Raw genomic sequence first — 56637 nt, 5'->3', positions numbered from 1 at the left:
GTCGGGCCCGGGATCGAGCGGACATGGTTCTCCCTGTGACTGTGGGGGGTTGAACAGGGCGACGTAGAACCGTACGGGTGGTGCCGCGGCCGTGGTGCGTGGCCGACCGGTGCCCGCGCCGTGGGGAGACGGGGGCATGGGCACTGTAGGAGGACTGGACCAATGCGTCAACAGGTCTGTACCAATTGGGAGTTGGTGCGGGCACGCTAGCCCCGGCGCGGGTGCCCGGTCAGCTCGTCGCCGAGCGGGCTGCGGCCGTAGAGCACCGAACGGCCGTGCCGGGCCCGGGTGACCAGGCCGGTCCGGTGCAGGACCGCCAGGTGCTGGCTGACGGCGCCCGGTGTGACGCCCAGGCGGTAGGCCAGCTCGGTGGTGGAGGCCGGCTCGGCGAGCAGCGCCAGCAGCCGGGCCTTGGGCGCGCCGAGCAGCAGCTCCAGCGCGCGCGGGGTGACCGGGGCGGTCGGCGCGGCCATCCCCGCCCGGCCGCGGGCCGGGTAACTGATCTGCGGCGGACGGTCATTGCTGATCATCGTGATCGCGCCGCGGGCGAAGAAGGTCGGGACCAGCACCAGCCCGCGGCCGTCCACGGTGATCTCGCCGTCCCAGTCCGTCCAGCGGCGGTTGATCGAGAGCAGGCCGTCCGCCCAGTGCAGCCGGTGGTCCAGGTCGGCGAAGAGCGCCGCGGCGCCCTGCTGGGACAGCACCCGCGCCCGGTAGACGAGGTCCGCCTCCAGAACGGCGCGGGCCCGCGGCCACCAGGCGGGGGCCAGGCAGCGCTCCCAGTACTCCTCCAGCGCGTCGGCGATCCGGGCCAGCAGCCGGACCGGATCGGCGAGCCCGGCCGCCAGCGGGGCGGGCAACGGCCGGCCGTGCGGCAGGAAGGTCTGCTCCAGTTCGGCGCGCAGCTGCTCGGGCGGCAGCGCCCGGACCACGGCCAGCTCGGCCCGGAAGTCCGGCGCGGGGACGGACGGGCGGGGCGTCAGGAAGTCGGGGATCCACCGGTTGGCGGCGACCAGGGAGAGCAGCAGCCCGGAGTCCAGCCGTTCGAAGCTCGGGCGCAGCCGCTCGAAGGCGGCGGACTGCAGCGGGTAGACGCCGGGGTGGGTCCACATCCGCAGGCTGAGCGCGGCCTCCTGGATCGGCGAGCAGGCGAACCAGGTGGTGGCGAGATCGGCCAGATCCAGCCTGAACCGGTGCAACTCCGACCCCGTTCCTCCAGCTGCTTTGAGGCAGAGCCTAAATCATTACTGCGGACGCCGGGGACGCGGTGGGATCGGGGCATGAACACCTCACCGGCGTCGTCCGCCGCGCCTTCGCCCGTCGCCGGCCCGGCCGGTCCCCCGGATCCGCCACCGCCCTCGGCCGCGTCGGATTCCTCGGCCGCGGGTGGTACCTCGCAGCCGGGCCCGGTCGGCCGGCCCGCCGGGGGCTCGCGGCTGCTGCACCCCGACCCGATGGTGCGCCGGCTCGCCGGGATCACCCTCGTCAACACCGTCGGCAGCGGGCTCTCGCTCGCCGTCGGCGTGCTCTTCTTCACCCGCGTCCTCGGACTGAGCGCCGCCGAGCTCGGGATCGGCCTCACCGCCGCCGGCCTCTGCGGCGTCGCCGCCAGCGTGCCGGCCGGGCGCGCGGCCGACCGCTGGGGAGCGCGGCCGGTGCTGGTGGTCCTGATCACGGTGAACGCGCTGGGCACCGCCGGCTACGCCCTGGTGCACAGCTACCCGGCGTTCCTGGCGCTGGCCTGCGTGGTGAGCGCGGTCGACCGCGGCGCGGCCGCCGTGCGGAACGCGCTCTACGCCGAAGTGCTGCCCGCCGACCGCAGGGTCGCCGGCCGGGCCTATCTGCGGGTGGTCACCAACGTAGGCCTCTGTCTGGGGACGGCGCTCGGCGCCGTCGCACTCCAGGTGGACCGCCGGCCGGCCTATCTGACGGCGATCCTGGCCGACGCCCTCTCGTACCTGGTGGTCGCGGCGCTGTTCCACCGGCTGGCCGTCCCGGCCAGGGTCCGCCCGGCGGCCCGCCCGGTGGCGGGCGACGGACCGGGCGAGGCCGCCGGCCGGCGGCGCAACCCCGCCCTGCGGGACGGGCCGTTCCTGGTGGTGACCGTGCTGAACGCGCTGCTCTGCCTGCAGTTCGCGATGCTGGAGGTGGGTGTGCCGCTCTGGGTGGTCCAGCACACCGAGGCGCCCCGGATCACCGTGGCCGGCACCCTGATCGTCAACACCGTGCTGGTGATAGCCCTGCAGGTGCGGGCCACCCGGGGCACCGAGGACCCGGCGACGGCCGCCCGGCTCTGCGGCCGGGCCGGGCTGATCCTGGCGGCCTCCTGCCTGGTGCTCGCCCTCGCCCACGGGCTGCCCGCGGTGGTCGCCGCCGTGCTGGTGCTCGCCGGGGTGGCGCTCCAGGCGTTCGGCGAGGTGCTGAGCCAGGCCGGCGGATGGGCGCTCAGCTACGACCTGGCCGGGGAGCGCGACCACGGCGCCTACCAGGGCGTCTACAACGCCGGGTCGGCCGCCTCGCTGATGATCGGCCCCGCCGTCGTCAGCACCGCCGTGGTCGGGTGGGGCCTGTTCGGCTGGGTCGCCCTCGGCGTGCTGCTCGCCGGGGCGGGCCTCGCCATGGGGCCCGCCGTCCGGTGGGCCCGGGGCCGCGAAGGGGCCACCGCGGGGTAGGCCGGGTCGCCCGGCGCTCCGGCCCCCGGGGGCCGGACGGACAGCGGGTGGCCGGTCGGTCAGCGCTGCTCCGGGACCACGGCGAGCGCCTCCACCTCGATCAGCACCTCGGGCAGGAACAGCGCGGCGACCTGCACCGCCGAGCTCGCCGGGAGCGGGGTCGAGCCGAAGTACGCGTCCCGGGCCTCGCGTACGGCGGGCATGAACGCCATGTCGGTGACGAAGTAGGTCAGCTTGACGACGTCGGCGAAGCCGGCCCCGGCGGCGGCCAGGCAGCGGCCCAGGTTCTCGAACACCTGGCGCGCCTGCGCCTTCGGGTCGCCGGCCCCGACCAGGTGCCGCTGTTCGTCGAACGCGACCTGGCCGGAGACGGCCACCAGGCGGCCGGTGCCGGTGACGACCTGGGTGTAGCCGGTGCCGGGGGCGACCCCGGGCGGCTCGGCGATGTGGGTGAGGTGCGGGCGCTGGGAAGTCATGACCCCATCGTGGCCGACGGGTGATCAGATGCACCAGGGCCTTCGCCCGCCGCCGCTCAGCGGACCACCTCGGGCAGGGCCCGGTCGTACCGCCGGTCCGCCTCCGGGAGGTCGGCGGCCGGTCCGCCGGCCCGCAGCACCACCTCCAGCACCGCCGCCGGGTCGCAGGCGTAGCCGCCGCTCGCCCACGCCGGGTTGGCCTCCACCACCGCCCAGCGGCCGGAGTCCAGCGGGCCGACGTCGATCACCACGGCGCTCGGCAGCGCCCCGGCCGAGGCGGCCAGCACGTCCGTGGCGAAGGCCGTCACCTCGGCCCGGTACCGGTCCTCGGGCAGCGGGGCGGTGTCCAGGTCGCCGTCCACCGCGTAGCGCGAGGCGGTGAGCACCTCGCCGTCCAGGACGAACAGCCGGTACTCGCGGCGGAACCGGACCACCTCGCTGGCCAGCACGGGGGTGTCGTCGTCCAGCGCGTCCGGGCCGGGCAGGCCGGAGCCGTCCGGGTAGATCCGGGCGGGGAACAGCTTGTCGCCCGGCGGCTTCAGGAACATCGGGCGGCGCAGCAGGCGGGCCGCGGCCAGCGTGGTGAGGGTGACCGACCGGCCGGTCAGCTCCGCCGGCAGGCGGGCCGGCCAGTCGTCCGGCGGCTCCAGCAGCGCCAGGTCGAAGGCGGCGCCGACCGCGTCGCCGAACAGCGGGCCGCCGTAGAGGTGCACCGGCGAGCCGATCAGCTCCTCGGGCGCGCGCCAGGCCGTCGCGGTGTGCGCGCGCAGGCCGCGACGGCCGGCGGCGGTGCGCAGCTGCAGGCCGGTCTCGTTGATCCGGGGTGCGAGCAGGAGGACGGCGTCGGTGGTCATGGCCCGATGCTGCCGTGGCGGACGGCCGCCCGACCACCGGATTTCGGCACGAAGGGGTGACGGCGCTCGCGGCGGGTGGCTCTGGCCGAGCGGTGGGTGGGCGTGTCAGAGTCGACCGGGCGCCGTCCGAGCAGGGCGGCCGCCACGCAATCCGACCCACCCTCAGCCGGAAAGCAGGCCCGCACCGATGACCCGCGAAGTGCCCTTCGTCCGTGTCGCCACCACCGATGCCGTCACCACGCTGACCCTCGACTCGCCGCACAACCGCAACGCGCTCTCCACCCGGCTGATGGCCGAGCTGACCGCCGCCCTGGCCGCCGCCGCGGCCGACCCGGACGTCCGCGCGGTGGTGCTCGGCCACACCGGCAAGGTGTTCTGCGCGGGCGCGGACCTCTCCGAGGCGACCGGTACGGACCCGACGGTGGGCCCGCGCGGCCTGGTGGACCTCCAGCGGGCCATCGTGGACTGCGCGAAGCCGGTGATCGCGGTGATCGACGGACACGTCCGGGCGGGCGGCCTCGGGCTGGTCGGCGCGGCCGACCTCGCCCTGGCCGGCCCGGCCGCCACCTTCGCGTTCACCGAGGTCCGGCTCGGCCTGGCACCCGCCGTCATCTCGCTGCCGCTGCGCCCCAAGCTGGACCCGCGCGCCGCCTCCCGCTACTACCTGACCGGTGAGGTCTTCGACGCCGCCGAGGCCGCCCGGATCGGGCTGATCACCGAGGCGACGGACTCCGCGGAGTCCACCGGAACCGCGCTGAAGGGCCTGCTGGACGCCCTGCGGCTCGGGTCGCCGCAGGGCCTCGCGCAGTCCAAGCGGCTGGCCAACGCCGAGGTGGTGCGCTCCTTCGAACGGGACGCGGACGAGCTGGTCCAGCTCTCGGCGCGGCTGTTCGGCTCGGACGAGGCGCAGCAGGGCATGCGGGCGTTCCTGGAGAAGCGGCCCGCGCCCTGGGCGCGCTGAACCCCGGCCGGGGTCAGCTCCAGCGGACGACGGCCGTCTCCCGCCAGAGGTCCAGCAGCGCCCGGTCCCCGGTCAGCTCGACCCGCTCCGCGGGCAGCCGGTTCCAGAGCAGCAGGTAGAGGTCGCGGGCCGGGCCGCTGACCGTGAGGTCGGCCGGGCCCGCGGCCCCGGCCGCCCGGCGGGTGACGGTGAGCGGCCCCCGGCTGATGGTGAGCAGCCAGGAGCCGGGCCCGTCGGTCGGTATGCCGCCGGGCGCGGGGTCGGTGGGCCCGGCGCTCGGCGTGACATCGCCGGGCGCGGGGTCGGTGGGCCGGATCAGCACGGTGCGCGGCTGTTCGCTGCGCACCCGGGCGTGGCCGCGGGACATGAAGCCCGCCAGCAACTCGTCGATCCCGTCCAGGGCCAGGCCGGTGGCGACCCGGGGGCCGTCCGCCCCGGCGGCCGCGTCCGTGTCGAAGCGGTGCACCGCGGTCTCGTGCGCCTGACGGCGGGCCCAGAACGCCAGCGGGGTCGGCGCGGGCAGGAAGCTCCAGCACTCCAGGTCGGCCGGGGCCGCCGCGAGCGCCGCCACCAGGGCGGCGTGGCCGGTCCGGAACCAGTCGACCAGCGCCCCGTCCGAGGGCTCCGGTCCCCAGGCGGCGCGCTCGCCCTCGGCGTCCAGCGGCTCCCGGTGGCCGTCCCGCACGAGGGCGGTGGCCCAGCGGTGGACCTGGCCGGTGTGCAGGACGAGGTCGCGCAACTGCCAGTCTGGGCAGGTGGGGACGGGGGCGGCGAGGTCGGTGCGGGCGGCCGCGTCGGCCAGCAGGACGCCCTCGCGGCGCAGCGCGTCGATGTGCTCGATGATCTCCATGGTCGACGAGTGTCGCACCGCTCGCGGATTTCGGACACGGTACGGGCGCCCCTCCGGGACGGGTGTGATGTTGGCCGCCTCCTCGGTGACGGCGCCGGGGCGACCGGTAGCGTGGCGGCATGTCGATCACCAGTTCCCTGTTCTCCGCCGCCCGGGCGGGCAGCCGACGCGTCGCGGGCCGCCTCGTCCACCGGGGCTGGACGTGGGTTCAGCGGGCCGGTGCGGTGTCCAGCGAGAACCCCGGTCCGTACCGGTTCGGCGAACTGGGCGCGGGGACGAAGCTGACCTTCCCGCTCGGGGCGATCTTCAACGAGCGGTGGATCACGATCGGCCCGTTCTCGATCATCGGCGAGCGCGTCACCATCAGCGCGGGCTTCCTGCCCGGCCTCGACCTCGGGCCGCACCCGATCGTGCGGATCGGCGGCGGCTGCGTGATAGGCCGTGACAGCCACATCGTCGGCCACCAGTCGATCGTGCTCGGCGACGACGTCTGGACCGGCCCGGGCGTCTACATATCCGACCAGGCCCACGAGTACCGCGCGACCGATCTGCCGATCGGCAAGCAGTGGCCGCGCAACGAACCGGTCGAGATCGGCGGCGGCAGCTGGATCGGCACCGGCGCCGTGATCCTCCCCGGCGCCCGGCTCGGCCGCAACGTGGTGGTCGCGGCCGGCTCGGTGGTGCGCGGTGAGATCCCCGACCACAGCGTGGTGGCCGGAGCCCCCGCGAAGATCGTCCGGCGCTGGACCGCCGAGGAGGGCTGGCAGCCGCCGTTCCGTACCGACCCGCCCAGCCCCTTGCCGGACGGCATCACCGCCGACCAGCTGCGCGCGCTCGCCGGGTGGGACCTGCGGCTCCCCGGCGAGACGGGGGTGTGAGGCACGGCGGTCGGCGGGGCCGAAGGCGGGCGGCGTCGGCGGGAACGGCGGGCTGGGGGTCGAGGGCTGAGGGCTGTGGCGGCGGCGCCAGGCGGGTCCGGCCGTCAGGCGGGTCCGGCCGGTCAGGCGGGTCCGGCCGGTCAGGCCGGCTCCTGGGCGCGCTCGGCGTCCCGGGCGGCGATGGCGGCGGTGATCCGGAGCAGGTCGGCGGGCCGGGTCGGGTCGAGGCCGGTGAGGACGGCCACCCGGCGCAGCCGGTAGTCGACGGTGTTCGGGTGCAGGTGCAGGGTGCGGGCCGTGTGGCGGCGGTTGAGGCCGCCGGCCAGGTGGGTGCGGAGCGTGGCGAGCAGTTCGCCGCCGTCCTCCAGGGGCGCGAGCAGTGAGGCGAGCCGGGATCTCGCCTGGCTCGGCCGGCTGAGCTGGTACTCCAGCAGGACGTCGTCCAGGCGGTGCAGCCCGGGCGGGCGGGCGAAGGCCCGCGCCACCTCCAGCACTTCGGTGGCGAGCACGGCCGCCGCCGCCACCCCGGCGGGTGCGGCGACGGCCGCCCCGGCCCGGACCGGGACCCCGGCGGCCCGGGCGGTGCCGGCCACGGTGTCCGCGAGGCGCTGCCACATGTCGGCCGGGACGGCGTCCGGCCGGCACTCCAGCGGGATCAGCACCGGACCTCCTGAGGAGGAGAGCGCGGTGAGCGCCGACTGCCGGGTGCGGTGGTCGAGTTCGGTGCGCAGCCGGCGCAGCTTGCGGTGGCCGGCCACGGTCCGGTCGACGCCGGGCGCCCGCTCGTCGGGGTGGTCGGCGACGGCGAGGCAGAGCACGGCGTAGGAGGGCGGCAGCCGGAGGCCGGCCCTGGTGGCGGTCTCCTCGGCGGGGGCGCCGTCGAGCAGCGCGGTGAGCAGGGCGAGGCGGGCGACCCGCTGCTCGTCGGCGAGGGTGCGGCGTTCCTCGACGTACCCGGCGCCGGCGGCGGAGGTGGCCTGGCGGAGCTGGTCGAGCAGCAGCCGGTTGAGCACCAGCAGGTCGGCAGCGTCGTCGTCGTGGGCGTCCCTGGTCACCAGCTCCCAGCAGACCTCCATCCCGAGGTGGTGGGCGAGCAGGACGGCGTCCAGCGGCAGGCCCTCCTCCGCCCGCCGGGCGGCGGCCTCGCGGACGGAGGTGAACTCCTCGTCGTCGGCGGGGTTCCCGGTGCGGACGGCCTGGGCGAGGGCGCGGATCCGGCGTTCGGTGACCTGGCTGAGTTCGCCCGCCACCTGCTCGTGCGGCAGGCGGCGGTAGGTCGGTACTCGGGCGAGCAGGGTGGCGATGACGGCCTCGACCAACTCGGGTACGGCGCCGAGCAGCCGCTGGTCGGCGGGCACTCCGCCGATCAGCGGGATCCGCCAACCGGGGGCGCAAGCGGGTGAATTGTGACCGGTCACAGAAAACACCGTCCAGGTCTGGGGGACACCCAAGGGCCGGGCCGGAGGGGCGACCGCATGATGGAGGCACTCGGGTTACCTGTTGGTAACAAACTTCCGTTGTGGAGGCAACAGTTGAGAACCCCACTTCTCCGCTCCGCCGCCGGACCGGTACGCCGCAGACTCCTCGGAGCACTCGGCTCGGCCCTGCTGGCCGGTGCGCTGCTCGCCGGCGCCCCCGCCACCGCCGCGCACGCCGCACCGGACGCGACCCCCACCGCGTCCGGCGTGGCGGCCCAACTGCCCCCCGACGGCGACTCGGTGGCCTCGCCGCCGGGTGCCAACGACTGGGCCTGCAAGCCGACGGCGGCCCACCCCGATCCGGTGGTCCTGGTGCACGGCACCTTCGCCAACCGCTACGAGAACTGGCTGGTGCTCTCGCCCCTGCTGAAGAGCCAGGGTTACTGCGTCTTCGCCCTGGACTACGGCATGGTCCCCGGCATCACCTCCTCCGGCAGCGGCCTGGTGCTGCCGATCGGCGGGCTCGGTCCGGCCGCCGAGTCGGCCGCGCAACTCGGCCGCTTCGTCGACCTGGTGCGCGGCGCGACCGGCGCGGCGAAGGTCGACCTCGTCGGCCACTCGCAGGGCGGCATGCTCCCGAACTACTACGTGAAGTTCCTCGGGGGTGCGTCGAAGGTCGACAAGTTGATCGGCCTGGCGCCGTCCAACCACGGGACGACGCTCGACGGCATCGCCAACCTCGCCCCGTACCTCCCCCGGGTGGCCGAGCTGATCTACACGGCCTGCCCGGCCTGCAAGGACCAGGTGGTGGACTCCGCCTTCAACCGGAAGATGGCGACGGTGGCGGACACCGTGCCCGGCGTCCGCTACACGGTGATCTCGACCGTGTACGACGAGGTCGTCACGCCGTACCGGACGCAGTTCCTCAGCGGCCCGAACGTGAACAACGTCGTCCTGCAGGACCGTTGCCCGCTCTCGCTCGCCGAGCACGTGGCCATCGCCTTCTCGCCGACCGCGTTGCACCTGGTCACCAACGCGCTCGACCCGGCCCACGCGTCCCCGGTGTACTGCGGCTGACGCGCCGTCCGGCCGCCGGGTGCGGCGGGCCGCCCGCACAGGAAGTCGGACCCGCCGGCTTCCTGTGCGGTGGTGTGTCCTGGGCGGGTGTGCCGTGCGGTGTCAGGCGGGCGGCGAGCGGAAGGTGACGGCGGCGGTCACGCCGTCGGGCCGGAGCTCGTACGGGCCGGGCCCGGCCGCCAGGGCGGCGTCGTAGCGGTCGAGCACGGTGTCGCCGACGGTGGCGCGGCCGGCCAGGCAGACCAGCAGGACGGTGCCACCGGCCGGGACGTCCACGGTGCGCGGCCCGGTGGTCAGCGCGAGGTCGGCGCTGGTGCGCCCGCGACGGGTCATCACGTTGAAGTCCACCACCGGGCCGCCGAGCAGTCGGCAGCCGGTGTCGGCCTCGCCGGAGAACGCGAACGGGCGGAACGGGGTGTCGACGAGGTGCTCGGCACCGTCGACGGTCAGGGCCATACCGGGGCCCTCGACCAGGGTGATCACCCGGTCGACACCGGGGAACGCGGAGAACGGCCCGGCGGAGGCGATGTCGGCGAGGCTGACCCGCCAGTCGAAGGCGTCCAGCCCGGCCCCGGCGGGGAACCCGGCGACCTCCCTGGTCACCCCGCCCCCGTTCAGCCACGCCGTCGCCGGGCGCTCGTCCGCCCGCAGTACCTGGATCCGCCCGGTCGTCGTCATGGCCGCATCCTGTCACGGGGCGGGACGCGGGAGTGCGCCCGGAGGGTCCGGGGCTGCCGGGGGCGCTCGCCGGGGGGAGCACGGGAGACCGCCGGTCCGCGGACCGGCGTGCGGGGGGCCGCCGCCGAGGAGGTCGGCCGGCCGTGGGTCGCCCCGGTGGGACCGTGGGTGGGTGGCGTGGTCGGTGGCCCCGACCGGGGGGTGCGCTCGCGGGGATGTGCCGCCGGTCCCGGCGTGGAGCCGGTGGGCACCCGGCCCGCCGGTCGGGAGCCCCGACCGGCGGGAGGTGCCGCGGGCCGTCGTGCGGTGGCCGGCGGCGGGTGCGACGCGTGGTGGGGCGTCCTCACCACCCGCCGTACCCGGCGACGGGCTCCGTCAGGGGGTGCGGCGGGCGGTGAGGGGGAGCAGGGCGGCGAGGACGGCGGCGAGCGCGACCGAGGTGAGGGCGAGCGGGAGTCCGACGGCGTCGGCGAGGAAGCCGATCACCGGCGGGCCGATCAGCATGCCGCCGTAGCCCAGGGTGGAGGCGAGCGCGACGCCCTGCGGGCCGCCGGTGGCGCCGGCCTGGGCGATGGCGAGCGGGAAGATGTTGGCCAGGCCGAGGCCGACCAGCACGAACCCGGACAGCGCGAGCGGTACCGAGGGCGCGAGTGCGGCCAGCAGCATGCCGGCCGCGGCGGTCAGGCCGCCGAGGACGATCACCCGGTTCTGGCCCAGCCTGATGGAGAGCCAGGTGCCGCCGACCCGGCCGCTGGTCATCGCGAAGGCGTAGGCGGCGTACCCGGCGGCGGCCGTGCCGGCACTGGCGTGGACGTCGTCGGTGAGGTGCAGGGTGGTCCAGTCCGCGATGGCGCCCTCGCCGTAGGCGCAGCAGAGCGCGGTGAGGCCGAGCAGCAGGACGAGCAACCGGGCGTGCGGCACCCGGGCCGACTCCTTGGGGGCGGCCGGGGCGGCCGGAGCGGTGCGGGAGTCGGGGGAGGCGGGCGAGGCGGGGGAGTCGGCCGCCCGGCCGGGGGCGACGAGCGGCGCGGCCGGGCCGCGGAGCAGCACGACGCCCGCGCCCGCGGTGACGGCCAGGCCCAGCAGGCCGCTCAGGGCGAGCGCCCACGTGGTGGTGAGGGTGCCGGCGAGCAGGCCGCCGACGCCCGCGCCGAGCAGGCCGCCGAGGCTGTACCCGGCGTGGAAGCTCGGCATCACCGGGCGGCGCAGCTGGGCCACCAGGTCGACGGCGGCGCTGTTCATCGCGACGTTGGCGCCGCCGTACCCCGCCCCGAAGAGCAGCAGGACGCCGCCGAGCGCCGCGACCGAGTGGGCGTGGGCGGGCAGCGGGACGGCGAGGCTGAGCAGCGCCAGCGAACCGACGGTGACCGGTCGCGAGCCGTACCGGAGGCAGAGCCGGCCGACCAGGGGCATGGTGGCGACGGCGCCGGCCGAGACGCAGAGCAGGGCGAGCCCGAGCGCGCTGTGGGAGGCGCTGACCTGGCTGCGGATGTCCGGGATGCGGACCACCCAGGCGGCGAAGAGGAAGCCGTCGACGGCGAAGAAAGCGGTGAGTGCGAGCCGTGCCGCGCCCCAGGGGGTGCCGGAAGCGGCCGGAGTGCTGCGAGACTGGAGGGACGGCCGGTCGACCCGGTCATGGACGTGGATTTTGTTTCGGAGCGGCACAAAGTAACAATAGGGCCGTGCAGCTCACTCCATCAAGTCCGAAGCCCGGCTCCGGGGCCGACCACGACGCCCAGCGTGACGCCCACCGCCGCTCGGCCCCCGATCGCGGTCGCACGCTGCTCGGCCCGGCGCTCTCGCTCATCCACACCGGCCAGACCCCCACCCGCTCGGCGCTCACCCGTGCGCTGGACGTCACCCGGGCCACCGCCGGAGCGGTCACCGCGGAGCTGGAGGCGCTCGGCCTCATCACCGTCGACTCCCGGCCGGCCGGCGGCGGTCGCGGCCGCCCGTCGCACCGGCTGGCCATCGACCCGGCCGGTCCGGTGGTGATCGCCGGCCAGATCCACGCCGACGGACTGAGCGTCACCCTCGCCGGACTCGGCGGACTGCTCGATCCGCCCGTGCACCGGCCGCTGCCCGCCGCCACCGACCCGGTCCGGATGCTGCGCGCCGTGGCCGAGGCCGGCGCCGAACTGGCCCGCCACAGCAGCCGCCGCTGCCTCGGTGCCGCGCTCGCGCTGCCCAACCCGGTCACCGAGCCGGACGGCACCGCGCTCGCCGCCCTGCACTTCGCCTGGCCCAGCGGCACGCCCGTCGCCGACCTGTACGACGTCGAGGTCGGCCGCGCCGAGAACGGCCCGCTCGCGCTGGACCCGCTGCCCACCGCGATCGCCAACGACGCCAACCTCGGCGCCCTCGCCGAGTACCGGCACGGCGCCGGCCGGGGCGCCCGCCATCTGCTGCTGGTCACCTCCGGCCACCGGGGCGTCGGTGGCGCGCTGGTGATCGACGGCCGCCTGCACACCGGGAGCGCCGGGCTGGCGCTGGAGGTCGGCCACCTCACCGTCGACCCGCAGGGCCGCCCCTGCCAGTGCGGCAACCGCGGCTGCCTCAACGCCGAGACCGACCCGGACGCGCTGTTCGCCGCCGCTGGGCTCACCCCCGACCCGGACCGCCCGCTGCTCGACCAGGCCGGCGAGCTCTGCCGGGCCGCCGCGACGGACGAGCGGGCCCGGGCGGCCGTCGAGCACGTCATCGACCGGCTCGGCCTCGGACTGGCCGGCGTCGCCAACATCCTCAACCCGGACCGGGTGGTGCTCAGCGGTCTGCACCTCGATCTGCTGGAGGCCGCGCCGGAGCGGCTGCGGGCGGTGGTCGCCGAGCGCAGCCTCTGGGGGCGCAGCGGCCGGGTGCCGATCGTGGGCGCCGAGCTGGCGCACGGCGCACTGGCGGGCGCGGCCGAGCTGGCGTGGCGGCCCTACCTCGCCGACCCGCAGTCGGTGCAGGCGGGGGCGTAGCGCGGCGGGCGGCGGCGGAGCGCGACGAGGCCCGGTGGCCGTGGATAAGCGGAAGCTGGGGCTACGAAAACCGTCACTTATCGTGACTCTCGTACACTCGTAGTGAGCAACCGGGGGGTTCGAGCGAGGAGAGTGACGATGGGTGCGCAGCTGAGTGCCGAACGGACCGAGGATGTGGACCGCTCCGACGCGGCCTACCGCGGCTGGCTCAAGGAGGCGGTGCGCAAGGTCCACGCCGACGCCAACCGCTCGGCCGACACCCACCTGCTCCGGTTCCCGCTCCCCCTCGACTGGGGCATCGACCTCTACCTCAAGGACGAATCCACCCACCCCACCGGCTCGTTGAAGCACCGGCTGGCCCGCTCGCTGTTCCTGTACGGGCTCTGCAACGGCTGGATCCGGCCCGGCAAGCCGGTGATCGAGGCGTCCAGCGGCTCCACGGCCGTCTCCGAGGCCTACTTCGCCCAGCTCATCGGCGTGCCGTTCATCGCGGTGATGGCCAAGTCCACCAGCCAGTCCAAGATCGACCTGATCGAGTTCCACGGCGGCGAGTGCCACCTGGTCGAGCGCTCCGACGAGGTGTACGCGGCCTCCGCCCGGCTCGCCGAGGAGACCGGCGGCCACTACATGGACCAGTTCACCTACGCGGAGCGGGCCACCGACTGGCGGGGCAACAACAACATCGCCGAGTCGATGTTCGCCCAGCTGCGCCTGGAGCCGCACCCGGAGCCGGCCTGGATCGTCGCGACCGCCGGGACGGGCGGGACCTCGGCGACCATCGCCCGGTACGTGCACTACATGCAGTACGACACCCGGATCTGCGTCGCCGATCCGGAGAACTCCTGTTTCTTCGAGGGCTGGGTCGGCCACGATCCGGACGCGGTCTGCGAGAGCGGCTCGCGGATCGAGGGGATCGGCCGGCCGCGGATGGAGCCGAGCTTCGTGCCCGGCGCGATCGACCGGATGATGAAGGTCCCGGACGCCGCCTCGATCGCGGCCGTGCGGGTGCTGGAGCAGGTGCTCGGCAAGAAGGCCGGCGCCTCCACCGGGACGGGGCTGTGGAGCGCGCTGAAGATCGTCGCCGAGCTGCGGGCGGCCGGGGTGCGGGGCAGTGTGGTCACCCTGATCTGCGACCCGGGCGACCGCTACCTCGACAAGTACTACTCGGACGACTGGCTGGCCGGGGAGCGGATCGACATCGCGCCCCATCGGGCCCGGCTGGAGTCCTTCCTGGCCGGCGGGGCCTGGACCGGCTGACCCGCGGCGGGCGTCACTCCTGCCCCTGGCATCGCCGCGGGCGGGGGTGGCGCTGCTCCTTTTCATGGCTCTATTGCCTAGCACTGCTAGAGTCGATGTCATGTCAATCCAGGAGCGCCGCGGGCGCGAACGCGCCGAGCGTCACCAGCTGATCATTCGAACCGCCCGCGAGCTGGCGGAGTCCGAGGGCTGGGAGGCGGTGACGACCCGCCGGCTGGCCGAGCGGATCGAGTACAGCCAGCCCGTGCTCTACAGCCACTTCGCCGGCAAGGACGCGATCGTGGCCGCCGTCGCGCTGGAGGGCTTCGCGGAACTCGCCGCCGAGCTGCGGGCGGTCACCCGCGGGGCGGCCGGGCCGGCCGGGGCCTTCCGCGCCGTCGCGGGCCGCTACCTGGCGTTCGCGGCGGCCAACCCGGCGCTCTACGACGCGATGTTCGTGCTCGCGACGGACCTGCCGTTCGGCCGTCCGGACTCGCCCGCCCCGCTGAAGGAGGCGTTCGCCGCCCTCGCCGGACCGGTCGCCGAGGTGGCCGGGGCCGAGGACCCGGAGCCCTTCACCGAGGTGGTCTGGGCGGCCCTGCACGGCCTGGCCACCCTCGCCCGGAGCGGCCGGCTCCGGCCGGACCACGCGGAGCCCCGCCTGGCGCTGCTAGTGGACCGGATGCTGGGCGACGAGGCGGCCGCGGAACGCGGCTGAGCGCGGGGGCCGGGCGGGTGTCCACCTGCCCGGCGGACGCTGGTCAGGGCAGGCGGGCCGTCGGCAGGTCGGCGGGGACGAGCAGTTGCAGCTCCTCGGTCGACGGATCCGCGAGGTGGGCGACCCGCATGGCGTGCCGCTCCACCATCGTCTCGAAGACCTGCCGCGCGGTGCGCCCGTTGCCGAAGTTGGGGCCGCGCTCCAGCGTCCCGAAGTGCAGGAGCAGCGCGCCCTCGGTCGCCTCGGCCAGCGCGTACTCGTGCTCGGCGCACTGCGCGCGGGCGATCTCCAGCAACTCGTCCGCGGAGTAGTCGGGGAAGGTGATGGTGCGGGAGAACCTGGACGAGACACCGGGGTTGGCGGAGAGGAAGCGTTCCATCTCGGCGGTGTAACCGGCCACGATGACGACCACTTCGTCCCGGTGGTCCTCCATCAGTTTGACCAGGGTGTCGATCGCCTCCCGGCCGAAGTCCCGGGCCCCGTCCTCGGGTGCCAGCGCGTACGCCTCGTCGATGAAGAGCACGCCGCCGCGCGCCCGGTCGAAGGCGGCCGCGGTGCGGATCGCGGTGGAGCCGATGTGCTCGCCGACCAGGTCCACCCGGGCCACCTCGACCAGGTGCCCGCGCTGGAGCACCCCGAGCGAGGCCAGGATCTCGCCGTAGAGCCGGGCCACGGTGGTCTTGCCGGTGCCGGGGGCCCCCGTGAAGACGAGGTGGCGGCGGAGCGAGGGGGCCTTCAACCCGGCCTGGCGGCGCCGGCGCCCGACCGCGATCAGGTCGATCAGGGTCCGGACCTCCTGCTTGACGGTGGCCAGGCCGACCAGCGCGTCGAGTTCGGCCAGCGCCTCGTCGGCCGGGCGGCAGTCCGGGATCGGCCCGATCGCCGAAGGCGCCGGCAACGCCGGTGCGGTGGACGTCAGTCGGGCGGCCCGTGCGGTCCGTGCGGCGCGGGGGGCCGGCAGCTCGGCGGCCGGAGCGGCCGGGGCGACGTCGTCCGACGTGCAGGCCTCCACCACCGGGCCGGGTTCGGAGAACTCGAAGCCGGCCCGTTCGTTCTGCTCGGCCCGGCAGCGGGTCAGCACGGTGCGGCAGCCGTCGATGATGTGGAAGCCGAAGCCCTTGCCGTGCGAGACCCGGCAGTCCTCGAAGGTGCCCCGGCCCTGGGCGGAGACGTAGACGCCGGCGTCCGAGCTGGCCCGGACGGTGCAGTCGCGCAGGACCGGGTCGGCGCCCTTGGTGACGATCACGCCGGTCGCGACGTCGGAGATCTCGCAGTCGGTGAGCAGCCCGCCGCTGCCGTGGTCGCGGAACCAGAGCCCGGTGCCGGCCTCCTGGACCCGGCAGCCGCTCAGCGTCACCCCGGCGCCGCCGCTGACCGAGACGGCCGAGCTGCGGATCCGGCTGAACGAGCAGCCCTCGGCGGTGGCGGCGGAGTCGCGGTCCAGCACGAAGAGCGCGTCCGGCAGGTCGTGCAGCGAGCAGTCGGTGAGGGTCAGCCGGGCGCCGTCGCTGACCCAGAGGGCCGGGTACTCGCCGGTCGAGCTGTGGATCTCGCAGGATTCGGCGGTGGCTTCGGTGCCCTGGTCCCAGACCGAGAGCGCACCGCGCCCGAAGTCCCGCACGGTGGTGCCGGTCAGCGTGAGCCGGGCCCGGCCGCGCAGGTCGGCGCCGTTCTCCGGCAGGTCGTGCACCCGGCAGCCGGTCAGGACGAGTTCGGCCTCGCTGTCCAGGGTGATCCCGTTGCCGGTGACCCGGTGGATGTCGCAGTCGACCAGCCGGCCGCCGGCGTGGGCCTCGGCCTGGACGCCGCTGCCGCGGATCTCGTAGATCTCGCAGCCGGTCAGCTCGGCGGCGCTGCCCGGGTCGGTCAGGAGCACCCCGGCGCCGGTCGCGTGGTGGACCCGGCAGCGTTCCAGCGCGGCCGTGGCCCCGCCGAGCACGGCCAGTCCGGCCTGTCCGGCGGCGGCGACCTCGCAGTCCTCGAAGGCCGCCGCGGTGCCCTCGCCGCGCAGCCGCAGGCCCAGCCCGGCGGGGTTGGCGACCACGCAGCCGCGCAGGGTGGGCCGGGCCCCGCCGGTGACCTCGACGCCGGTGGCCGAGCGGGTCTCCACCCGGCAGCCGCCGAGCGCGGGCGTCGCCTCCGGGCCGGTGATCAGCACGGCCGGGAGGGAGCTGTCGCTGCCCTCGATCACCAGGTCGCGGACGGTCGCGGCGGCCGTGACGGTCAGCGGGACACCGCTCGGGGGGTCGATCCGGACCGTGCCGGGGCCCTGCGCGGGGACGATCGTGACCGGCTTGTCCAGGACGAGGTTCTCCCGGTAGGTGCCGGGTCGGACGGTCACGGTGTCGCCCGGCTCGGCGGCCGCGAGGGCCTCCGTGAGGGTGTCGTACTCGCCGGCGCGGCGACGCCAGCGGGAGGCGCTGTCCTGGGTGACTCGGACCCTGTGCTCAGCCATGACGGTCTGTCGTCCCCACCTTCATCGAGCCGGCGATCCCATCGGGCCGCACGCGCGGGGTGCGCGGGTGGCCCGCCCACCGTAGCGCGCCCGCGACGGTGCTCCGGCCGCCGGCGGCCGGCCCCGGGCGGGGACCGTTCCGGGTTCCACACATGTTTCAACGAGCGCACACAGTCGGGGTTCCGAACGCGGCGCCGGCGCGGCCGTGTCCGGCGACGGCGCATCCGGGGCGCGGAGCGGCGCCCGGGGCGGCGACAGGGCGGTGTACGGAGGGCCGTTCGTGGCCAAGGCCGGGGCGCCCGGGCCCCCGGAGGGGCCGGCCCACCGGGCGACGGCCGCGCGGACCGCGGGTCCGTCGGCGGCGCGGGCGGGAGGGGCGCCCGCCGCTCGCGGGCGCCCCCGGCTCACACCCGTTCGTCCGTCGGCCAGTGCGCGCCGCCCTCCAGCAGCTCGACCTCGTCGCCGAGCCGGAGCGTGCCGAGCACGTCGCCCCCGACGCCGGCCGGGCGCTCGGGGATCAGGTTCTGCCCGAACGAGGCCTTCTTCAGCAGCCGGTGGTGCCGGGCCAGGGTGCGCAGCGGCTCGGGACCGCGCCGCTCGCCGCTCTCCTGGTCGGTGGTGGTGACCACGCAGCGCCCGCACGGCTTGACCACCTTGAAGGTCAACTCGCCGATCCGGATCCGGCGCCAGCCGTCCTCGGCCCACGGCTCGCTGCCGGAGACGACCACGTTGGGGCGGAACCGGGCCATCGGGAGCACCTCGTGGCCCTCCGGGTGCTCCTGTGCGATCAGCGCGTTGAGCCGGTCCAGCGAAGCGGTGGTGGTGAGCAGCAGCGGGAAGCCGTCGGCCATCGAGACGGTGTCGCCGGGCCCGCCGAACTTCGGGTCGACCGGGCGGGCCCGGGGGTCGTCCAGGTGCACCAGCCGGTAGTCGCCGTTCAGCTGCTCGGCGATCCAGAGCTGGGCTTCCTTGGCGGCCTCGGCGGCGTGGAACCGGGTGCCCCACACCTCGACCTCGGCGAGCGGGTCGCCGGCGGCGGCGCCGGGCGCCGGAACCTCGATCCGGGAGCCGCCGGGGGCGGTCAGCACCAGCGTGCCGTCGGCGGCCGGTTCGGCGCGGATCAGACCGACGGCGGTGTCGTCGCGCTGGCTGACGAAGCGCCCGGTGGCGTCCACCAGCATCCAGCGCCGGTCGCCGGCCAGCCCCCACGGCTCGACCCGGGCCTGCTCGGGGCTCAGGCGGTACATCGACTTGACGGGGTGGATGTGGAGTCCGGTGAGCAGCATCCCCCCATCCTGCCAGCTCCCCCCGGGAGCCCGGCGTCCCGCCCTCCGCGGCCGCCCGGGGCCGGAACGCGCACGGACCGCCCGGACGCCGTGGGGTGGCGGTCCGGGCGGTCCGTGGATGACCCGTTTCTCCGTGCGCCCGGCGCGGGATGACGTCGGGATCGTGCTCAGGTGCTGCGGGCGGGGGCCGGGTGGGGCCGGCCGGGGGTGTCGGTCAGTAGCCCTGCCCCTGGGGCTGGTAGCCCTGTTGGAACTGGGCGGGCTCGCCGTACGGGCCCGGACGCTGCGGCTGCATCGGGCGGACCGGGGCGACCGGGGTGACGGCCGGGCGCAGCTGCGCGCCGCCGAACCCCTGCTCGCCGCCCTGGCCCTGGAAGCCGCCACCGTTCTGGCCCGGGGCGCCGAAGGACTGCTGGCCGCCGAAGCTCTGCTGCCCGCCGAAGCTCTGCGGGCCACCGTGCGGCTGACCGCCGCCCTGCGGCTGGCCGCCGAAGGAGCCGGGCGCGCCCATCGGCTGCGCGCCGAAGGTCTGCTGGCCGCCCTGGCCGGCCCCGACGAAGGTGTTCTGGCCGCCGAAGCTCTGGCCGCCGGAGGGCTGGAAGGCGCCGCCGCCGGTGGCCTGCGAGAAGCCGGGGGCGGGGGCCTGCGGCCGCTGTGCGGACAGGTACGGCTGGGGGGCGCCGTAGCCGGGGGCGGGCGGCTGGGGCGCGGAGGCGTACGCCGGTGCGGGCTGCGCCGGGATGTACGCCGTGGCGGGGCCGGCGGAGGGAGCGCTGCTCGGGCCGGGGCCCAGGGCGAGGCGCGCGGGCGGCAGCGCGGGGAGGTTGCTGCCGGGGGTGTCGTACCCGGTCGCGTACCGGTTCTCGTAGGACTGGCCGAGGCTTGATCCGTAACCGGACGACAGTGCCGGCGGCAGGGCGGCCGGCACGTTGATGGGCGCGATCTGCGGGACACCGCGCTCTGCGACGAGGCTGTCGTAGATGGGCGTGCCGGAGGAGAAGGACGGAGGGGGGTAGCCGACTCCGTCGTAGGAGCGGGGCGAGGTCATGGGGCATACGGTAAGCCCACAATGCGCCTGCTGAGGAGAGTGGGAGGGCGAGCAGTTCGAGTGTTTACACAGTCTTCGCTCGCACAAAAGTTTCGAAAGTGCGAAGAACGGACATTCCGGCGACGACTTCCGGCCAGCTTCGGACCGGGGTGCGCGGTCGAACAGAGCCCGGACTGGGCTGGTGAAGCCCCGTGCGGTGACGGGCCGGTGAACGGTTCCGGGCCGGGCGAAGAAACTTTTGCGGTCAGGGCGTGCGCCGGCGCATTCAAGCCCCCGCCGACTGCGCGGCGAGGGCTCGTGAATGTTTCGGGGATAAAGTCACGGTGAGAGCCGCCGGGCGTGGCAGAACCCGAGGTCAGCGCACCTGGAGCGGCTCCGCCGCGGACTGCGCCGGGAAGCCCGGCCGACCGGCCACCTCGGAGGTGCAGAACGAGCAGCGCACCGCCGCCGCCGGGATCGGGCTCAGGCACTCCGGGCAGTCCGCCTTGGCCACCGGGGCGGGCTTGGCGCCGTCCAGCCGGGCCTGCAGCCGGCCGACCGGGACCACCACGATGAAGTAGATCACCGCGGCCACCAGCACGAAGCTGATCAGCGCGTTCACGAAGACGCCGTACGGGAAGTTCGTCCCGGCCACCGCGAAGGTCTTCTGCGTGAAGTCGCCGACGGCGCCGCTCGCGACCCCGATGAGCGGGGTGAGGAACGCCGTGACGAACCCGGTGACGACAGCGGTGAACGCGGCACCGATGACGATGCCGACCGCGAGGTCCACGACGTTTCCGCGCAGCAGGAAGCTGCGGAATCCCTTGAGCACCGGGTGACTCCAAATCCGTACGGGGGAGGGTGAGATGGGACCGCGGGCCCCGGCCGGACATCCTGCCGACCGGGCGGGGCCGCGGTCCAACCGCGTTCACCCGATCCGCCTAACGGGACGCGGCCCGGTCAGGCGGCGCGCAGACGCTCCGCGTACGGCTGGATCCGGACTACCGCTCCGGCGATCCGGCGTACCGTGGGCGCGTCCATCTGGGTCCAGAGCGGCACCGTCAGCACCGAGTCCGCCAGCCGGTCGGTCAGCGGGAGCGACTCGGCCTGGCCGAGGTGGGCGTAGGCCCGCTGGCGCTGCACCGGCGGGTGGAAGTAGCGGCGCGAGTCGATGCCCTCCGCCCTGAGCGCGTCGGCGAGTTGGCGCGCGCTGAGCCCGAACGCCGCGGCGTCCAGGATGAGCGTGAGGTCCTTGAAGGTGGACACGTCGCCGTCCTCCGGCAGGGCCAGCCGCAGCCCCGGCAGTCCGGCGGTCACGGCGGCGAACTCGGCGACGAGTGTGCCCCGGTGGACCACCCGTTCGGGCAGCCCGGCCAGCCAGTTGAGACCGACGGCGGCGTGCAGCTCGCTCATTCGGGCATTCAGGCCGGGGAACAGCGTGTCGTAGTCGCCCGGGTTGCCGTAGTCGCGGGCGGTGCGCAGCCGTCCGGCGAGCGCGGCGTCCTGGGTAGCGACCAGGCCGCCCTCACCGGCCACCGCGACCTTGGTGGGGCTCATCGAGAACACTTCGGCGTAGCCGAAGTTGCCGATCGGCACACCGCGGCGGCTGCTGCCGAAGCCGTGCGCGGAGTCGTACACCAGCGGCACGCCGGCCGCGTCGGCGACCTCCTGGAGGCGCTCCACCTGGCAGGGCGTGCCGTACACGTGGGTGGCCATCAGCGCGGCCGGGCGGTCGGCGGCGGCGAGCCGGGCGGCGGCGTCCTCGGGGTCCAGGGTGATGTCCCGCTCACGGGCCTCGGCGAACACCGGGGTGCCGCCGGCCCAGTGCGCGGCGTGGGCGGTGGCGGAGAAGGTGAAGCCGGGCATCACCACCGGCCGGCCGTCGGCCACACCGGCCGCCTGGAGCACCAGCATCAGGCCGGCGGTGCAGTTGGAGACGGCCACCACGTGCGGCACGTCCAGCAGTTCGGCGGCGGCCTCCTCCAGCTCGGCGACGGTGCGGCCGTTGGTCAGTTGCCCGCTGTCCAGGACGGCGCCGAGCCGCTCCAGCAGGGTGGCGCGGTCCGGGACCTGGACGCGGGTGAGCGGGAGCCCCTCCGGGAAGGCGGGCGTGCCGCCGAGGGCGGCCGGCAGGGCAAGGGTGTCGGTGGTCATCAGATACCTCCGTGGGTAGTCCGGTGCTCGCCAGTGGCGGGGGAGTGCGAACGGGCGGTGGTGTCCGCGAGGTCGGCGGAGCCCTGGCACCGGGCGCCGGGACGGGCCGGAGCCGGGGCGGGGGGAGGGGTCAGGGCGCGGTGGATCCCCCTCGGGACGGCGCCGCCTCCCCGGGCTCCCGTCCGCCGAGCCGGACGGGGTGGAGCCCGGGCGGCCGCCGCCGGCCGCCCCACTGCCCCGGCGCCACCCGCCAGACCGGCGGCGGCCGGCGCTCGGCGGCCCCCCGGGCGGCGGTGGAGGCGGCCGGGACGACCAGCAGGACCAGCACCAGGGGCAGTACCTGGACGCGTTCGCGGGACAGGATGCCCATGTTGTTGATGGTCGAGAAGGCCCAGCAGAACAGCAGCGTGTAGACGGTGGTGAAGGCGACGTAGGACCGCTGCACGAAGAGCCGCGGCACTCTGCTGAGCTGCGGCCAGCTCCGGATGAACATCACCAGCAGGGCGAAGCACTCCACCGACTGGATCAGGTTCTGGATGTTCGAGGCCTCGAAGGGGAAGGGCCGGAAGAGCACGCTGACCACGGCGACCGGCAGCCCGGCCGGATTCAGGCTGAACCGCGGCGCGGCGTCCTCCGGGGCGGTCGCGCTGATCATCGAGTTGCCCTGGCTGGTGCGCCGCGAGGTCTCCGAGAGCACCTGGTTGACGGCGTCGCCGCCGGTGCCGTCGGTACCGAAGAAGGTCGAGACCTGTTGCAGCATCAGCACCGCCATCGCGCCGAGCACCACGGCGGTCAGGATGGTCCGCAGCGGTCCGAGCGCGCTGGCCTGCCGCGGCCGCTTGCGCAGCACGTAGGCGACCAGCAGGCCGGCCCCGGCGAGCGCGGTGACGTGCGGGCGGACCATCGCGGTGCCGACCGAGCCGAGCGCGACGCAGGCGAAGGCGCCGAACCGGCGGTCCAGCAGCCGGGCGGTCCCGTAGGTGGTCAGGCCCAGGCAGAACATCATCCAGGCGTCCTTGCCGATGCTGGACGGCCAGAACAGCAGCGAGGGCAGGAAGAAGACCAGCTTGGCGTACTTGCGGGTGTCCGCCTCGGGGAAGGCGATCTGCAGGGCCCGCCAGAACAGCAGCAGTCCCCAGAAGCCCAGCCAGGAGAAGACCAGGAAGCCACCGATCAGCGACGGCCCGGTGATCGCGTAGACCACCCCGGTGACGATGATGACGAACCCGGTGCCGGCGACCTTCATCCCGAGGTCGTAGTGCACGCCGGCCAGCAGGTCGGCCTGCCCCAGGTAGGTGGCGAGCTCGGCGCCCTTCTGGTGGTACATCTTGGCGTCGGCCGCGCCGCCGTACAGCACGAAGGCCATCAGGTAGCGGGGGAAGGCGCAGAGCAGCTTGGCGGTCATGGCCAGCATCAGCAGCCGGAACACGTCCCGCTCGGGGTTGGCGGCGGCGATCCGGGCCAGGACCGGGGTGCCGACGGCCATCAGCACCGGCAGGACCAGCAGCGCGCCCCAGGTGTCGTACGAGGTGTGCACCATGGCGACGACGAAGAGCGTGACGTAGGCCGTCACCAGGGTGGCGGCGACGGCGGACGGCCAGGGCACCCGGGCCCGGACGGCGGCGACGGCGGACGGCCGGGGTGTGCGGCGCGGCACGGCCCGGGCCGGAGCCGGCCGGGGCATCAGAAGACCTCCAGGTCACCGAGGGTGAACCGCCAGTCGGGCAGGGTCAGTGCGGTCCGGCCGGTCGGGGTGCGCGCGGCGAGCGTCATCCCGGTGCGGGGGGCCCGCAGGAAGCCGGAGCGCAGCGCCGCGGCGGCGGCCTCGGTGCCGGGGGAGAGGTGCGTGGCGACGTGGTCGCAGCCGGACTCGCGGGCGGCGGCGCGCAGCAGCCGGGCGGCGCTGTCCCGGTCGCCGGGGCGGACCAAGACGTCGGCGAGGGTGAACTCGGCGAGCGGGCCGCGGCGTCGGGGCCGGCCGACGGCCAGGCCGGTCAGCTCGCCGCCCCGGTGGCAGGTGAGGACGCGGTAGTCCAGGCCGGGGGCCTCGCCGTAGCGCCAGCGCAGGAACTCCGGGGTGCGGAGCACGGCGAGGCGGGGATCGGCGCGGTCGGCGGCGGCCCGCTCGCGCAGCAGCTCGGCCAGCGGGCCGTCGGCGCCGGCCATCGGGTCGCCGGCGGGGCCTCCGGAGGAGCCGGTGGCCGCGTCGGGAGCGGCCCGGCCGGCGGTCCGGTTCCGGCGGTCGGCGGTGGTCGGGCCGTCGGGAGCGGCCCGGTCGGCGGTCCGGGGCGGGTCGGGGAGCGTCACGCGGTCGGCGAACCACGACCGGGCGGTGGGCAGCCCGCAGGCCGGTGGCGCGGCCGCGCCGGCCGGGGTGCGGGCCAGCGCCGCCCGCACTCCGCGGGCGAACGCGGCCGGGCGGACCGGGCGCAGGGCCACCGGTACCCGGCCGAGTTCCTGCCAGCCCATCTTCCGGTACCCGGGCAGGCTGTTCCCGTTGGGCGTGTTGAAGACCAACTCGGCCTCACCGGCGACCTGTCCGAGCAGGTCCAGGGTGAGCCGGCGGAAGATCCCGCGGCCCCGGAAGTCCGGGTGGGTCGCGGTGTCCACCGGCCGGACGGCGGTGACGGTACGGCCGGTGGAGCCCTCGTGCCACTGCCAGCGCAGGAACAGCCGCACCCCCGCGAGCCGCCCCTGCGGGGTCTCGGCGACCAGGCCGGGGCTGGCGCCGAAGGGCCCCAGCCGGTGCTTCCAGCCGAAGAAGTCGGCGGTGCGGGTGCCGGTGGGGCCGCCGGCCAGGGAGGCGGTCAGCAGGTCGAGCACCGCGGGGAGGTCGTCCTCCGCGAGCGGGCGGAACGTCAGCTCGGCAGGGGCGGGCAGGGCACTCACGTCCGGACTCGCTCTCCGTTCGGTGGTAGCAGCCTTCGGGGGACCAGGGGGGCTCAGCGCCGCAGCACCTTCTCGTACACCGCCTCCACGGCCCGCTGGGCGCCCGCGACGTCGAAGCGGGCGGAGCGCTCCCGCGCCGCCGCCCCGAGGCGTTCCCGCAGCTCCGGGTCGTCGGCCAGCCGGCCGAGCGCGGCGGCCAGGGCGACCGGGTCACCGGGCTCCACCAGGAGGCCCTGCTCGCCGTCGTCGAGCACCTCCGGCATGCCGCCGACCCGGGTGACCACGGCCGGCAGGCCGCTCGTCATCGCCTCCATCAGGGCCACCGGCAGGCCTTCCTGACGGGAGCTCAGGGTGAAGACGTCCAGTCCCGGCAGTAGCGCGGGGACGTCCGGGCGGGAGCCGGTGAACAGCACGCTGTCGGCCACCCCCAGCTCGGCGGCCCGGGCCCGCAGCCGCTCGTCCAGGGGCCCGGCGCCGATCACCACCAGCCGGGCCGGCGGTCGGCCGCGGCGCAGCTCGGCATGGGCGGCGAGCAGCGTGGACTGGTCCTTCTTCGGTGTCAGGTTGCCGACCGTGCCGACCACGAACGCGTCCTGCGGCAGGCCGAGTCCGGCCCGCGCGGCGGCCCGGGCGGCCGGTCCCTGCGGGGCGCCGGCCAGGTCCGGTCCGTGGTGCACCACGTGCACCCAGGCACCGGGCCGGCGGCGCGCGGCCGGGATGGTCCGCTCGACGGCGTGCGAGACGGCGATCACCGCGTCGTTGCGCCGGTAGGTCAGCGCGTTGGCCCAGCGGGTGGCCGGGCGGTAGCGGTCCCAGACGTTGTGCTCGGTGTGGACCAGGCGCGGCGCGCCCCCGCCGCCGAGCCCGTACGACAGCAGCCGGGCGGCGGTGGCCGGGACGGGCATGTGGGTGTGCACCAGGCCGTAGCGGCGGTCGGCGAGCAGGCGGCGCAGCCGCAGCGGCCAGCGCGGGTCGGCCCGGCCGGGCGCGCCCGGCACGCCGCCCAGGCAGTGCACCCGCACGCCGGCCTCGGTGAGCGCGGGGGCGAGCGCGTCCTTCCAGGGCAGTACGTAGGCGACCTCGACCTCGTAGCGCGAAGCGTCCACCTGGCGGGCGCAGTTGAGCAGCAGCTGCTCGGCGCCCCCGCGGCCGAGGCCCTTGGCCAGCCAGAGCACCCGGGTGCGTCCGGTCACCGCTCCTCCGCCTCGCGCAGCAGGGCCGGCTCGCCCGGGTCGCCGCCGACCGCACCGGCCGTGGGGCCGTGGCCGTTGACGCCCGGACCGGCGTCGGGGCGGGTCCGGCCCGGTCCGGCGGCGTCACGCCGGGCCCAGCTCGGCGCCGCCCGGTCGGAACCCCGCTCGGTGCCCCACTCGGCACCTCGCTCGGCGCCCCGGTCCGAGCCCCAGTCGGGCCCCCGGTCCGCGCCCCAGTCGGGCCCCCGGTCCCGGCCCCGGTCCCGGCCTCGCTCCAGGGCCCGGTCGGGGGCCCGGTCCACTGCCGGCGCGGCCGGGCGCGGCAGGGTGGACGGGGCGGCCCGGCCGCCCGGTGCCGCCGGTCCGCCGACCGTCCCGGTGCGCCGGCGCCGTCCGCCCGGGCCGAAGCTGGCGAGCAGCGCCACCCCGGCCACCGGCACCCCGGTCCGGGAGAGCAACTCGGCGACCCGGTCCGCCTGTTCGGGGGTCACATTGCCGCTGCGCACGGTGACCAGCACCGCGTCGGCGTGCTGGACCAGGTCGTAAGCGTCGTTGGCGTGCAGCAGCGGCGAAGTGTCCACCAGGATCACGTCGGCGTGGCGGCGGGCCCGGCGCAGGACCTCGGCGGCGCGCAGCACCAGTGCGGCCGGGTAGGCGGTGGTGTTGCCGCCGGTGATCAGCGAGACGCCCGCCACGTTGGTCGGCCGGATCAGGTCGTCCAGCTCGCCGAGCCGCTCGCCGCTGAGCAGCTCGGCCATCCCCGGACCGCCGCCCACGCCGAGGTGAGCGTGCAGCTGCGGGTGGCGGAAGTCGCAGTCCAGGACGAGCACTTCGCGACCGGTCTCGGCGAGCGCGGCGGCCAGGTTGGCGACGGTGGTGGTCCGTCCGTCCCCGCTGCCGCCGGAGGCCACCAGCACCACGGGTGCCGGATCGGCGGGCCGGCGCGGGGCGGGCTCGGCGCGCTCCCACTCGGCGGGCCCGGCGGCCGAACGGCCGAGCGCGTCCGGCCCGGTGAGCAGCAGGGTGGAGCGCAGCGAGCGGTACGCCTCGGCGGCCGGGTCCGAGGGGCGGGCCCGGACCAGCGGTTCGCGCAACCGCCGCAGCCGGCGGGAGAGTTGCGGCACCTCGCCGATCACCGGCAGGTTGAAGCCCTCCTCGACGGCGTTGCGGGTGCGCAGCCGGGTGTCCATCCGGCTGAGCATCAGCGCGGCGACCACGCCGAGGCCGAGGCCGAGCGCGACCGCCAGGCCCAGCCGGACGTTCCGGCTGGGGGAGGAGAGCAGGTTGCCGGCGTTCTGCCGGGCGTCGATGCTGCCCCACTGCTGGATGGCGTCGGTCTGGGCGCCGTTCTGCAGCTTGCTGATCGCGGTCAGCGTGGCGGTCAGCGAGGTGGACGCGGCGGTCAGCTTGGGCTGGAGCTTCGGCTGGTCGCCGGCCGAGGATCGGTTGAACTGCTGCTGGATGTCGTCGAGCTGCTTCTGCTGGGCGTCCGCCTGCGCCTGCAGCTTCCGGACCGTCTCGGCGGCGCTCTTGGCGGACTCGTCGCTGAAGCCCTTGATGATCGCGGCCGAGTAGGCGGCCGCGAGGTCGGAACAGGACTGCTGGGTCGGCCCGGTGGTGGCGATCGAGAGCATCTGGGCGCTGTCGGCCGTCACGGTCCGGCGGGCGATCACGGCGGCGGCGTCGCCGATGCCGAGCTGGTGGGCCGCCGCCGTCGCGACGTCCGAACCCTGCGCGTACGAGAGCACCTGGTCGGCCCGCACGGTGTCGCCGGCCCCCGCGACCGGCGTGATGGCGACCTTGCACTTCCATTTGGCGTTGTCCACCGTGTCACCGGTGGGGGTCAGCAGCCAGCCGACGACGAGTGCGGCGAGCGTGCAGCCGACGAGCAGCCGCCAGTACCGCCGCAGGACGGTGAAGTGGTTTGCCGGTTCCACCGGTGGGATCCCCTCGCGTTCGTGGTGCGGTGGTGCTGGTGAGCTCCCCTCGGGAGCGCGGCGGTCCGGGTGCTGCTGCCTCTGTCTGTCCTGCGCCACGCTCTCGGCCCGGTGGAATCCCTCGCCCGATGTCGCAACTCGCCCCCTGACGAACCGCTGCCCGACCCGCCCCCCTGACGGCTCGCTCCCCGCCGACCCGCGCCCGGCGGCGCAGCGGTGCCGGGCCCCGGCCGGCCCGGTCGGGGCCGCGCCCCCGCCCACGCCGGGCCACGCCCACGCCGGCCACGCACGCCGCGCACCGGCCGCCGGTCATCCTGCGATGCTTGCCGAGCCCCGACGTGCGGCGCAACCGCTTTGGCGATACTGGGACCGCCCGATGACCGGGACGGCGCCCGGGACCGACGGGATCCCGTCAGATCGTGCGCAGGCGCAGGGAGCGCTCGTAGAACCCGACCATCTGCGCCGACACCTGGTGCAGGGTGAACGAGGTGAGGAACCGCGCCCGCGCCGACTTCGCCCGCACCCGGGCCGAGGCCCGGTCCTGCACCGTGTCGACCAGCGCCGCCGCCAGCGCGGCCGGCTGCTCCGCCGGCACCAGCCGGGCGTAGTCCTCCGAGCCCACCGTCTCGCGCAGCGCCGGCACGTCCGCGCAGACCAGCGGCACGCCGACGCCCATCGCCTCCATCGCCGCGCTGCCCAGCCCCTCCCAGCGGGACGGCACGGCGAACGCGTCGGACGCGGCCATCAGGTCGAAGACGTCGCCGCGCGGCCCGAGGAAGCGCACACCGCCCGCCGCCTCGGCGAGGGCCGTGAGCCGGGCCGTCTCGGTGCCCTCGCTGCCGGCCAGCAGCAGCACCGCGTCCGGCTCCGCCCGCAGGACCGCCGGCCAGGCCTCCAACAGCACGTCCAGGCCCTTCTGGTACTGCTGGCGGGCGGCCGCGAGCACCACCGGCGCGTCCTGCGGCAGGCCCAGCGCGGCCCGGACGGCGGCCCGCCGCTCCGGGGTGACGGTGCCCAGCAGCTCCGGGTCCCGCCCGCGCGGCACCACGTCGATCCGCTCCCGCGGCACCCGCAGCCGCTGCGCCATCGCGCCCGCGACGTGCCTGGTGAGGGCGTGGAACCGGCGGGTGCCCTGGGCGGTCACGGCGTCCACCGTCTGGGCGGCCCGCACCTTCCAGGGGCTGAGGCCGCGCGCGTTGAGGTGCTCCGGCCCGTACGCCGAGTTCACCAGGCTGGAGACCACCGGCGTACGCGCCGACAGCGCGGCGGCCCGGCCGAGGACGTCCGACTCGTACAGCGTGGTGTGGACGAGGTCCGGGCGGCGTTCGCGGACCAGCCCGCGCAGCGCGGCGAGCGTCCGCCCCCGGGTGGCCCGGCCGACGCCGAAGACATCGGCCCCCGCTCCGGTCAGCTCCGGCTGGAAGCCCCCGGGCGAGTCCTTGAGGTACGCGACGTCCAGCTTCACCCCGGACCGCACCAGTTGGGGGGCCATCGCCACCAGGCCCTGCTCGGCCCCGCCGACCCGGCTCACGCTGTCGATCACATAGAGCACATGCACAGGCCAACCCCCGCCCTCCGGGGCGCGGCCGGTCTCCCGTGCCGGTCGGCACCCTGACTGCCGATCAGCATCGCAGGTGGCGCCGCCCGCCCGCCAGGTATTCGGCCAGGAGCCTCCCGCCGCCCCGGGCGGTCGGGGGCGGCCGGGGGCGCGCACCGGGGCGCGCGCCCGACGCCGGCGGCGTACGACGGCACCCGACCGGCGCCCGACAGGGGTAACCGCGCTGGCGCACGGGCCACCGCCGGGTTGTGCGAAGGGGCTGCCCCGGACGCCCCCCTGTGCCAAGGTCGTTCCCATGCCCGACGCGACACCGGCGAAGACGGCCGGAACCCGCCCCCGCATCCTGCACGTGATCACCGACCCGCGCCGCCGCGGCGCCCAGAACCTCGCCCGGGACCTGCACCGGGAACTGCGCCGCCGCGGCCAGGCCTCCGCCCTGCGGGCCCTCGCCCCGCACCCCGACGCGGCCCCCGACGCACCCGACACCCTCGCCACCACCGTGCTCGGCCGCGCCCGGCTGCACCCCGCCACCCTGCTCGCGCTCCGCGCCGCCGCGCGCACCGCCGACGTGGTCGTCGCGCACGGCTCCGCCACCCTCCCCGCCTGCGCCCTCGCCCTGGCCGGCACCCGCACGCCGTTCGTCTACGTCTCCATCGGCGACCCCCGGCACTGGACGGCGAGCCCGCTGCGCCGGCTGCGCACCGGCGCCCTGCTGCACCGGGCGGCCGCCGTCACCGCGCTCGCCGACGAGGCCCGCACCCTGCTGCAGGAGCGCTTCCGGCTGCCCGCCGGCAAGGTCCGCACCATCCCCAACGCCCGCGCCGCCGACGGCTACCCGCCCGCCGGGAGCGAGCGCGAGCGGCGCGCGGCCCGGCAGGCGCTCGGCCTGCCCGCCGAGGGGCTGCTGGTCGCCTGGATCGGCGCGATCGCCCCGGAGAAGCGGCTCGACCTCGCCCTCGACGCGCTCGACCGGCTCCCCGACGTCCGCCTCGCGGTGGCCGGCGACGGCCCGCAGCGCGCCGCCCTGGAACGGCACCCGGCCGCCGCCCGGGCCCAGTTCCTCGGCACCCTCGCCGACCCGGCCCCGCTCTACCGGGCCGCCGACGCCCTGCTGCTCACCAGCGACAGCGAGGGCGTCCCCGGCGTCCTGATCGAGTCGGCGCTGGCCGGGCTGCCCGCCGTCGCCACCGACGTCGGCTGGGTCCGCTCGGTGGTCCGCGACGGCGCCACCGGCGCGCTGGTCGCCCCCGGGGACCCGGTCGCGCTCGCCGAGGCGCTGGCCAAGGTGCTGGCCGGCGACCGGACGGCGCTCGGCGCGGCCGCCCGGGAGCACGTGCTGGCGCACTGCGAACTCGGCGTGGTGGCCGACGCCTGGCAGCGGCTCTTCACCGACCTCTGCGGCCGCTGACCCGCGCGGACGGCAGGCGCCGGCCCCGGGCCGGTCCGCCGGTACGGACGCCGTCCGCGCCGCCGTTCGCACCGGCCCCCGGGCCGGGCTGCGCCGATCGGGCGAATCGCGGCCCGGCCCCCTCGGGGCGAGTGGCCGTCGACGATCCGTCACCGCCACACTGCCCGGTGTGAAATCGCTGCTGAGGTCCACCGTCCTGCTCGCCGTCGCGACCGGGATCGCCGCGTCCCCCGTCCAGGCCGGCGCGGCCACCACCCACCAACCGTCGCGCGAGGGCTCCCAGTCCGTCCGCGTCGACCAGCTGAAGCCGGTGCGCGAGAGCGCCCGCACCGAGGCCGTCGAGTTCTTCTGGTACGACTGCGGCCACTCCCAGCAGCTGGAGCAGCCGCTCCAGGCCTGGGCCGAGAAGCACCGCTCCGACGTCAACCTGCGCCGGGTGCCCGCGATCTGGCCGGGCAGCCCCGAGGAGCGCACGCAGCGCGGCCACGCGCGGCTCTACTACACCCTGGAGCGCCTCGGCCTGGTCGAGCGCCTCCAGACCAGTGCCTTCCGCGCCGTCCACACCGACGACAAGGACCTCACCACCGAGGACGCCACCACCGACTGGGCGGTGCGCCAGGGCGTCGACGAGCGGACCTTCCGGGACGCCTACCGCTCCGACGACGTGCGGCGGGCCGTCGACGACGCCGCCGCGATGTTCGTCCAGAACAAGATCAACGAGCTGCCCACGGTGATCGTCCAGGGCGAGGAGCGCACCACGCCGACCCGGGCCGGCGGTGTCTCGGCGATGCCCGACGCCCTGGACCGGCTGGTCGAGCAGGACCAGCAGCGCCACCCCCGCGGCTGACCCCTCTCCCGACCGACCGATCACCTTCACCGAACCGACCCCCGGCGACCACACCCTGTGCCAGAGTGGACGCCGGGCCGCGCCGCCGGGATCGAGAACTGCCGTGGTGGCGGGCCCACTTCTCGATACCGGCGGTACCGGAGAGGGCAGGGGTCCGTGGGGGGACAACGCGCGCAGCTCGTCGACGAGCGCGACAGCCAGACATCGGCCGCGTCGTGGCGGCCCGCGGTCGCCGACGGGCCGCCAACCGACCTGGTCTTCAAACGACGGCTGCGCCCCGCGCAGGTGGCCCGGGAGCTGTGGGGCGCGCGGGAGCTGGTGCGGGCCCTGGCCGAGCGCGACCTGCGCGCCCGCTACAAGCAGGCGGTGCTCGGCTTCGCCTGGGCGGTGCTGACCCCGCTGGCGCTCTGCGCCATCTTCACCCTGGTGTTCCACCGCGCCGTGAAGATCGACACCGGCGCGGTGTCCTACCCGCTCTTCGCCTACGTCGGCCTGATCGTCTGGCAGTTCTTCAGCAACACGATGAACCAGGGCGCGCTGAGCCTGGCCAACAACCTCAGCCTGCTGAACAAGGTCTACTGCCCGCGCGAGGTCTTCCCGCTGGCCACCATGCTGGTCGCCAGCGTGGACATGGTGATCGGCGTCGGTGTGCTCGGCCTGCTCTTCCTGATCTTCTGGACCGCCCCGGCCGTCACCTTCCTCTGGGTGCTGCCGCTGCTGCTCATCCAGTTCGCCTTCACCTACGGCGTCGCGCTGATCCTCTCGGTCGCCGTGGTCTACCTGCGCGACGTCCGCCACCTGCTGCCGATCATCACGCAGATGGGCGTCTTCGCCACCCCCGTCGCGTACCCGCTGGCGCAGATCCCGCAGCGCCTCCAGGAGATCTACGTCGGCTTCAACCCGCTGGGCGCCGTCATCGAGGGCTACCGCGGCGCCCTGCTGTACGGCGACGCGCCGGACGTCACGCTCACCTCGATCGCCGCGGTCTCCTCGCTGGTGTTCCTGGTCGGCGGCTACCTGCTGTTCAAGAAGCTGGAGACGGGGATCGCCGATGTCGCCTAGCCCGACGCACCCCCTGGGGACCATCCGCACCGACCGGGTGTGGAAGCGCTTCAAGGCCGACCAGCAGCGGATGCTGCTGCGCGACAAGGTCGACTCGATGGCCCGTCGGCTCCGCGGTGAGAAGGGCGAGGAGTGGCGCTGGGCGCTGCGCGACATCAGCCTGCACATCGAGCCGGGCGAGTCGGTCGGTCTGATCGGCTCCAACGGCTCCGGCAAGTCCACGCTGCTGAAGATGCTGACCCGGGTGATGTACCCGTACGGCGGCGTGATCGACGTGCGCGGCCGGATCGGCGCCCTGATCGAGATCAGGGCCGGCATCCACCCCGACCTGACGGGCCGGGAGAACATCTACCTGTTCGGAGCGTTGCTCGGCCTGCGCCGCCGCGAGGTGGCCGGCCGCTTCGACGACATCGTGGAGTTCGCCCGGCTCGGCGGTGCGATCGACCGGCAGGTGAAGTTCTACTCCTCCGGCATGCAGATGCGCCTCGGTTTCGCCGTCGCCGCCTACCTGGAGCCCCATGTGCTGCTGGTGGACGAGGTGTTGGCGGTCGGCGACGCCGTGTTCCAGCAGCGCTGCCTGGACCGGATGCGCGAGGTGGCCGAGCAGGGCACCACCATCGTCTTCGTCTCCCACGACCTGCCCGCCGTCGAGTCCATCTGCCGGCGCGGGATCTGGCTGGAGCAGGGTTCGGTGCGGGTGGACGCGGGCATCAAGGACGCCATGGCGGGCTACCGGGACTCCATCGAGGCGCAGTCGGAGTCCGGCGGTCGCACCGGCGAACCGCTGCGACTGCTCGAGCACGCCGTCCGGGGCGAGGACCGCGACAGCCTGACCACCGACGAGCCGATGACGGTCGAACTGACCCTCGGCGGCGACTACCGGGGGGACGCCACCCTGCACCTGGGCGTCAGCGAGGGCACCTCCAGTCCGATCTTCCAGATCAGCCACGAAGTCCGGCTCACCGGGAAGGACCACCAGGTCGCCTGCGTGATCCCCCGGCTGCCGCTGCCGCGCGGCCGCTACACGCTCTGGGCCGGCGTCTACAGCATCGGCCGGACCGACGGCGGTACCCTGATGAGCTGGCACTCGGTCGGCCAGTTCGACGTGTTCGGACCGATGCTGGACTCGCCGCCGCGCGCGGTGGTGCTGGCCGCGCCGGTGTTCGTCCCGCACCACTGGGAGGAGTGACCCGTGAGCCCGGTCCGGGTGCTGGTCCACCTCAACAACCTCGCCCTGGGCGGCGCCCAGCTCAACGCGGTCGACATCGCCCGCACCCTGCGCGACCGCGGCCACGATCCGGTGCTGTTCGCCCAGGGGGTCGCGGGCCCGGCCCCGCTGCTCGACGTCGCGGCCGGCCACGGCCTGGACGTGGTGGTCGCGGGCGGGCCCGACACCCCGCGCGCGGACGTCCGCCGCCGGCTCGGCCGGCTGGCCGCCGAGCACGGCAGCCAGCTGCTGCACGCCTGGGAGGTCCGGGCGGCGCGCAACTCCTACTTCGGGCCCGGGCGTTACGGCCGTCTGCCGCTGGTCACCACGTTCTACGGGATCCGGATGCTGCGCGGCCTGCCCCGGCACCAGCCGCTGGTGCTCGGCCTCGGCGCCCTGCTGGGGGACGGCCGGGCCTTCGGGCACCAGGACGTCAGCCTGATCGAGCCGCCGGTCAACACCGCCACCGACGCGCCGGGCCGGGGGGACGGCGCCGCCTTCCGTCGTGAACACGGCATCCGGGACGACGAGTTGCTGCTCGCGATCGTCACCCGGCTGGTCCCCGCGCTGGAGAAGGACGCCGGCGCCGAGCTCACCGTCGAAGCCGTCCGGCAGCTCGACGACCCGCGGGTGCGGTTGGTCGTCGTCGGCGCCGGCCCCAGCCTGGAGCGGCTGCGCACCCGCGCCGCCTCGGCCAATGCCGCGCTCGGCCGCCAAGCCGTCCTGGTGCCGGGGCAGTTGGCCGACCCGCGGCCGGCCTACGACGCCGCCGACATCGTGCTCGGCATGGGCGGTTCGGCGCTGCGCGGCCTGGCCTTCGCCAAACCGGTCGTCGTCCACGGCGCGGCCGGCTACACCGCCGTCCACGAGCCGGGCCCGCTGGTCGAACCGCACGCCTCGCGCTGCATGTACGGCTTCGGCGACGGCTCGCGCGTGCCCGATCCGCTGGTGGACCAGCTCCGCGGGCTGCTCGACGACCCGGACCGCCGGGCGCGGCTGGGCGCCTGGGGCCGGGAGTGGGTGGACGGGCGGTTCTCGCTGGACGGCGTCACCACCGCCTTCGAGGACCTGTACGCCCGGGTGCTGGCCCGCCCGGCGCGGGCGACCGGCTGGCTGAAGGACCTGGAGCAGATGACCAGGTACGAGTTCACCAAGCCGGCCGCCCTGCGGTTGCTGGGGCGGTGACCCAGTCGGGCCCGCCCGCCCGCCGGTCTGTCCGGCGCCGCGTGGTCCGGCTCGGGCCCGTCCGCCGGTCTGTCCGGCGCCGGGCGCATCGCCGGCCGGTCGGCTAGCGACGCAGCAGCAGGGTGACGAAGCCCAGCGTGCCCCGGTAGCCGTGCAGCCACTCGGCGCGGTGCCGGTCCACGGCCTCGCGGGCGGCCGCCGCGTCCTGGTGGTCCGGGTTGTCCAGCGCCCACTGGGCGAGCGAGCCCGTCCAGGAGAACTCGTAGTCGTCCCACTCCTGGAGGCTGCTGACGTAGCCGTACACCGGGGTCCAGCCCTCCGCGATCACCCGGTCCGTGGTGGTCGCCAGGTCCGCGAACTCGTCCCGGGTCGCGCCCAGGCCGTCCAGCGCGGCCTGGGTGGGCTCGCGCTCCCAGAAGCCGTCGCCGACCATGACCAGGCCGCCCGGCGCCAGGTGCTCGCGGGCCGCCGCGAGCGTCGGCAGCAGCCCGCCGAAGGCGTGTGTCGCCCCGATGTTCAGCACCAGGTCGAACGGCTCCCGCGAGCTGAACTCCTCCGCGCTCTGGTGGTGCAGGCCGAGCCGGCGCTCCACGCCGAGCGCCTCCGCGGTCTGCCGGGCCCGGGTGAGGGCCGCGGCGTCGAGGTCCACCCCGACCGCCTGCCAGTGCGGGCGCGCGGTCAACGCCCGGACCAGCCAGCCGCCTTCCCCGCAGCCGAGGTCCAGGGCCCGGCCGGCGTCGGTGTGTTCGGTGGCCCGGGCCAGCAGCCGGGCCACCGACTCGTCGGTGATCGGCGCGGCGATGGGGTGGTGGACATGGGCGAGGCGGGAGATTGTCTGACGATCCATTTGATCATTGTGGACCACGTCGCGCTCAGTACGTGCGGCCTTTCCAGGCCGCCCCGCGGCCCCGCCAGTGCTGCACCGCCGAGTCGACCGTCATCAGCAGGTACAGCGACGCCGTGAACGGCAGCAGCAACGCGGCCGGCGCCGGCTGCCGGTAGTAGCGCAGCATCGGGAGGAAGGTCCCCGTCATCAGGGCCCAGGCCGCGCCGCCCGCCGCGGCCACCGCGCCGTGCCCGGCGGCCAGCCCGGCGACGGTGGCCACCGGCGGCACCAGGTAGACCAGCGTCAGCCCCAGCACCGTCCCGGCCAGCAGGAGCGGGGAGTGCCGCAGCTGGGCGTAGGCGCTGCGCGAGACCATCCGCCACAGCTGGGCGAGCCGGGGATAGGGGCGGACGCTGTCCACCCGCTCGGCCAGCCCGAGCCAGATCCGGCCGCCGGCCGCCTTCACCGCACGGGCCAGCGACACGTCGTCGATCACCGCGCCCCGGATCGCCGCCACCCCGCCCGCGCGCTCCAGCGCCTCCCGCCGCACCAGCGAGCAGCCGCCCGCCGCGGCGGCCGTCCGGGCCCCGGGCCGGTTGCTGCGGCGGAACGGGTACAGCTGGGCGAAGAAGTAGACGAAGGCCGGCACGATCAGGCGCTCCCAGCCGGTCTCCACCCGCAGCCGGGCCATCTGCGAGACGAGGTCCCGCCGGTCGCTCTCGGCGGCGGCCACCAACTCGGCGAGCGAGTCCGGGCCGTGCGCGATGTCCGCGTCGGTGAGCAGCAGGTACTCGACGTCCGGGCCGGCCAGCTCCACCCCGTGCCGCAGCGCCCACAGCTTGCCGGTCCAGCCGGGCGGCAGCGGGGGAGGGGTGGTGACGGTCAGTTCCAGGCCCCCGGGCCCGGCGAGCGCGGCCGCCAGCGCTCCGGTGCCGTCCGAGCTGTGGTCGTCCACCAGGATCACCCGGGCCCGCCCCGGGTACTTCTGCGCGAGCAGGCCCGGCAGGCTGAGCGGCAGCACCTCCGCCTCGTCCCGGGCCGGCACCACCACCGCGACCTGCGGCCAGCGGACCGGTGGCCGGCGGGGCGGCAGCCGCACGTCGGTGCGCCAGAACAGCCCGTGGCAGCAGGCCAGCCAGAGCCAGACCAGCAGGGACAGGACGGCGATCCACAGCAGGACGGTCACCCGGGCAGTCTGCCGCACCCGGGGCCCGCCACGGGGTATCGACTAGAGTCTTGCCCTGTGAAGATCGCACTGATGGACTCGGGAATCGGCCTGCTGGCCGCCGCCGCCGTGCTTCGGAACCTGCGCCCGGACGTCGATCTGGTGCTCTCCTCCGACCCGGCCTCCATGCCCTGGGGCCCGCGGACACCCGAGCAGATCACGGCCCTCGCGCTGGGCTGCGCGCGGGCGGCGGCGGCCCTCGAACCGGACGCGCTGGTGATCGCCTGCAACACCGCCTCCGTCCACGCGCTCGCCGCGCTCCGCGCCGAGCTGGAGCCCGCGCTGCCGGTCATCGCCACCGTCCCGGCCATCAAGCCGGCCGCGGCCCTCGGCGGACCGGTCGCGATCTGGGCCACCCCGGCCACCACCGGCAGCGCCTACCAGCGCGCTCTGATCCGGGACTTCGCCGGACCGGCGGCCGTCACCGAGGTCGCCTGTCCGGGCCTGGCGGACGCCGTCGAGCACGGTGACGACGCCGCGATCGACGCGGCCGTCGCCGACGCGGCGGCCCGCACGCCGGCCGGCACGGCGGCCCTCGTCCTCGGCTGCACCCACTACGAGCTGGTCGCCGACCGCATCCGCGCGGCCGTCGCGCCCACCGCCGCCGCCCACCTCACCCTGCACGGCTCCGCCGACGCCGTGGTGGCCCAGGCCCTGCGCCGGGTCGCCGACCCCACCCGCCGGGGCACCGGTACCCTCACCGTCCTCCACGCGGGCCGCAGCGCCGCCCTCCCGCCCGCCGTGCTCCTCTACCCGCAGGGCCTCGACCTCACCGCCCCGGCCGCCTGACCCGAACGGCCGCCGCGGCGGCCCGGCTGTCGACCCCTCACGCGCGGACCGCGCAGGGAGCCGCTGTGTGACGGCTCCGTCGGCCGGGCGTCGACCCTTGGCTTGGTAGTGCGCGTACAGAAGGTCGGCGCGGGAGAAGGCCCCCCGGCCGGTCCACCGTCGGCGCTCGGCTCGCCCCCCTCGCCCCCTCGCCCCCTCGCCCCCTCGCTGCGGAGCCGGCGATGCACGGGACGTCGGACCGGCCGACGCACCGCGCACCGCCGCCGCCGTTACGCCACGGCCTGGCCGCGCCAGCGCCGGTAGGCCGGTTCGAGTCCGGAGAGGATGGTGTCGAAGCGGCGCGTGTTGGTGGTGGAGTCGACCTGGAGCCGGCTGATCTGCAGCGGGTGGTCGGGAAGGCGCGGGCCCAGGCGGTGGTCGGAGAGGAACCCGAGCCGGTACCCCAGCTCCTGGAGGACGGTTTCGGCGCGCGGGTCGTGCCCTCCGTCGGGATAGGCGAAGGCGGTCGGCGGCTCGCCCAGCCAGCGGGTGAGCGCCTCGTGCGCCCCGGTGATCTCGGCCCGGACGGTGACGTCGTCGCAGCGTCCGAGACAGGGGTGCCCCTGGGTGTGGTTGCCGATGGCGACGCCGCCCGCGCGCAGGGCGATGAGGTCGGCGGGGGTGAGCTGTTCCTGCCGGGGCGGTCGCCGGTCCGCGCTGACCCGCAGTTCCTGGAGGCTGCGCCGCCGGTCGGGGTCGGGCATGGCCTTGAGTCGGCGCAGCACCTGGGAGGGGTGCCCGCAGTCCAGCGAGCGGGCGCGCCCGCCGTGCCGTGCCAGGAAGTCGGCCTCGTGCCACCAGAACGGTTTCTCCGTGCCGATCAGCTCGGAGATGACGAAGGCGGCGGCCGGGATGCCCCGGTCGTTGAGCGCCGGCAGGGCGTGCGTGAGCACGCTGCGGTCGGCGTCGTCGAAGGTGACCAGGACACTGCGGGCGGGCAGCGGCCGCCGCTCGGCGACGGCCTGCTGGACGGCCGCCAGCGAGACGGGGGTGGCGAGTCTTCGGAGCCGGTCGAGCTGGGCGCCGAAGGACCGCGGATCGGTCACGCCGTGGTAGGCGAGCACGGCGAGCCGCTGCGCGGCCCGAGCGCGGAACAGCGGTTGGACGGGGGCGAAGCGCAACCAGTCGCCCCGCCCCTCGGGCCGGTCGGCCGCGGTCGGCGCGGCGTGCCGGCGGGCGGCCCGCCGTCCGCGCGGCAGCGGTTGGGGGACCGCCACGACCGCGGGGGCCGCCGCCGGCCGGCCCGGTGCGGGCGGCGCGGTCACGGACTGGGTGGTCATCGGTGGTGCGGCCGCCGAGTGCCCGGTGGCCCGTCGCCGAGCGGCCGGCTGCCCGGCGGCCGCCTGCGGCAACGAGCGCACGTGGGCGCTCGGCAGGGTGCTGATGACGGACCCGATCCGGGCCATGGAGGTCGACGTCGTGGACTTGGACTGCGGCACGGTTCCCCCTCGGTCGCCGGTGCGGCGTGGCGGTACCGCCGGAGGTTGGAGCCCGGCCTCCGACTCCAGGGCACGGCGGCTCCGCCCCCTGGTGTTTTCCGGTCCTCGGCGGGGACTCCCAACCCGCACCGCGGACGGCTCCTGGATCGCTCAATGTAGTGGAGACAGATGTGCCCGGTGGATGGTTGTACCGGACAGCCGAGGAATCTTCGCGGGCCGAAAACAGGCGCCTCCGGGCGTACGCCGGATCAGTGGCGGCGCCCGTGACCGGGCGAGAGCCCGTTGCGGAGAGTAGTCGAGATATCGCTTCCCGCGGGCTGCCTCCCGGGCCGCTCCGGGGTACCTTGGCCTCATGGCAGATGCGGAACGTGATCATTTGCACCCTCATGGGGCGACCAGGATGGCCCGCGTGTGGAGCGGTGGCGCGCTGGTCACCCACCAGCTCCCGCTGGCCGTGGTCGGTCTGGCCTGTCTGGCGCTCGGCATCGTGGTCGCCGTGGCGGTTCCGGACAGTGACGGCCCCGCGTGGGCGATGGCCGTGGCCGGCTGCCTCGCGGCCGGGGTGCTGCTGCTCGGCCGGATCGCGTTCGCCCTGCTCCGGTACCGGCGCGGCGCCACCCTCTGAGGCACCGGCCCACGGACCCGCGTCGTCCTCGGCGCGGGCCCGGCCCCGGGAGGCGGCGGGCGGCGCCTCCCGGGCCGCCTGGCCCGTGGCCCGGGTCCGTGGCCCGGGCCGTAGCCCCGCCGCGCGGCCGTGACGTCCTGACCGGCCCGTGAGCCGCCCCGGCCGCCACCGGCCGTCACCTGAACGGGCGATCGAGCCCGACCGTCGGATCGGCCGGTTTCGGCCCATCTGCCTACGCCTTCTCGCTTCTTTCACAATTCCGGGCCATCAGCCCCACAGTTCCCCCTACTGTGATTTCCGTCCGGCAGCCAACTGCGCCGGATGCGAGGCCACTTGACGGCGCCGGGGAGGGCGTCGCAGAGGGGGGAGCAATGAGCGGCACCGCCGCGCCCGGAGCACCCGAGGCGGCCGGACCGGCCGGAGGCATCCGCACCAGGGTCAAACGCCAGCTGGCCCGCAGGGTCGGGGCCCGGCCCGGCGAGGGCGCCACCGTCCTGATCTACCACCGCGTCGGCGGCGACAGCCCCGACGAGCTCGACGTCAGCACCGCCGACTTCACCGCCCAGGCCGACCTGCTCGCCGAGCTGCCGCCGGGCCGGGTGGTCTCCCTCGACGAGGCCGTGGACCGGATCGAGGCCGGCCGCCGCACCCCCGCCACCGTACTCACCTTCGACGACGGCTTCGCCGACGTGTACGACAACGCCTGGCCGCTGCTGCGCGACCGCGCCCTTCCGTTCACCGTCTACCTCGCCAGCGGCCACGTCGGCGGTGAGATGCGCTGGGAGGGGTCGACCGCCAGGACCACGGGCGCCCCCGCGCTCAGCTGGGAGCAGCTGCGCGAGATGACCGCCTCCGGCCTGTGCACCGTCGCCAACCACACCCGCAGCCACGCCCGCCCCGAGCTGCTCACCACCGCCGAGCTGGACGCCTGCAACGACGACGTCGAGCAGCACCTCGGCGTCCGCCCCCGGCACTACGCCTACACCTGGGGCGTCCCGGTGCCCCACATGGAGCCGGCCCTGCGCGCCAGGTTCCGTACCGCCGCCACCGGCGAGGTCGGCCGCAACGCGCCCGGCGCCGACCCGGTCCGGCTGCGCCGGGTGCCCGTCCGCCGTACCGACCCGATCGACTTCTTCCGCGCCAAGCTCTACGGCCGGCTGATCCCCGAGCGCGCCTACGCCCGGATCGTCGCCACCGCGAAGGCGGTGGGCGCCCGTGCCTGACCCCACCCCGATACCCGCCAGCGCGGCCGCCGGACCCGCCCCGCGGCTGCGCGGCCCCGGCGGCCGGCCGCTGCGCGTCGCCCACCTCACCACCGTCGACATGAGCCTGCACCTCCTGCTCGCCACCGAACTCAAGGTGGATCTGGAGGCCGGCTTCGACACGTACGGCATCAGCGCGCCCGGCCCGTACGTGTCCGAGATCGAGGCGATCGGCGTCCGGCACGAGCCGCTGCACGCCCTGACCCGGTCCTGGCGGCCGCGCGCCGACGCCGCCGCCGCCCGCGAGCTGCTCGCCGTGCTCGACCGGCTGCGACCCGACGTCCTGCACACCCACAATCCCAAGACCGGCGTCCTCGGCCGTGTGCTCGGGCGGCTGGCCCGGGTCCCGGTCGTCGTCAACACCTGCCACGGTCTCTGGGCGCAGGCCCACGACCCGCTCGCCAAGCGGGCGTTCGTCCTCGGCGTGGAGGCCTTCGCCGCCCGCTTCTCGCACGCCGAGCTGTACCAGAACGGCGAGGACCGCCGCACCCTGGCCCGGGCCGTCCCGGGCCGCCGCTCACGGGTCGTGGGCAACGGCGTGGACCTCACCCGTTTCGCGACCGCCCCCGGCGACCGGGCCCGCGCCAGGGCCGGGCTGCGCGCCGAACTCGGCGTCGGCCCGGACGAACTGCTGGTCGGCGGCGTCGGCCGCAGGGTCGCCGAGAAGGGCATCCGCGAGTACGCGGAAGCGGCCCGCGCGCTGGCCGGCAAGGCCCGGTTCGTCTGGATCGGTCCCGACGACCCGGACAAGCCCGACGCCCACGGCGCCGAGTCCGGCGTCGAGTTCCCCGGCCCGCGCGGCGACATGCCCGCGGTGTACGCGGCCCTCGACGTCTTCGTCCTCCCCTCCTACCGGGAGGGGTTCTCCCGCTCCGCCATGGAGGCCGCCGCCGGCGGCCTGCCGATGGTGCTCAGCGACATCCGCGGCTGCCGCGAGATCGGCACCCACGACGAGCACCTGCTCCTCGCCCCGCCCGGGGACGCCCGGGCCCTCACCAGCGCGCTGGACCGGCTCCTCACCGAACCCGGCCTGCGCGAACGGCTCGGCGCCGCGGCACGGCGCCGCGCCACGGCCCACTTCGACCAGCGCGCCGTCGCCGGGGTCTCGCTGGAGACCTACGCGGCCGTCGCCCGCGCCAAGGCACTGCCCTGGACGGTCGACTGAACCCACGCACTCCCACCAGACCGCATCAGGGGGAAGGACCGTCATGAAGCGAGGGGGGGACCTCGCGGTCACCGTCCTGGCCGGGATCGTCGCGATTCCGCTGGGCCTGCTGATCGCCCTGCTGATCCGCTGCACGACAGGCGGACCGGCGCTCTTCCGCCAGACCAGGACCGGATGGCACGGGAAGGAGTTCGAGATCCTCAAGTTCCGCACCATGCGGGACAAACGCTTTCCCGAGGAGCCGGACGCGCCCCGGATCACGTGGCTCGGTGACCTGCTCCGCAAGACCAGCCTGGACGAGCTGCCGCAGCTGTGGAACGTGGCCCGCGGCGAGATGGGCGTGATCGGGCCCCGGCCCACCCTGCCCGAACAGGTCGTCCACTACTCCCGCCGCCAGCGCGGCCGGCTCGACGTCCGGCCCGGCCTCACCGGCTGGGCCCAGGTCCGGGGCCGCAACTCCCTCACCTGGCCCGAGCGGATCGAACTCGACCTCTGGTACGTCGAGCACCGCTCCCTCCGGGTGGACCTGCGCATCCTCGCGCTCACCGTCGGCGTGCTGCTGCGCCCCAGCGGGATCACCGCCGCCGGCGGCGTCAACCCCGGCTTCCCGGCGCCCACCGAGCCGCTGACCGCCGGACCGGCGGCCGCCGGCCACGAGAGCGCCGGCCACGAGAGCGCCTCCCACCAGCCCGCCTCCCACCAGCCGGTCGGCTCCGCCGCCAGGCCCGCCGACCCCGCCGTCCGGCCGCTCACCACGATCAGCCTGCCCCGGCAGGCCACCGCGCCCCGGCTGGCGCAGCCCGTCCGGACCGCCGTCGAGGAGGTGTCCTGATCCCCGAAGCGGGCAGGATGGCCGCCATGGCTACCGACCACCGACCACTCTGGATCGCCGGCGCCGGGGGCGTCGGCCGCGAGGCACTGGACACCGCCCTCGCGGCCGGCGTCCCGGTCGCCGGCTTCCTGGACGACCGCCGGCACGGCGGCACCGTCCGCGGCCTGCCCGTCCGCCGGCCCGACGACGTCCCGGCCGGCGCCCGCTACCTGGTCGGGATCGCCGCCCCGGCCGTCCGGCAGCGGCTCGGCGCGCTGCTGGAGGCCCGCGGCGCGCTGGCCGCCACCCTCGTCCACCCCCGGGCCCTGATCGCGCCCGACACCGAACTCGGCCCCGGCTGCCTGGTGATGGGGGGTGCGTACGTGTCGAGCAGCGTGCGCCTCGGCGCACACAGCCAGGTCCACTACAACGCGACGGTCGGCCACGACAGCGTGTTCGGCGAGCGGGTGACGGTCTATCCGGGCGGCAACGTCTCGGGCGCGGTGCTGCTCGCCGACGGCGCCACCGTCGGCAGCAACGCCGTGGTGCTGCAGGGGCGCCGGATCGGCGCCGACGCCTTCGTCGGCGCGGGCGCCGTGGTGACCAGGGACGTCCCGGCCGGTGAGGTGGTGGTCGGCTCCCCGGCCCGGCCGCTGCGCGGATAGCGGCCGGGCCGCCGGCCGTCCGGGTTCCCCGCCGGCCGTCCGGGTTCCCCGCCGGCCCGGCCGGGTGGTACCCGCCAAGCCGGCGGACGGCGGCCCGCACGGGCGACCGTCCGCCGGCGGCAGGCTCCCCTGCGCGGGCAACGCCCGGGTAGGGGCCCGGCGGTGGACTCCCCGGGGCCGGCCGCGGTGCCGGATAGGGTGCGGGGCATGGCTATCCCCGCGTTCCTCGCCGAACTCCGCGCCGTGGTCGGCACCCGCCCGCTCTGGCTCAGTGCCGCCGTCTCGGTCGTCTTCGACGACGACGACCGGGTGCTGCTGATCCAGCGGGCCGACGACGGCCGCTGGGCCCTGCCCGGGGGCATCCTCGACCCCGGCGAGCAGCCCGCCGACGGCGCGGCGCGCGAGTGCCTGGAGGAGACCGGGGTGGTGGTCGTCCCCGAGGTGCTCGCCGGGGTCGATGTCTCGCCCGAAGTCCGCTACCCCAACGGCGACGTGACCCAGTACCTGGTCCTGGTCTTCCGCTGTCGCCCGGTGGGCGGTGAGGCCCGGGTCGACGACGACGAGTCGCTCGCGGTCGGCTGGTTCGCGCTCGACGCGCTGCCGCCGATGATCGAGGCGGAGCACCGGGCGCTGCGCCAGGCCCGGGAGGGCCGGGGAGCGGCGTCCTTCCGGTGGGAGGGCGGGGAGCGTCCGTGACCGGCCCGATGGCCGATGTCCCCCTGCTGGACGGGCCGGTGGAGGTCCGCGGGGCCCTGCACCTGGAGCGCACCGGGTACGGCCTGCGGCCCTGGCGGCTGCCGGCCTGGACGGCCGCGCAGTTCCCGGACGAGGCGCTGCGCCGGGTGGCCCAGATGCCCTCCGGGGTCCGGCTGGCCTTCCGGACCGCGGCGACGGTGCTCGAACTCGCCCTCCGGACGCCGGCCGATCCCGTGCGCCCCGGCGCGGTCGAGCTGGCGCTGGACGGCGTGCGGACCGACCGCGCCGCCCTGCCGGTGGCCGGCGGGCCCGCCGAACTGCGCTTCACCACCGCGCCGGTGACCTCGGCGCCGGGCGACGGCGCCACCGAGCGCGAGGTGGAGCTGTGGCTGCCGCAGTGGACCTCCGTCGAGCTGGTCGCGCTGCGCGCCGACGCGCCCGTGCTGGCGCCCCGCCCGAGCGGCCGCCGCCGCTGGCTGCACCACGGCAGCTCGGTCAGCCAGGCCCCGGAGGCCGATTCGGCCGCCGGTACCTGGCCGTGGATCGCCGCCGGCCGGGCCGGCGCGGACCTGCTGAACCTCTCGCTGGCCGGCAACGCCCACCTGGACCCGTTCACCGCCCGGACGGTGCGGGACCAGCCGGCCGACCTGATCAGCCTCAAGCTCGGCACCAACGTGCTGTCCGCCGCCTCGTTCCGGCGGCGGACCTTCGGACCGGCCGTGCACGGCTTCCTGGACACCGTCCGCGAGGGCCATCCGGACACCCCGCTGCTGCTGGTCTCCCCGCTGTTCAGTCCGCCGTTCGAAGGCACCCCCGGACCGGGCCGGTACGAGGAGACGCCCGACGGGCCCCGGTTCGCCGCGACGGGCGACCCCGCGGACGTCCCGGCCGGGGCGCTCACCCTGGAGACGGTCCGCGCCGACCTGGCCCGGATCGCCGCCGTCCGATCGGCCGGCGACCCGCACCTGCACTACCTGGACGGGCTCGCGCTGCTCGGACCGCGGGACACCGACGGGCTGGCCGACCTGCTGCACCCGAACCCGGCCGGGCACCGGCTGGTCGGCGAGCGGTTCGCCACGCTCGCCTTCGGCCCGGGCGGCGCCTTCGCCGAGGGCTGAGCACCGGGGGCCGAGCACCGGACTGTGAGCACCGGGCTGTGAGCGCCGAGCCGCGAGCACCGCACCGCCCCGGCCCCGCACCGCATCGTCCCGGCCCCGCCCCGGCCCCGCCCCGCGCGTCAGAGCGTGCGGAACCACTCCGCCGTACGCTCCAGCCCCTCGCGCAGCGCCACCGGCCGGACGTCCGGGAAGAGCTCGCGCAGCCGCGCGTTGTCGGCCTGCGAGTCCCGGACGTCGCCGGGCCGCGGGTCGGTGTGGGTCACCGCGACCGGCCGCCCCAGCACCGACTCCATCGTGCCGACCAGCTCCAGCAGCGACGTCCGGGTGCCGAAGGCCAGGTTGACCGGATCGGCGTGCACCACCCGGCGCAGCACCGCCTCGGTGATCACCTCGGTGACGGTGCCGACGTAGGTGAAGTCCCGGCTCTGGCCGCCGTCCCCGTGCACCGTCACCGGCCGCCCGGCCAGGGCCGCGTCCAGGAAGGCCGGTACCACGGCCGCGTAGGCGTGCCCGGCGGGCTGGAGCGGGCCGAAGACGTTGAAGAACCGCAGCGGCAGCACGCCCAGCCCGTAGCAGTGGTGGTAGGCGGCCAGGTAGGACTCCGAGGCCAGCTTGCTGACCGCGTAGGGGCTCATCGGCGCGGTGCGCATGGTCTCGCGCTTGGGCAGCTCGCGGTTGGCGCCGTAGACCGAGGACGAGGAGGCGGCGGCCACGTACAGCCCGCCGGCCCGGCGGGCCGCCTCCAGCACCTCCAGGGTGCCGGTCGCGTTGGCGTGGTGGCTTGCCAGCGGGTCCGCGACGGAGCGCGGGACGGACGGCAGGGCGGCCAGGTGCACCACCGCGTCGGCGCCCGCGAAGGCCTCGTCCAGCAGGGCGGGGTCGAGGATGCTGCCCTCGTACAGGGCGGCGTCGACGCCGGCCAGGTTCGCCTTGTGGCCGGTGGACAGGTTGTCCACCACCCGGACCTGCTCCACCTCGGGGCGGGCCAGCAGGGCCCGGACCAGGTTGGCCCCGATGAATCCGGCTCCGCCGGTGACGACCACGCGCATGGCTGGGGCTCCCCCTCCGCACCCGCCCGGCCCGCCCGGCCCGGCCCTGTGCCGATGGTAGCCGGGCGGTCACCCGCGGTGGGGCGGAACGGCGAGAAGGGCCCGGCGGCCCCGGCCCGCTCAGTCCTTGCGCTGGCGGTACGCCTCCTCGGCCGCGTCCAGGACCGCGGCGAGGTCGCCGCCGGCGGTGGCCGTCGCGACCGCGGCCACCGCGCCCTCCACGAACGGTGCGTCGGCGAACCGGACCGGGAACGGCAGCCCGTGCTCGTCCGCGTCGGAGAGCAGGGCCCGGACGGTGGTCACCGCGCTGCCGAGGTCGGCGAGCATCACCACGCCGTGCCCCTGGTCGACCCGGCGGGTGGCGGCGGACACCAGGACGGCGCTGATGCCCGGACCGGAGTCCGGGTCGCCGCCGGTCGCGGCGACCGGGGAGGGGGAGTCGGTACCGGCCAGCGCGAGCGCCAGGGCGCGTACCGCGGCGGCCAGCTCCTGGCTGTGCGAGACCAGGACGACCCCGACCCGTCCGTGCAGGGGCGGCCGGCCGGGGGCCGACCGGGGCAGCGGGGTGCGCGCGGGCGGGGTGCGAGGCGCCGGGGGGTGGGCCGAGGGGGCCTCGGAGATGGGGATGACATCGGCGCTGGTGCCGTCCCGGCGGCTCATCGGCTGCTCCTGGGGGCGTCGGGGTGCGGGCCCTCCTCACTCTGGCAGCTCGGGCGCCGCCCGGCGGGGCGGGACACGCTCCGGACGGGGCGCCCGGCCCGATCGACGGACGCTTTCCGGCCGTGGGTCCTAGAGGGTGTGTGCGCCGCGGCCTGATCCGACGCGACTTCGCCCCCATCCCCTAGCACAGCGCGGCGGCCCGCGGGGCCCGCCGGCCGAGCGTCGCCCCCGGTCGGGGGAGTCCTCGGCAACCCGCTGACCGGGGCGGCGGCGGTGACTAGGCTGGCCTCGAAAGCCGTCGGGAGGAGACCAGTAATGGCAGCCAATATCGGGACTGACGTGGAGTCGGCCGTGGGCACGGGCGTCGAGGTGCCCGCACCGTCGCCGGAGCTCGCGCCGAGCGGGAAGCCGAAGGTGGACTTCACCGGGGCGACCTGGCTGTGCAGCAGTCAGGGGGTCGGGGATGTCCAGATCGCGTTCGTGGACGGTTACATCGGCATGCGGGACGGCCGCCAGGAGGACGGGCCGGTCCTGGTGTTCACGCCGGGCGAGTGGCGGGCCTTCGTGCTCGGCGCCCGGGACGGCGAGTTCGACCTCACCTGAGGCCTGCCCGGCCTGCCCGACTCGCCTGATCGCCCGTCCTGGCCACCGCGGACCGGCCGGGGAGCAGGGAGGGAAGTGCCGGAACGGGTCCCGTGGGGGCCCGTTCCCATCTTGTGATCAGCCTTGAGCGTACCCGGTCATAAATTCTGTTGACTGTTAGACAAGCGCAGCTCAGAGTATGAGCACAGGCAGACGCCGTGCCCACCGCCCCCACGCGGCCAGACACGGCGCCTGCTGTGCAGCCCGGCAGTCACGCCGGACCTGCCTCCCAGTCATCCCCTGCGCACCGGGGGTGCGTTGGCCGGTCCCGGCCCACGAGGGGCCGGCAGTCGCCGGGAGGCTGACACCGCTGCCGAGAGCGACTCGACGTCGGTGCCGGGTGCTCGGGACCCGCACGCCCCCACGCGGCGGCGTCCCGAGCAGATCCGCGGGAGCGACGGGCCGGGGCCCCGCGGACCTTGCTTGTGTGGCTTCGAACTGCTGGCTTGTGTGCTGTGCTGTGTGCGACGACGAAGCTGGGTGCTCGGCGGATCGGCACGACGATGTGCACAGTGAGGGATACGCGTGTAGGGCCGCGTTGCGACATGCCGTCCCCCCGAAGGGTGAAACCCAGAACGGCTGTCGTGCTGAACCGAACGTAGCCCGGACGGTTGCTCAGAGTCAACATTGGTCTCTGAGCGTGGATCTCCGTCCAGCGCCCCACCCACCCCGCGAGAGTGGTGTGCCGGGCACGTACGATGTTCCCATGTCTTTTCTCCGCCGTCGCTCCGGACAGCCCACCGGCCCGGACTTCGACGTGCTCGCCATGGACCCGGGCGACTGGCCCGGTGACTTCGGCGCGGCCATGATGACCGGCCCGGACGGCTCCTGTCAGGGGATTTTCCTCCGCTACGACCTGTTCGGAGGCAGAGGCCCGGCGATGTTCATCGGCAACCTCCCCGAGGGCTCGCCGGCCCGCGAGACCGGGGACGAGGTGCCCTTCGAGGTCCGGCAGCTGCTCGCGGCGCTGGAGAACGAGGAACCGGTCGAGTTCGTCTCGGCGGAGGACTTCCCGGTGATGCTCGGGGACGACCTGCTGATCGTGAAGAAGGTCAAGGTCAGCGAGGGCCGGGTGTTCTGCTCGCAGTTCGGCCGCAGCGACGGCGTCCAGGTCACCATCGCCTCCTGGGACCGACCGGTTTCGGACGACCTCTACCAGCTGCTCAAGCCGCTCCCGGCGGACATGTTCCAGCAGGGCTGACCGGCACTCCCGCGGCGGCGCGGCCGGGGCCGTTCCGGGCTCCGGGCACTGCTTGACGGTTTCGATCATCGCTTCGTACAGTCGCGAACATGTCGTGCCGTCTCCCGCTGCTGACCCGTCGCAGCTACCTGGACCTGCGGCGCACCGCAAGCGCGGCGTGTCCGGGCCACTGAGGGGGATTCGTCCCCGAGGCGGCGGGTGCCCGGCCGAGTGGCCGGCGCCGATCCGGGGGCGGGTGTTGCGCTGACTTCCGGGGCCGTCCACCGGTACCGCGCGCCCGCCCGGCGTGCCGCCCGCACTTGCCGAGCCCACGCTGCCGCCCGGAGGCACCAGCACCATGACCACCACCGCTGCCGATCAGTCGCCCGTCGCCGCCGCCCTCGCCGGGCTGCCCCGGGTCGTGGACCTGCTGGCGGCCCGCGCCGAGGAACACGACCGCGACGCCACCTTCCCCTACCAGGGCATCGAGGCGGTGCACGAGGCCGGTCTGCTCACCCTCACCGTCGGACAGCGGTACGGCGGCCCCGGCGGCACGCTCGCCGACACCGTCCGGGTGCTCGCCCAACTCGGCCGGGGGGACGCCTCGGTGGCCGTGGTCACCGCCTTCACGCTGCTGCAGCACGCCGAGCAGGCCCGGGTGGCCGCCTGGCCGGCGGCCGGCTACCGGCGGCTGCTCACCGAGTCCCGCCGGGGGCCCGCCCTGGTCAACACCCTGCGCGCGGAGCCGGGCGGCCAGGGCGGCGCCCAGCCGGCCACGGTGGCCCGGCGGGACGGTGACGGCTGGCTGCTCAGTGGCCGAAAGACGTACTGCGCCGGTGCCGAGGCGCTGGCCTGGATGGCCGTCACCGCACGGACCGAGGAGCCGGTGCCGCGGATCGGCACCTTCCTGGTGCGCGGGGACAGCGAGGGCATCGAGGTCGACCCGACCTGGGACCAGCTCGGCCTGCGGGCCAGCGCCAGCCACGACGTCGTCCTGGACGCCGTCCGGGTGCCGGGCGAACTCGCGCTCGGACTCACCGCCCCGAGGAGCAACGGCCCGAGGACCACCGGCCGGGCCGGCGGGCCCGCCCGCGCCGGAACCGCGCCGTCCGGTGTCGAGGCCAAGGGTGTCGAGGTCAGGGGCGTCGAGGCCGGCGGCATCGAGGACGCGGCTGCCGCGGCCGCGGTGCCCGCCGCCGAACTCACCCGCGCCTGGCACGATCTGGCCCTGTCCGCGGTCGCCCTCGGGGTCGCCCGCGCCGCCGAGCAGTGGCTGGTCCGCTTCCTCCACCAGCGCACTCCGGCCAACCTCACCGAGCCGCTCGGCAGCCTGCCCCGGTACCGCTGCGCGCTGGGTGAGATCGAGGCCCAGCTGATCGGCGCCGAGGAACTGGTCAACGGACTGGCACCGCGGGTGGACCGGGCCGAACCGGACGCCGTCGCCCGGACCGGTCCGGCGCAACTGCTCGCCACCCGGGCGGCGATAGCGGCCGTCCAGCAGGCGGTCTCGCTCACCGGCAACCCCGGCCTGAGCCGGCGTCACCCGCTGGAGCGCTATCTGCGGGACGTGCTCAGCAGCCGTGTCCACTTCGCCCCGGACGAGGCCGTCCTGGACGCCGCCGGCCGGGCCGCCCTGGATCGCGCGCGACGCCTCTGACCGGCCGGGCCCCGCTGCGGCCCGAACGGCCCGGGCCCCGACCGATCGGGCGCGAGCGGCCGGGGCCCGGGCCGTTCGCCCGGCTCAGCGGGTGCCGACGGCGGCGCGGACGGCCCGGCGGGCCAGCGCCGCGTCGTCGTAGAGCCGGCGGATCATGATCCGCTGCTCCTCGCCGGCGCCGGGCACGTCGTACAGCCGGATCTCCCGCATCAGCACGAGCACCAGGTTCACCAGGAACGCGTCCCGGGCCAGTGTGCCGCCGCTCTGCGCGAGTTGGCTGATCTGCCGGCGGGCGGCGGTGTCCCCGGAGAGGACGCTCCAGAGCACGGCCAGGTCGTAGCCCGGCAGGTACCAGCCGGCCTGCTCCCAGTCGACCAGGACCGGCCCGGAGGGCGCCAGCAGCATGTTGCTGAGCAGGGCGTCGCCGTGACAGAGCTGGAGCGGGGCGTGGCTCAGGCCGTGCAGCAGGCCGCGCAGATCGCCGGCGTCCCGGTCGGTGAGCTGCCCCACCGAGTGGTAGCGGGCGATCTCCACCTGGTAGTCCAGCCGTGGCTGGAAGACGTCGGTCGGCGGCCGCCACAGGTTGAGCGTGCGGACCGCGCCGAGCAGCGCCCGCACCTCGCCCGGGGTCGGCGCGTTGGCGGGGTGGCGCTCCCGGGCGGCGGGCCGGCCGGGCACGCGCTCCATGACGAGCACGCAGCGGTCGTGGTCGGCCGCGACCAGCCGGGGCAGCCGCACCGGCGGGCGGTGCCGGACGAAGGCGCGGTAGACCGCGACCTCGTGGTGGAAGTCGGCCACCAGCTGCTCGAAGTACTCGCTCCGCACCGCCTGCGGGGCCAGGCACTTGGCGACCACCGGCGCGCGCCCGATGGTGCCCGCCACCAGGATGTGGCGGCTCCCCTCGCGCAGCACCTGGCGCGGGGTGAAGGCGGGGCATATCCGGGCGACACCCGCCAGCGCGGCCCGTACGGCCGGGGTCTGCAGCGCCGCCGGGTCGATCCGCTCGGGGGCACCGGGCTGACCGGGCCGCATCGGCGGGCGGAGCATCCGGCCGTCGCCGGGCCGGACGGCCGGCATCCGGGCGCCCGGCGGCAGGACGGACTCGGGGGCGCGCAGCCCCAGCGCCGTCCGGGCGGCCTGGCCCCGCGCGTCCGTCGTCCGGCCGTCGGCACCGCGCGGCACCGCGGGGCGGCTCGGCGGCAGCTGCTTCGGACCGGGACGGCCGGCGGCCGCGCCCGGGGGGCGCAGCGCGGTGCGGGTCGCGGTCGGCGTGGGGGAGGTCGCGGAGGAGTACATGGGGTGAGGGTGGTCCCTTTCTGTCCGTCGGCGGGTGCGCCCCGCGGTGCGGGGAGGGCCGGTGCCGCGTGCTTGCTGGCGTGACGGCGGCCCTGTCTCGGTGCGGTGGGTGGAGCGCGGGCGCCGGGCACGGACGCGGGGGCCGGAGCCCCTTGCTTCGGCGGTGACCCGGTCGTTCCGCACCCTGGGGAATGCGGACGACCGGACTGCCGTGGCCGTGCCCGGCGCCCCCGCGCCACCCGGCCGCGCCACCCCCTCGGGTGAGGACCGGGGACGCCCCGTGACACGGTCGGGGGAGCACCCCCCACCTGCCCGGGGCGCCGCCCGACCCGAGGGGCGAGGTGGCGCACCTCTACATCACACCCGGACGGCACTGGTTAGTAATGTGGCGGACCCTGGCGAAGCCTGGCGAATGCTCGCCTGGCACATGACGGAGCATCTAGCCTGAACCAGCCGAGGAACCTGGGGGCTTCACGTGAGCAGGGGACCCAACACCCGACTCGCCGATCTGTTCGTCCTGGCCGGATGGTCGAAGGGCGAGCTCGCACGGCTGGTCAACCGGCGTGGTGCGGCCATGGGAGAGCAGCAGCTGTCCACCGACACCTCGCGGGTCCGGCGCTGGATCGAGCACGGAGAGATCCCGCGCGATCCGGTGCCGAGGGTACTGGCGTCCGTGTTCACGGAGCGGCTCGGCCGTGTCGTCACCATTGAGGACCTCGGTCTGGAACGACACCGGCCCACCAGGACCGGAGCGGCGCAGTCCGCAGCACATCCATGGGAGCCGGATCGTACGGCCGCGGTCCTCACCGAGTTCACGGGAATGGACCTCATGCTCAACCGACGTGGATTGGTGGGTGCGGGCGCCGCGCTCACGGCCGGGGCGGTCATCGCCGACACTCTCAAGGGCTGGCTGGGCGGGGACGCCGTCGCGTACGCGGCCGCCGCGCCGGGCCCCCGGCAGGTGGTCACCCAGGGCGGGGCCCGCCCGGTGGTGGACGTGTACGACGCGGGCCCGGTCGGGCTCGACGAGGTGGAGGCACTGGAGCGCTCGGTCCAGGTGTTCCGCGCCTGGGACGCGGCGCGCGGCGGCGGCCTCCAGCGCAAGGCGGTGGTGGGACAGCTCAACGAGGTGGGCGGGCTGCTGACGCACCGCCACGGCCAGGCCGTGGAGCAGCGGCTCTGGCTGGTCGCGGCCAACCTCGCGGTGCTGGCCGGCTGGATGTCGCACGACGTCGGCCTGGAGTCGACCGCGCAGAAGTACTTCATGATCGCCGCCGAGTCGGCCAAGGAGGCCGGTGACCGCCCCCGGGCCGGTGAGGCGATCTCCCGGGCCGCCCGCCAGATGGTGCACCTGGGCCGCGCCGACGACGCGATCGACCTGATGGCCGCGGCCCGGGCGAGCGGCGGCCGGGTGCTGCCCAGAACCCGGGCGATGCTGAACACCGTGGAGGCCTGGGCGCACGCCTCGGTCGGACACTCGCAGGACACCCGGCGGCTGCTCGGCGAGGCCGAGGACCTCTTCGCCGAGGACGTGTCCGAGCCGCCGCCCTCCTGGATGCAGCTCTTCGACGAGGCCGAGCTGCGCGGGATGCAGGCGCTGGTGCTGCGCACCCTGGCCGAGCACGACCTGACGGCCGCTCCGGAGGCGCGCCGCCAGGCCGAGCGGGTGATCAAGCTGCGCGAGGGCACCGGTCAGCTGCGTTCGGCGCTGTTCGACCGAATCACGCTCGCCTCGGTGCACTGGCTCAGCGGGGAGCCCGACGCGGCGGAGCTCCAGGCCAAGATGGTGATGAACCTGATCGGCCAGAACTCCTCGCACCGCACCTGGGACCGGTTGCGCGAGATGTACCGGCTGACCGCCCGCTACCGGGGGCTGCCGGTGGTGGACGAGCTGCGGGTGGAGCTCGGGCGGGAGTTGCGGCAGGCGGACGCCAAGAACCGGCCCAGGTTCGCCTGAGCCGGCCGCGGTCCGTCCGAGCCGCCCGGTGCTCCGGGCGTTCGGGGCTGTGAGCCGCCCGGAACTGTGAGCCGTCCGGGGCCCGGCGTCGGCCGGGGGCGGCCTGCGTCAGTCGGGGTCGGCGGGGCGCAGCAGCATCCGCAGCGCCGTCACGGTGCCGTCGTTCCCGAGGACCGGCTCGCCCGCGCACTCCACCGTGGTGCGCGCGCCGTCGGGGTGGCTGACCTGGAGGGTGCCGAAGGCGTGGCGGCCGTGCACCAGGGCGTCGGTCATCATCCGGCGCAGCTGCGGCCGGTCCGCCTCGGCGAGCCGGTCGGGCAGCCGGTCGAGGCTGAGCGGTCCGTGCCCCGGGTCGCAGCCGAGCAGCCGGTACACCTCGGCGGACCACCGGACGTCGTCGGTGAGGAGGTCCCACTCGGCGGAGCCGACCACGGGACCGGAGTGCGCCTGCGTCGTGCCGTCCACTCTGCCGCCCACCGACCCGTCGTCCGCCCCGGTGTCCGTCCGTCGGGCATCGCTGCGGCGGGCGGCCCGGCGGGCGGCAGTGGCAGGCATGCTCATGGCGATTCCATCGGGTCGAGGCCGGCGCCGGGCCGGCGGAGAGGGAGGCGGGGAGGGTGGCCGCAGGGTGGCCGTGAGGTGGGAAGCTGTCAAGCAGTGAGAAGACTGTCGCACAGCGGAGTCACCCTCGTGGGGGATTTGAGCAGATCTCTGGCAAAATTCCCCCGGCATATGCCACTGCGGCAGGAGGGTCGATCGCCCTGTGTGCGGCGAGGTGTCCGAGGCGGTAACCTTCGGTGATTCCGGCGCCCGGGCGCCCACCGCAGTACCGACCACCGACCCCGGCGACGGAAATCCCGTTGCCACTACGACCGCCGCAACGGATGCTGACCTCATGTTCGAGCCAGTGATAGCACCCAGTGCCAGCCTCCTCGGCCTCCTTCAGCGAGGCCGCGGTGACGGGCAGCTCCACGCGCTGGCCGCCGACCGTACCGACGCCATCGCCGCGCTCCAGGAGTGCGTCACCAGGGACCCGAGAGCCGACTGGCAGGTCGAGAACCGCTCCCTCTACTACGCGCGCCTCTACATGGAACTGGAGGCGCCGCTCGACGGCATCGAGGACCACCTCCACGACCCGGAGGACCTCCTCGACGACGACGAGTACCGCACCGGTCTCGCCCTGTCCGTCCTGGGCCACCTCGCCGCGTACGGCCGGCGCGACGCGCTGCTGATGCTGCGCGAGTACGCCGCCACCGGCACCAACTGGGCCTGGGCGCTGGACGAGCTCGCGCTGCGCGACGACGACCGCGGCCTGCTGCTGCTCGGTACCGCGGTGCTGGACCGGTTCCCGCCGGGCCCCGAGGGCGACGCCGAGCTGCGTGAGTTCATCCGCGGCGCGTACGAGCCACGGCCGTGGCGGCTCTGGGCGGCCTACCACCCGCGGGTCGCGGCGGCGAGCGAGCAGTCCCCGTTCGACCTCTGGCAGCGCCAGGTGAACCGCACCGGCGTGACCCCGGGCTGGTCCACCGCCGACGTGCTCGTCTGGGCCGACCAGGGCGAGCTCGGCGGCCTCGGCGCCGCCGCCTTCGCCGGCCGGCCCGACCGCTCGGAGCCCGCCCGCGACGGCGGTGATCCCGCCGGCCCCGATGCCGTGGACCGCAGGGCCGCCGCCGCCGCCCGCTGCCTGGCCGCCGTGGTCCGCCCCGAGGACCGCCCCGCCGTGCTGGAGGCCGCGCGGAACGGACTGCCCGGTGCCCGCCGGGCCGCCCTGCGCTACCTGGTCGACCAGCGGGACCCGGCCGCCGCCGGCCTGATCGAGGCCGCCGCCGCCGATGTCGACGACCGGACGGTGCGCGCCGCCCTGGAACTGATCGGCCGGATGCGCGGCCCCGAGGCGCTGGCCCATGCCCGCCGCTGGGCCGACCCGGCCACCGGCGGCGCGGACAGCGCCCTCGGCGAGGCCGCCGTCCAACTGCTCGCCGACGCCGGGGAGCCCGGCGACGCGGCGCTCGTGGTGGCCGGGCTGCGCCGCTGGATCTCGGTCCGCGGGGTCGGCGGCCCCGGGCTGGGGTCGCTGGTCGACGGTGCGGGGCGGCTTGCCGCCGCCGAGGCCGTCCCCGTCCTGCGCCACATCTACGGCGAGGCCGCCTCCTCCGAGCTGCGCGGCCGGGCCGCCCGCGCGCTCGCCGCGACCGACGTGGCCTTTCCCGAGGGCCCGGCCGTCGAGTGCCTCTGGGACTGCGAGGAATCCACCCGTGAGCTCGCCGCGAGGCACGTCGCCACCACCGGCGACGCCCGCGTGCTGGAGCGCCTGCGCCGCCTCGCGGCCGACCCGGCCGAGGAGGCCGAGGTCCACGCCGCCGTGCGCGGCCGGCTGACCGCCGCCCGCGAGCGAAGTCGGTAGGCCCCCCCCGACACCACACCCGGGGGCGACACCCCGATCCCGGGTACGACGAAGCGGGCCGGGCACCAGATCAGGTGCCGCGCTGCCCTGGGAGTGAGCCCGAGCCGGGCGGGCCGCCGCAGCCCGCCCGGGCCCGCGGCCGG

49 protein-coding genes and 1 pseudogene (1 of these 50 only partly in view) are annotated in these 56637 nt (G+C 75.7%); 25 read left to right on the top strand and 25 right to left on the bottom strand.

What is annotated here, in order from left to right; genetic code table 11:
• Positions 1-25, bottom strand: the 5' end (the start) of a protein-coding gene (locus ABZ497_RS25185; protein WP_359808438.1) for a glycosyl hydrolase family 18 protein. The gene continues 2279 nt to the left of window position 1, outside the view; 25 of the gene's 2304 nt are visible here — the first part of the coding sequence; the start codon lies at positions 23-25; the stop codon falls past the left edge of the window.
• Between the two features lie 181 nt (positions 26-206).
• Entirely contained in the window at positions 207-1199 is a 993-nt protein-coding gene (locus tag ABZ497_RS25180; protein ID WP_359808437.1) for an ArsR family transcriptional regulator, read from the bottom strand.
• Between the two features lie 81 nt (positions 1200-1280).
• On the opposite strand from ABZ497_RS25180, the gene ABZ497_RS25175 reads away from it, so the two are divergent.
• On the top strand, positions 1281-2672 hold the full coding sequence (locus ABZ497_RS25175; RefSeq protein ID WP_359808436.1) for an MFS transporter: 1392 nt from the start codon (positions 1281-1283) through the stop codon (positions 2670-2672).
• Between the two features lie 59 nt (positions 2673-2731).
• Here the strand turns inward: ABZ497_RS25175 and ABZ497_RS25170 are convergent, their stop codons facing one another.
• Together ABZ497_RS25170 and ABZ497_RS25165 are read right to left on the bottom strand one after the other, a co-directional pair.
• A complete protein-coding gene (locus ABZ497_RS25170) occupies positions 2732-3148 on the bottom strand; it encodes a RidA family protein (RefSeq protein WP_359808435.1) in 417 nt (138 codons plus the stop codon).
• Positions 3149-3204: 56 nt separating this feature from the next.
• Positions 3205-4002 carry an ATP-grasp domain-containing protein gene (locus ABZ497_RS25165; protein ID WP_359808433.1) on the bottom strand — a complete coding sequence of 266 codons (798 nt, stop codon included), beginning with the start codon at positions 4000-4002 and terminating at the stop codon, positions 3205-3207.
• A gap of 187 nt (positions 4003-4189) precedes the next feature.
• Between ABZ497_RS25165 and ABZ497_RS25160 the strand changes: the two genes are divergently transcribed.
• A complete protein-coding gene (locus ABZ497_RS25160; RefSeq protein ID WP_329490798.1) occupies positions 4190-4963 on the top strand; it encodes an enoyl-CoA hydratase family protein in 774 nt (257 codons plus the stop codon).
• Positions 4964-4976: 13 nt separating this feature from the next.
• On the opposite strand, the gene ABZ497_RS25155 is transcribed toward ABZ497_RS25160, so the two are convergent.
• Positions 4977-5813: a maleylpyruvate isomerase family mycothiol-dependent enzyme gene (locus ABZ497_RS25155; RefSeq protein ID WP_359808431.1), complete on the bottom strand. Its 837-nt coding sequence runs from the start codon at positions 5811-5813 to the stop codon at positions 4977-4979.
• A gap of 119 nt (positions 5814-5932) precedes the next feature.
• On the opposite strand from ABZ497_RS25155, the gene ABZ497_RS25150 reads away from it, so the two are divergent.
• Complete coding sequence (locus ABZ497_RS25150; RefSeq protein WP_359808429.1) at positions 5933-6691, top strand: DapH/DapD/GlmU-related protein; 759 nt, start codon at positions 5933-5935, stop codon at positions 6689-6691.
• A gap of 140 nt (positions 6692-6831) precedes the next feature.
• On the opposite strand, the gene ABZ497_RS25145 is transcribed toward ABZ497_RS25150, so the two are convergent.
• Positions 6832-8109 carry a helix-turn-helix domain-containing protein gene (locus tag ABZ497_RS25145; protein WP_359808427.1) on the bottom strand — a complete coding sequence of 426 codons (1278 nt, stop codon included), beginning with the start codon at positions 8107-8109 and terminating at the stop codon, positions 6832-6834.
• Between the two features lie 114 nt (positions 8110-8223).
• On the opposite strand from ABZ497_RS25145, the gene ABZ497_RS25140 reads away from it, so the two are divergent.
• Complete coding sequence (locus ABZ497_RS25140) at positions 8224-9186, top strand: alpha/beta fold hydrolase (protein WP_359808426.1); 963 nt, start codon at positions 8224-8226, stop codon at positions 9184-9186.
• Between the two features lie 102 nt (positions 9187-9288).
• Here ABZ497_RS25140 and ABZ497_RS25135 read toward each other — a convergent pair whose 3' ends face one another.
• Complete coding sequence (locus tag ABZ497_RS25135) at positions 9289-9864, bottom strand: HutD family protein (RefSeq protein WP_359808424.1); 576 nt, start codon at positions 9862-9864, stop codon at positions 9289-9291.
• Positions 9865-10239: 375 nt separating this feature from the next.
• Entirely contained in the window at positions 10240-11529 is a 1290-nt protein-coding gene (locus ABZ497_RS25130) for an MFS transporter (RefSeq protein ID WP_359808422.1), read from the bottom strand.
• Positions 11530-11645: 116 nt separating this feature from the next.
• Between ABZ497_RS25130 and ABZ497_RS25125 the strand changes: the two genes are divergently transcribed.
• From ABZ497_RS25125 to ABZ497_RS25115, 3 genes are all read left to right on the top strand, one after another.
• Positions 11646-12827, top strand: a complete 1182-nt coding sequence (locus ABZ497_RS25125; protein WP_359808453.1) for an ROK family protein — start codon at positions 11646-11648, stop codon at positions 12825-12827.
• 138 nt (positions 12828-12965) lie between these two features.
• Positions 12966-14084: a PLP-dependent cysteine synthase family protein gene (locus ABZ497_RS25120; protein WP_359808420.1), complete on the top strand. Its 1119-nt coding sequence runs from the start codon at positions 12966-12968 to the stop codon at positions 14082-14084.
• Between the two features lie 100 nt (positions 14085-14184).
• Positions 14185-14781 carry a TetR/AcrR family transcriptional regulator gene (locus ABZ497_RS25115; RefSeq protein ID WP_352294361.1) on the top strand — a complete coding sequence of 199 codons (597 nt, stop codon included), beginning with the start codon at positions 14185-14187 and terminating at the stop codon, positions 14779-14781.
• 43 nt (positions 14782-14824) lie between these two features.
• Here ABZ497_RS25115 and ABZ497_RS25110 read toward each other — a convergent pair whose 3' ends face one another.
• The 10 genes and pseudogenes from ABZ497_RS25110 to ABZ497_RS25065 form a co-directional block, all read right to left on the bottom strand.
• A complete protein-coding gene (locus ABZ497_RS25110; protein WP_359808418.1) occupies positions 14825-17236 on the bottom strand; it encodes a right-handed parallel beta-helix repeat-containing protein in 2412 nt (803 codons plus the stop codon).
• A 404-nt stretch (positions 17237-17640) separates the two neighbouring features.
• On the bottom strand, positions 17641-18522 hold the full coding sequence (locus ABZ497_RS25105) for an MOSC N-terminal beta barrel domain-containing protein (protein WP_359808417.1): 882 nt from the start codon (positions 18520-18522) through the stop codon (positions 17641-17643).
• A gap of 670 nt (positions 18523-19192) precedes the next feature.
• Positions 19193-19570: pseudogene (locus ABZ497_RS25100) on the bottom strand (DUF6643 family protein); the annotation flags it as partial.
• 355 nt (positions 19571-19925) lie between these two features.
• Entirely contained in the window at positions 19926-20381 is a 456-nt protein-coding gene (gene mscL / locus ABZ497_RS25095; RefSeq protein ID WP_352294355.1) for a large conductance mechanosensitive channel protein MscL, read from the bottom strand.
• 128 nt (positions 20382-20509) lie between these two features.
• Complete coding sequence (locus ABZ497_RS25090; RefSeq protein ID WP_359808415.1) at positions 20510-21703, bottom strand: aminotransferase class I/II-fold pyridoxal phosphate-dependent enzyme; 1194 nt, start codon at positions 21701-21703, stop codon at positions 20510-20512.
• 130 nt (positions 21704-21833) lie between these two features.
• On the bottom strand, positions 21834-23387 hold the full coding sequence (locus tag ABZ497_RS25085) for a hypothetical protein (RefSeq protein WP_359808414.1): 1554 nt from the start codon (positions 23385-23387) through the stop codon (positions 21834-21836).
• Positions 23387-24592: a GNAT family N-acetyltransferase gene (locus tag ABZ497_RS25080; protein ID WP_359808412.1), complete on the bottom strand. Its 1206-nt coding sequence runs from the start codon at positions 24590-24592 to the stop codon at positions 23387-23389. The genes ABZ497_RS25085 and ABZ497_RS25080 overlap by 1 nt, the downstream gene beginning before the upstream one ends.
• A gap of 53 nt (positions 24593-24645) precedes the next feature.
• The gene (locus tag ABZ497_RS25075; RefSeq protein ID WP_359808410.1) at positions 24646-25785 is read right to left on the bottom strand and encodes a glycosyltransferase; all 1140 of its coding nucleotides are present in this window, start codon (positions 25783-25785) and stop codon (positions 24646-24648) included.
• Positions 25782-27722: an AAA family ATPase gene (locus ABZ497_RS25070; protein WP_359808409.1), complete on the bottom strand. Its 1941-nt coding sequence runs from the start codon at positions 27720-27722 to the stop codon at positions 25782-25784. Before ABZ497_RS25070 ends, ABZ497_RS25075 begins: the two co-directional genes overlap by 4 nt.
• Before the next feature lie 412 nt (positions 27723-28134).
• A complete protein-coding gene (locus tag ABZ497_RS25065) occupies positions 28135-29265 on the bottom strand; it encodes a glycosyltransferase family 4 protein (RefSeq protein ID WP_359808407.1) in 1131 nt (376 codons plus the stop codon).
• A 310-nt stretch (positions 29266-29575) separates the two neighbouring features.
• On the opposite strand from ABZ497_RS25065, the gene ABZ497_RS25060 reads away from it, so the two are divergent.
• The 5 genes from ABZ497_RS25060 to ABZ497_RS25040 all read left to right on the top strand — a co-directional run bounded on the left by ABZ497_RS25060 (position 29576) and on the right by ABZ497_RS25040 (position 34989).
• Positions 29576-30688 (top strand): glycosyltransferase family 4 protein, encoded by a 1113-nt coding sequence (locus ABZ497_RS25060; RefSeq protein ID WP_359808406.1) that lies wholly within the window; start codon positions 29576-29578, stop codon positions 30686-30688.
• A gap of 169 nt (positions 30689-30857) precedes the next feature.
• Complete coding sequence (locus ABZ497_RS25055; protein WP_359808404.1) at positions 30858-31535, top strand: thiol:disulfide interchange protein DsbA/DsbL; 678 nt, start codon at positions 30858-30860, stop codon at positions 31533-31535.
• A 156-nt stretch (positions 31536-31691) separates the two neighbouring features.
• On the top strand, positions 31692-32597 hold the full coding sequence (locus tag ABZ497_RS25050) for an ABC transporter permease (protein ID WP_359808402.1): 906 nt from the start codon (positions 31692-31694) through the stop codon (positions 32595-32597).
• The gene (locus ABZ497_RS25045) at positions 32587-33786 is read left to right on the top strand and encodes an ABC transporter ATP-binding protein (protein WP_359808401.1); all 1200 of its coding nucleotides are present in this window, start codon (positions 32587-32589) and stop codon (positions 33784-33786) included. Before ABZ497_RS25050 ends, ABZ497_RS25045 begins: the two co-directional genes overlap by 11 nt.
• Before the next feature lie 3 nt (positions 33787-33789).
• Positions 33790-34989, top strand: a complete 1200-nt coding sequence (locus ABZ497_RS25040; RefSeq protein WP_359808400.1) for a glycosyltransferase family 4 protein — start codon at positions 33790-33792, stop codon at positions 34987-34989.
• Positions 34990-35092: 103 nt separating this feature from the next.
• Here the strand turns inward: ABZ497_RS25040 and ABZ497_RS25035 are convergent, their stop codons facing one another.
• Positions 35093-35836 (bottom strand): class I SAM-dependent methyltransferase, encoded by a 744-nt coding sequence (locus ABZ497_RS25035; protein ID WP_329490821.1) that lies wholly within the window; start codon positions 35834-35836, stop codon positions 35093-35095.
• Between the two features lie 25 nt (positions 35837-35861).
• A complete protein-coding gene (locus ABZ497_RS25030; protein ID WP_359808398.1) occupies positions 35862-37001 on the bottom strand; it encodes a glycosyltransferase in 1140 nt (379 codons plus the stop codon).
• A 57-nt stretch (positions 37002-37058) separates the two neighbouring features.
• On the opposite strand from ABZ497_RS25030, the gene ABZ497_RS25025 reads away from it, so the two are divergent.
• The gene (locus ABZ497_RS25025) at positions 37059-37829 is read left to right on the top strand and encodes an aspartate/glutamate racemase family protein (protein ID WP_359808397.1); all 771 of its coding nucleotides are present in this window, start codon (positions 37059-37061) and stop codon (positions 37827-37829) included.
• A gap of 269 nt (positions 37830-38098) precedes the next feature.
• Here ABZ497_RS25025 and ABZ497_RS25020 read toward each other — a convergent pair whose 3' ends face one another.
• Positions 38099-39307, bottom strand: a complete 1209-nt coding sequence (locus ABZ497_RS25020) for a polysaccharide deacetylase family protein (protein WP_359808395.1) — start codon at positions 39305-39307, stop codon at positions 38099-38101.
• 400 nt (positions 39308-39707) lie between these two features.
• On the opposite strand from ABZ497_RS25020, the gene ABZ497_RS25015 reads away from it, so the two are divergent.
• The 7 genes from ABZ497_RS25015 (at position 39708) to ABZ497_RS24985 (ending at position 45649) form a co-directional block, all read left to right on the top strand.
• Positions 39708-39932, top strand: coding sequence for a hypothetical protein (locus ABZ497_RS25015; RefSeq protein ID WP_329490825.1), 225 nt, complete (start codon positions 39708-39710; stop codon positions 39930-39932).
• 371 nt (positions 39933-40303) lie between these two features.
• The gene (locus ABZ497_RS25010; protein ID WP_359808393.1) at positions 40304-41155 is read left to right on the top strand and encodes a polysaccharide deacetylase family protein; all 852 of its coding nucleotides are present in this window, start codon (positions 40304-40306) and stop codon (positions 41153-41155) included.
• Positions 41148-42359: a glycosyltransferase gene (locus ABZ497_RS25005; RefSeq protein WP_359808391.1), complete on the top strand. Its 1212-nt coding sequence runs from the start codon at positions 41148-41150 to the stop codon at positions 42357-42359. The genes ABZ497_RS25010 and ABZ497_RS25005 overlap by 8 nt, the downstream gene beginning before the upstream one ends.
• 43 nt (positions 42360-42402) lie before the next feature.
• Positions 42403-43191: a sugar transferase gene (locus tag ABZ497_RS25000; RefSeq protein WP_359808389.1), complete on the top strand. Its 789-nt coding sequence runs from the start codon at positions 42403-42405 to the stop codon at positions 43189-43191.
• A gap of 26 nt (positions 43192-43217) precedes the next feature.
• Positions 43218-43835, top strand: coding sequence for an acetyltransferase (locus ABZ497_RS24995; RefSeq protein ID WP_359808387.1), 618 nt, complete (start codon positions 43218-43220; stop codon positions 43833-43835).
• A gap of 207 nt (positions 43836-44042) precedes the next feature.
• Positions 44043-44531 (top strand): NUDIX domain-containing protein, encoded by a 489-nt coding sequence (locus ABZ497_RS24990; RefSeq protein WP_359808386.1) that lies wholly within the window; start codon positions 44043-44045, stop codon positions 44529-44531.
• 8 nt (positions 44532-44539) lie between these two features.
• Entirely contained in the window at positions 44540-45649 is a 1110-nt protein-coding gene (locus tag ABZ497_RS24985; protein ID WP_359808451.1) for a GDSL-type esterase/lipase family protein, read from the top strand.
• Between the two features lie 119 nt (positions 45650-45768).
• On the opposite strand, the gene ABZ497_RS24980 is transcribed toward ABZ497_RS24985, so the two are convergent.
• Positions 45769-46698 carry an NAD-dependent epimerase/dehydratase family protein gene (locus ABZ497_RS24980; protein WP_329490832.1) on the bottom strand — a complete coding sequence of 310 codons (930 nt, stop codon included), beginning with the start codon at positions 46696-46698 and terminating at the stop codon, positions 45769-45771.
• A 120-nt stretch (positions 46699-46818) separates the two neighbouring features.
• Complete coding sequence (locus tag ABZ497_RS24975) at positions 46819-47358, bottom strand: PTS fructose transporter subunit IIA (RefSeq protein ID WP_329490833.1); 540 nt, start codon at positions 47356-47358, stop codon at positions 46819-46821.
• A gap of 315 nt (positions 47359-47673) precedes the next feature.
• Between ABZ497_RS24975 and ABZ497_RS24970 the strand changes: the two genes are divergently transcribed.
• The 3 genes from ABZ497_RS24970 to ABZ497_RS24960 all read left to right on the top strand — a co-directional run bounded on the left by ABZ497_RS24970 (position 47674) and on the right by ABZ497_RS24960 (position 50837).
• A complete protein-coding gene (locus ABZ497_RS24970; protein ID WP_352295047.1) occupies positions 47674-47961 on the top strand; it encodes a DUF397 domain-containing protein in 288 nt (95 codons plus the stop codon).
• Between the two features lie 745 nt (positions 47962-48706).
• Positions 48707-49201 (top strand): hypothetical protein, encoded by a 495-nt coding sequence (locus ABZ497_RS24965; RefSeq protein ID WP_359808384.1) that lies wholly within the window; start codon positions 48707-48709, stop codon positions 49199-49201.
• 337 nt (positions 49202-49538) lie between these two features.
• Positions 49539-50837, top strand: coding sequence for an acyl-CoA dehydrogenase family protein (locus ABZ497_RS24960; protein ID WP_359808382.1), 1299 nt, complete (start codon positions 49539-49541; stop codon positions 50835-50837).
• A gap of 84 nt (positions 50838-50921) precedes the next feature.
• Here the strand turns inward: ABZ497_RS24960 and ABZ497_RS24955 are convergent, their stop codons facing one another.
• Positions 50922-52133, bottom strand: a complete 1212-nt coding sequence (locus ABZ497_RS24955) for a phosphotransferase (protein WP_329490837.1) — start codon at positions 52131-52133, stop codon at positions 50922-50924.
• A 475-nt stretch (positions 52134-52608) separates the two neighbouring features.
• Here ABZ497_RS24955 and ABZ497_RS24950 point away from each other — a divergent pair, with 475 nt between their 5' ends.
• Complete coding sequence (locus tag ABZ497_RS24950) at positions 52609-54090, top strand: hypothetical protein (RefSeq protein WP_329490838.1); 1482 nt, start codon at positions 52609-52611, stop codon at positions 54088-54090.
• Between the two features lie 108 nt (positions 54091-54198).
• Here the strand turns inward: ABZ497_RS24950 and ABZ497_RS24945 are convergent, their stop codons facing one another.
• On the bottom strand, positions 54199-54651 hold the full coding sequence (locus tag ABZ497_RS24945; RefSeq protein ID WP_359808380.1) for a hypothetical protein: 453 nt from the start codon (positions 54649-54651) through the stop codon (positions 54199-54201).
• 334 nt (positions 54652-54985) lie between these two features.
• On the opposite strand from ABZ497_RS24945, the gene ABZ497_RS24940 reads away from it, so the two are divergent.
• Positions 54986-56494 carry a HEAT repeat domain-containing protein gene (locus tag ABZ497_RS24940; protein WP_359808378.1) on the top strand — a complete coding sequence of 503 codons (1509 nt, stop codon included), beginning with the start codon at positions 54986-54988 and terminating at the stop codon, positions 56492-56494.
• Positions 56495-56637 lie beyond the last annotated feature (143 nt).

It is taken from the genome of Kitasatospora sp. NPDC005751 (assembly GCF_040630835.1).
Lineage (GTDB): Bacteria > Actinomycetota > Actinomycetes > Streptomycetales > Streptomycetaceae > Kitasatospora.
This window is presented reverse-complemented; position numbering and strand designations above follow the sequence as displayed.

Coding starts and splice junctions, on each gene's coding strand:
- ABZ497_RS25175 (WP_359808436.1), top strand. CDS start 1,281: ATGAACACCTCACCGGCGTCGTCCGCCGCGCCTTCGCCCGTCGCCGGC.
- ABZ497_RS25170 (WP_359808435.1), bottom strand. CDS start 3,148: ATGACTTCCCAGCGCCCGCACCTCACCCACATCGCCGAGCCGCCCGGG.
- ABZ497_RS25165 (WP_359808433.1), bottom strand. CDS start 4,002: ATGACCACCGACGCCGTCCTCCTGCTCGCACCCCGGATCAACGAGACC.
- ABZ497_RS25160 (WP_329490798.1), top strand. CDS start 4,190: ATGACCCGCGAAGTGCCCTTCGTCCGTGTCGCCACCACCGATGCCGTC.
- ABZ497_RS25155 (WP_359808431.1), bottom strand. CDS start 5,813: ATGGAGATCATCGAGCACATCGACGCGCTGCGCCGCGAGGGCGTCCTG.
- ABZ497_RS25150 (WP_359808429.1), top strand. CDS start 5,933: ATGTCGATCACCAGTTCCCTGTTCTCCGCCGCCCGGGCGGGCAGCCGA.
- ABZ497_RS25135 (WP_359808424.1), bottom strand. CDS start 9,864: ATGACGACGACCGGGCGGATCCAGGTACTGCGGGCGGACGAGCGCCCG.
- ABZ497_RS25120 (WP_359808420.1), top strand. CDS start 12,966: ATGGGTGCGCAGCTGAGTGCCGAACGGACCGAGGATGTGGACCGCTCC.
- ABZ497_RS25115 (WP_352294361.1), top strand. CDS start 14,185: ATGTCAATCCAGGAGCGCCGCGGGCGCGAACGCGCCGAGCGTCACCAG.
- ABZ497_RS25110 (WP_359808418.1), bottom strand. CDS start 17,236: ATGGCTGAGCACAGGGTCCGAGTCACCCAGGACAGCGCCTCCCGCTGG.
- ABZ497_RS25105 (WP_359808417.1), bottom strand. CDS start 18,522: ATGCTGCTCACCGGACTCCACATCCACCCCGTCAAGTCGATGTACCGC.
- ABZ497_RS25090 (WP_359808415.1), bottom strand. CDS start 21,703: ATGACCACCGACACCCTTGCCCTGCCGGCCGCCCTCGGCGGCACGCCC.
- ABZ497_RS25085 (WP_359808414.1), bottom strand. CDS start 23,387: ATGCCCCGGCCGGCTCCGGCCCGGGCCGTGCCGCGCCGCACACCCCGG.
- ABZ497_RS25060 (WP_359808406.1), top strand. CDS start 29,576: ATGCCCGACGCGACACCGGCGAAGACGGCCGGAACCCGCCCCCGCATC.
- ABZ497_RS25045 (WP_359808401.1), top strand. CDS start 32,587: ATGTCGCCTAGCCCGACGCACCCCCTGGGGACCATCCGCACCGACCGG.
- ABZ497_RS25035 (WP_329490821.1), bottom strand. CDS start 35,836: ATGGATCGTCAGACAATCTCCCGCCTCGCCCATGTCCACCACCCCATC.
- ABZ497_RS25015 (WP_329490825.1), top strand. CDS start 39,708: ATGGCCCGCGTGTGGAGCGGTGGCGCGCTGGTCACCCACCAGCTCCCG.
- ABZ497_RS25010 (WP_359808393.1), top strand. CDS start 40,304: ATGAGCGGCACCGCCGCGCCCGGAGCACCCGAGGCGGCCGGACCGGCC.
- ABZ497_RS25000 (WP_359808389.1), top strand. CDS start 42,403: ATGAAGCGAGGGGGGGACCTCGCGGTCACCGTCCTGGCCGGGATCGTC.
- ABZ497_RS24995 (WP_359808387.1), top strand. CDS start 43,218: ATGGCTACCGACCACCGACCACTCTGGATCGCCGGCGCCGGGGGCGTC.
- ABZ497_RS24990 (WP_359808386.1), top strand. CDS start 44,043: ATGGCTATCCCCGCGTTCCTCGCCGAACTCCGCGCCGTGGTCGGCACC.
- ABZ497_RS24985 (WP_359808451.1), top strand. CDS start 44,540: ATGGCCGATGTCCCCCTGCTGGACGGGCCGGTGGAGGTCCGCGGGGCC.
- ABZ497_RS24980 (WP_329490832.1), bottom strand. CDS start 46,698: ATGCGCGTGGTCGTCACCGGCGGAGCCGGATTCATCGGGGCCAACCTG.
- ABZ497_RS24975 (WP_329490833.1), bottom strand. CDS start 47,358: ATGAGCCGCCGGGACGGCACCAGCGCCGATGTCATCCCCATCTCCGAG.
- ABZ497_RS24970 (WP_352295047.1), top strand. CDS start 47,674: ATGGCAGCCAATATCGGGACTGACGTGGAGTCGGCCGTGGGCACGGGC.
- ABZ497_RS24965 (WP_359808384.1), top strand. CDS start 48,707: ATGTCTTTTCTCCGCCGTCGCTCCGGACAGCCCACCGGCCCGGACTTC.
- ABZ497_RS24960 (WP_359808382.1), top strand. CDS start 49,539: ATGACCACCACCGCTGCCGATCAGTCGCCCGTCGCCGCCGCCCTCGCC.
- ABZ497_RS24955 (WP_329490837.1), bottom strand. CDS start 52,133: ATGTACTCCTCCGCGACCTCCCCCACGCCGACCGCGACCCGCACCGCG.
- ABZ497_RS24945 (WP_359808380.1), bottom strand. CDS start 54,651: ATGAGCATGCCTGCCACTGCCGCCCGCCGGGCCGCCCGCCGCAGCGAT.
- ABZ497_RS24940 (WP_359808378.1), top strand. CDS start 54,986: ATGTTCGAGCCAGTGATAGCACCCAGTGCCAGCCTCCTCGGCCTCCTT.